Origin of the sequence: uncultured Methylobacterium sp., from assembly GCF_964242245.1 — a bacterium.
In the GTDB taxonomy this organism is placed as follows: domain Bacteria; phylum Pseudomonadota; class Alphaproteobacteria; order Rhizobiales; family Beijerinckiaceae; genus Methylobacterium.
This window is the reverse complement of the sequence record NZ_CAXTBY010000015.1, coordinates 1-43,498: the sequence shown is the minus strand read 5'-3', so window position 1 is coordinate 43,498 and position 43,498 is coordinate 1. Positions and strand designations below refer to the sequence as shown.

The 43,498-nt window shown below is 67.3% G+C and carries 38 protein-coding genes, 4 tRNA genes and 3 pseudogenes; 19 read left to right on the top strand and 26 right to left on the bottom strand.

Annotated features, from left to right (window positions below):
* Positions 1 to 380 (bottom strand): hypothetical protein (locus tag ACFE8Y_RS06020; protein ID WP_375463480.1); only part of this gene is annotated, 380 nt, incomplete at its 3' end.
* Positions 381 to 663: 283 nt separating this feature from the next.
* Positions 664 to 1,005 (bottom strand): annotated as a pseudogene (locus ACFE8Y_RS06015) (hypothetical protein); the annotation flags it as partial.
* On the opposite strand from ACFE8Y_RS06015, the pseudogene ACFE8Y_RS06010 reads away from it, so the two are divergent.
* Positions 1,000 to 1,125: pseudogene (locus tag ACFE8Y_RS06010) on the top strand (IS630 family transposase); the annotation flags it as partial. The pseudogenes ACFE8Y_RS06015 and ACFE8Y_RS06010 overlap by 6 nt on opposite strands.
* Positions 1,126 to 1,272: 147 nt before the next feature.
* Here ACFE8Y_RS06010 and ACFE8Y_RS06005 read toward each other — a convergent pair.
* From ACFE8Y_RS06005 to ACFE8Y_RS05995, 3 genes are read right to left on the bottom strand one after another with little or no spacing between them, the layout of a single operon-like run.
* Complete coding sequence (locus ACFE8Y_RS06005; protein ID WP_375463490.1) at positions 1,273 to 2,628, bottom strand: 8-oxoguanine deaminase; 1,356 nt, start codon at positions 2,626 to 2,628, stop codon at positions 1,273 to 1,275.
* Positions 2,629 to 2,670: 42 nt separating this feature from the next.
* Entirely contained in the window at positions 2,671 to 4,278 is a 1,608-nt protein-coding gene (locus ACFE8Y_RS06000; protein WP_375463479.1) for an ABC transporter permease, read from the bottom strand.
* Positions 4,278 to 5,261, bottom strand: a complete 984-nt coding sequence (locus ACFE8Y_RS05995) for an ABC transporter substrate-binding protein (protein WP_375463478.1) — start codon at positions 5,259 to 5,261, stop codon at positions 4,278 to 4,280. Before ACFE8Y_RS05995 ends, ACFE8Y_RS06000 begins: the two co-directional genes overlap by 1 nt.
* A 632-nt stretch (positions 5,262 to 5,893) precedes the next feature.
* Here ACFE8Y_RS05995 and ACFE8Y_RS05990 point away from each other — a divergent pair.
* A complete protein-coding gene (locus ACFE8Y_RS05990) occupies positions 5,894 to 6,640 on the top strand; it encodes an ABC transporter ATP-binding protein (protein ID WP_375463477.1) in 747 nt (248 codons plus the stop codon).
* 214 nt (positions 6,641 to 6,854) lie between these two features.
* On the opposite strand, the gene ACFE8Y_RS05985 is transcribed toward ACFE8Y_RS05990, so the two are convergent.
* A complete protein-coding gene (locus ACFE8Y_RS05985) occupies positions 6,855 to 8,297 on the bottom strand; it encodes a plasmid partitioning protein RepB C-terminal domain-containing protein (protein WP_375463476.1) in 1,443 nt (480 codons plus the stop codon).
* 44 nt (positions 8,298 to 8,341) lie between these two features.
* Here ACFE8Y_RS05985 and ACFE8Y_RS05980 point away from each other — a divergent pair, with 44 nt between their 5' ends.
* Positions 8,342 to 8,710, top strand: a complete 369-nt coding sequence (locus ACFE8Y_RS05980) for a hypothetical protein (RefSeq protein ID WP_375463475.1) — start codon at positions 8,342 to 8,344, stop codon at positions 8,708 to 8,710.
* Between the two features lie 679 nt (positions 8,711 to 9,389).
* Here ACFE8Y_RS05980 and ACFE8Y_RS05975 read toward each other — a convergent pair.
* Positions 9,390 to 9,941 (bottom strand): MucR family transcriptional regulator, encoded by a 552-nt coding sequence (locus tag ACFE8Y_RS05975; RefSeq protein ID WP_375463489.1) that lies wholly within the window; start codon positions 9,939 to 9,941, stop codon positions 9,390 to 9,392.
* A gap of 796 nt (positions 9,942 to 10,737) precedes the next feature.
* On the opposite strand from ACFE8Y_RS05975, the pseudogene ACFE8Y_RS05970 reads away from it, so the two are divergent.
* A pseudogene (locus tag ACFE8Y_RS05970) lies at positions 10,738 to 11,163 on the top strand (transposase); the annotation flags it as partial.
* 82 nt (positions 11,164 to 11,245) lie between these two features.
* Here ACFE8Y_RS05970 and ACFE8Y_RS05965 read toward each other — a convergent pair.
* Together ACFE8Y_RS05965 and ACFE8Y_RS05960 are read right to left on the bottom strand one after the other, a co-directional pair.
* Positions 11,246 to 11,337 (bottom strand) — tRNA-Ser (locus tag ACFE8Y_RS05965).
* A 422-nt stretch (positions 11,338 to 11,759) separates the two neighbouring features.
* Positions 11,760 to 12,989, bottom strand: a complete 1,230-nt coding sequence (locus tag ACFE8Y_RS05960) for a sensor histidine kinase (protein WP_375463474.1) — start codon at positions 12,987 to 12,989, stop codon at positions 11,760 to 11,762.
* Positions 12,990 to 13,599: 610 nt separating this feature from the next.
* Here ACFE8Y_RS05960 and ACFE8Y_RS05955 point away from each other — a divergent pair.
* Complete coding sequence (locus ACFE8Y_RS05955) at positions 13,600 to 14,619, top strand: sensor histidine kinase (protein ID WP_375463473.1); 1,020 nt, start codon at positions 13,600 to 13,602, stop codon at positions 14,617 to 14,619.
* 209 nt (positions 14,620 to 14,828) lie between these two features.
* Here ACFE8Y_RS05955 and ACFE8Y_RS05950 read toward each other — a convergent pair whose 3' ends face one another.
* The 4 genes from ACFE8Y_RS05950 to ACFE8Y_RS05935 form a co-directional block, all read right to left on the bottom strand.
* Positions 14,829 to 15,113, bottom strand: coding sequence for a DUF6538 domain-containing protein (locus tag ACFE8Y_RS05950; RefSeq protein WP_375463472.1), 285 nt, complete (start codon positions 15,111 to 15,113; stop codon positions 14,829 to 14,831).
* Positions 15,114 to 15,206: 93 nt separating this feature from the next.
* Positions 15,207 to 15,282: transfer RNA gene (locus ACFE8Y_RS05945), tRNA-Phe, on the bottom strand.
* A 103-nt stretch (positions 15,283 to 15,385) separates the two neighbouring features.
* Positions 15,386 to 15,580: a DNA gyrase inhibitor YacG gene (locus ACFE8Y_RS05940; RefSeq protein WP_375463471.1), complete on the bottom strand. Its 195-nt coding sequence runs from the start codon at positions 15,578 to 15,580 to the stop codon at positions 15,386 to 15,388.
* A complete protein-coding gene (locus tag ACFE8Y_RS05935) occupies positions 15,577 to 16,260 on the bottom strand; it encodes a Maf-like protein (RefSeq protein ID WP_375463470.1) in 684 nt (227 codons plus the stop codon). The genes ACFE8Y_RS05940 and ACFE8Y_RS05935 overlap by 4 nt, the downstream gene beginning before the upstream one ends.
* Before the next feature lie 174 nt (positions 16,261 to 16,434).
* Here ACFE8Y_RS05935 and ACFE8Y_RS05930 point away from each other — a divergent pair.
* A tRNA-Gly gene (locus ACFE8Y_RS05930) sits at positions 16,435 to 16,509 on the top strand.
* 490 nt (positions 16,510 to 16,999) lie between these two features.
* Here the strand turns inward: ACFE8Y_RS05930 and ACFE8Y_RS05925 are convergent.
* The 4 genes from ACFE8Y_RS05925 to ACFE8Y_RS05910 all read right to left on the bottom strand — a co-directional run bounded on the left by ACFE8Y_RS05925 (position 17,000) and on the right by ACFE8Y_RS05910 (position 19,716).
* The gene (locus ACFE8Y_RS05925) at positions 17,000 to 17,602 is read right to left on the bottom strand and encodes a protein-S-isoprenylcysteine O-methyltransferase (RefSeq protein WP_375463469.1); all 603 of its coding nucleotides are present in this window, start codon (positions 17,600 to 17,602) and stop codon (positions 17,000 to 17,002) included.
* A gap of 23 nt (positions 17,603 to 17,625) precedes the next feature.
* Entirely contained in the window at positions 17,626 to 18,822 is a 1,197-nt protein-coding gene (locus tag ACFE8Y_RS05920) for a hypothetical protein (RefSeq protein ID WP_375463468.1), read from the bottom strand.
* A 7-nt stretch (positions 18,823 to 18,829) separates the two neighbouring features.
* Entirely contained in the window at positions 18,830 to 19,471 is a 642-nt protein-coding gene (locus ACFE8Y_RS05915; protein WP_375463467.1) for a hypothetical protein, read from the bottom strand.
* A 107-nt stretch (positions 19,472 to 19,578) separates the two neighbouring features.
* Complete coding sequence (locus ACFE8Y_RS05910) at positions 19,579 to 19,716, bottom strand: hypothetical protein (protein WP_375463466.1); 138 nt, start codon at positions 19,714 to 19,716, stop codon at positions 19,579 to 19,581.
* A 357-nt stretch (positions 19,717 to 20,073) separates the two neighbouring features.
* On the opposite strand from ACFE8Y_RS05910, the gene ACFE8Y_RS05905 reads away from it, so the two are divergent.
* Complete coding sequence (locus ACFE8Y_RS05905; protein WP_375463465.1) at positions 20,074 to 21,330, top strand: glycosyltransferase; 1,257 nt, start codon at positions 20,074 to 20,076, stop codon at positions 21,328 to 21,330.
* 414 nt (positions 21,331 to 21,744) lie between these two features.
* Here the strand turns inward: ACFE8Y_RS05905 and ACFE8Y_RS05900 are convergent, their stop codons facing one another.
* Entirely contained in the window at positions 21,745 to 22,290 is a 546-nt protein-coding gene (locus ACFE8Y_RS05900) for an AAA family ATPase (RefSeq protein WP_375463464.1), read from the bottom strand.
* Positions 22,287 to 23,255, bottom strand: a complete 969-nt coding sequence (locus ACFE8Y_RS05895) for a DUF6925 family protein (protein WP_375463463.1) — start codon at positions 23,253 to 23,255, stop codon at positions 22,287 to 22,289. Before ACFE8Y_RS05895 ends, ACFE8Y_RS05900 begins: the two co-directional genes overlap by 4 nt.
* A 437-nt stretch (positions 23,256 to 23,692) precedes the next feature.
* Here ACFE8Y_RS05895 and ACFE8Y_RS05890 point away from each other — a divergent pair, with 437 nt between their 5' ends.
* Both ACFE8Y_RS05890 and ACFE8Y_RS05885 read left to right on the top strand, forming a co-directional pair.
* A complete protein-coding gene (locus tag ACFE8Y_RS05890) occupies positions 23,693 to 24,754 on the top strand; it encodes an MBL fold metallo-hydrolase (protein ID WP_375463462.1) in 1,062 nt (353 codons plus the stop codon).
* Positions 24,755 to 24,758: 4 nt separating this feature from the next.
* A complete protein-coding gene (locus tag ACFE8Y_RS05885) occupies positions 24,759 to 24,941 on the top strand; it encodes a hypothetical protein (RefSeq protein ID WP_375463461.1) in 183 nt (60 codons plus the stop codon).
* Positions 24,942 to 24,997: 56 nt separating this feature from the next.
* Here ACFE8Y_RS05885 and hslU read toward each other — a convergent pair whose 3' ends face one another.
* The gene (gene hslU / locus ACFE8Y_RS05880; protein WP_375463460.1) at positions 24,998 to 26,311 is read right to left on the bottom strand and encodes an ATP-dependent protease ATPase subunit HslU; all 1,314 of its coding nucleotides are present in this window, start codon (positions 26,309 to 26,311) and stop codon (positions 24,998 to 25,000) included.
* Positions 26,312 to 26,764: 453 nt separating this feature from the next.
* A complete protein-coding gene (locus tag ACFE8Y_RS05875) occupies positions 26,765 to 28,435 on the bottom strand; it encodes a methyl-accepting chemotaxis protein (protein ID WP_375463459.1) in 1,671 nt (556 codons plus the stop codon).
* A 305-nt stretch (positions 28,436 to 28,740) separates the two neighbouring features.
* Here ACFE8Y_RS05875 and ACFE8Y_RS05870 point away from each other — a divergent pair, with 305 nt between their 5' ends.
* The 3 genes from ACFE8Y_RS05870 to ACFE8Y_RS05860 all read left to right on the top strand — a co-directional run bounded on the left by ACFE8Y_RS05870 (position 28,741) and on the right by ACFE8Y_RS05860 (position 33,930).
* Positions 28,741 to 29,055, top strand: a complete 315-nt coding sequence (locus ACFE8Y_RS05870; RefSeq protein WP_375463458.1) for a hypothetical protein — start codon at positions 28,741 to 28,743, stop codon at positions 29,053 to 29,055.
* A 332-nt stretch (positions 29,056 to 29,387) separates the two neighbouring features.
* The gene (locus ACFE8Y_RS05865) at positions 29,388 to 30,704 is read left to right on the top strand and encodes an efflux RND transporter periplasmic adaptor subunit (protein WP_375463457.1); all 1,317 of its coding nucleotides are present in this window, start codon (positions 29,388 to 29,390) and stop codon (positions 30,702 to 30,704) included.
* Positions 30,705 to 30,759: 55 nt separating this feature from the next.
* A complete protein-coding gene (locus ACFE8Y_RS05860; protein WP_375463456.1) occupies positions 30,760 to 33,930 on the top strand; it encodes a multidrug efflux RND transporter permease subunit in 3,171 nt (1,056 codons plus the stop codon).
* 74 nt (positions 33,931 to 34,004) lie between these two features.
* On the opposite strand, the gene sseA is transcribed toward ACFE8Y_RS05860, so the two are convergent.
* Positions 34,005 to 34,862, bottom strand: coding sequence for a 3-mercaptopyruvate sulfurtransferase (sseA, locus tag ACFE8Y_RS05855; protein WP_375463455.1), 858 nt, complete (start codon positions 34,860 to 34,862; stop codon positions 34,005 to 34,007).
* Positions 34,863 to 35,471: 609 nt separating this feature from the next.
* Here sseA and ACFE8Y_RS05850 point away from each other — a divergent pair.
* Entirely contained in the window at positions 35,472 to 35,705 is a 234-nt protein-coding gene (locus ACFE8Y_RS05850; protein ID WP_375463488.1) for a GcrA family cell cycle regulator, read from the top strand.
* Between the two features lie 116 nt (positions 35,706 to 35,821).
* Here the strand turns inward: ACFE8Y_RS05850 and ACFE8Y_RS05845 are convergent, their stop codons facing one another.
* Positions 35,822 to 36,433 (bottom strand): hypothetical protein, encoded by a 612-nt coding sequence (locus ACFE8Y_RS05845; protein ID WP_375463454.1) that lies wholly within the window; start codon positions 36,431 to 36,433, stop codon positions 35,822 to 35,824.
* A gap of 254 nt (positions 36,434 to 36,687) precedes the next feature.
* Here ACFE8Y_RS05845 and ACFE8Y_RS05840 point away from each other — a divergent pair, with 254 nt between their 5' ends.
* From ACFE8Y_RS05840 to ACFE8Y_RS05825, 4 genes are all read left to right on the top strand, one after another.
* Positions 36,688 to 37,449 carry a DUF3750 domain-containing protein gene (locus ACFE8Y_RS05840; protein ID WP_375463453.1) on the top strand — a complete coding sequence of 254 codons (762 nt, stop codon included), beginning with the start codon at positions 36,688 to 36,690 and terminating at the stop codon, positions 37,447 to 37,449.
* A 198-nt stretch (positions 37,450 to 37,647) separates the two neighbouring features.
* On the top strand, positions 37,648 to 39,720 hold the full coding sequence (locus tag ACFE8Y_RS05835) for a carbohydrate porin (RefSeq protein WP_375463487.1): 2,073 nt from the start codon (positions 37,648 to 37,650) through the stop codon (positions 39,718 to 39,720).
* A 291-nt stretch (positions 39,721 to 40,011) separates the two neighbouring features.
* Positions 40,012 to 40,485, top strand: coding sequence for a DUF1348 family protein (locus ACFE8Y_RS05830; RefSeq protein ID WP_375463452.1), 474 nt, complete (start codon positions 40,012 to 40,014; stop codon positions 40,483 to 40,485).
* Positions 40,486 to 40,496: 11 nt separating this feature from the next.
* Complete coding sequence (locus ACFE8Y_RS05825; protein ID WP_375463451.1) at positions 40,497 to 41,096, top strand: TetR/AcrR family transcriptional regulator; 600 nt, start codon at positions 40,497 to 40,499, stop codon at positions 41,094 to 41,096.
* 206 nt (positions 41,097 to 41,302) lie between these two features.
* Here ACFE8Y_RS05825 and lipB read toward each other — a convergent pair whose 3' ends face one another.
* Positions 41,303 to 42,031: a lipoyl(octanoyl) transferase LipB gene (lipB, locus tag ACFE8Y_RS05820; RefSeq protein ID WP_375463450.1), complete on the bottom strand. Its 729-nt coding sequence runs from the start codon at positions 42,029 to 42,031 to the stop codon at positions 41,303 to 41,305.
* A gap of 83 nt (positions 42,032 to 42,114) precedes the next feature.
* On the opposite strand from lipB, the gene ACFE8Y_RS05815 reads away from it, so the two are divergent.
* Positions 42,115 to 42,417, top strand: a complete 303-nt coding sequence (locus ACFE8Y_RS05815; RefSeq protein WP_375463449.1) for a FliM/FliN family flagellar motor switch protein — start codon at positions 42,115 to 42,117, stop codon at positions 42,415 to 42,417.
* A 125-nt stretch (positions 42,418 to 42,542) separates the two neighbouring features.
* Positions 42,543 to 42,627 (top strand) — tRNA-Leu (locus ACFE8Y_RS05810).
* A gap of 108 nt (positions 42,628 to 42,735) precedes the next feature.
* On the opposite strand, the gene ACFE8Y_RS05805 is transcribed toward ACFE8Y_RS05810, so the two are convergent.
* Positions 42,736 to 42,981: a hypothetical protein gene (locus tag ACFE8Y_RS05805; RefSeq protein ID WP_375463448.1), complete on the bottom strand. Its 246-nt coding sequence runs from the start codon at positions 42,979 to 42,981 to the stop codon at positions 42,736 to 42,738.
* The coding region (locus ACFE8Y_RS05800; protein ID WP_375463447.1) for a PD-(D/E)XK nuclease family protein at positions 42,978 to 43,498 on the bottom strand (521 nt) is incomplete at its 5' end. The genes ACFE8Y_RS05800 and ACFE8Y_RS05805, both read right to left, overlap by 4 nt.

Sequence of the window (43,498 nt, the reverse complement as noted above, 5' to 3'; positions counted from 1 at the left end):
CATTGAGATTTGTAGCCACCTGATAGAGGTTCATAAAATATTAATTGCCCGGATGAACTACCTACTGCTTCATTTATATAATTAACTTGCTTCGGAATATTACGTTCTACTGTTTTATTGTATATAGTTGGAGATGCCTCGTAGGCAAAAGCTTGTCGCAACTTGTTAGCTTGGACAAATTCGATTGAGACGTCTGCATTATGTGCACCTATTTCAAGCAGTAAAAGCGTATTTGAAGTCTCTACTAATTTGTTAAAGAGTGATACAAGCGACTGTGAGCGTCGATGAGCTCGTGAATCTAGCGGAGGATCACTATGCTTTGTAGCAGGTGGACCCATCTCATGAAATAGAACTTTCCACCATAGCATAGACTGCTGCACTTTATTCTCCTATCGCCGTCGTGATATATGACAATAATTTATTGTTCGTGACTGCTAAGCGTATATATTTTTCAGTAGTGTGGAGAAATTTTCGACCGTATCTGTTCTATGGAATGGACATGTGCCTTCACCAAACTCTCGACGTGTCATATCTATTCCGCCCTGACGGCGCCGGCTGTGTACATCCAGTCAAGCTTGTTTCGCCATGGTCGATCCGCGAGACGGCCTGGATGGTACACGCGTAGTGGGAAGCCGTCACGTCCGAGCGCAGCGGCTTGCGCACGAAGGTGAAGACCGCATCGAGTTTGGGCCAGGATCGGACCTTGACCTTGTCGCGCCCGGCCTGGGCCCTAACCCAGCCGAAGACCTTCTCGATGCGCGTGCGGCCGCGCTGGCTGAGTGCGTCGCCGGAATGGCGGGTGGGGCGGCCATCGATGGCGGGCTTGCGCACCTTGCCGGTCTTGGAGACGGCACGGTTGATCGCGACGTGCGATGTCACGTTGCGCGTGCGCAGGTCGCCGACGCAGTCCTCGACATCCCTCGGGTCTGGCCTTCGGCTAGCCCAAGAACAGGCTCCGGCCTTGTCCGCTTCCAAGGTGATCCGGTACCGGCCCTGGCGGCGGTCGTGCCGCACGGCCATTGGAAGACCACGACCTTCGTGGCGGGACTGTGCCTGTCCGGCCTCGTGGCACCCTTCGTGTTCGATGGCGCGATCAACCGCAGCACCTTCCAGGCTTATGTCGAATAGGTTCGCCGCTAGCGCGTGGGCTGACAACGCGAGAGCTCAGTTCATGGTAACAGTGATCCTCAATATGATAATCCGGATCAAGTTCAGACACTTAGCCTTCTGAGTGCCTAACGTTAACGACACGCGGACTGGGCTGACGGCCGTTCAAACGAACGCCTTGGCGGCGGCGGCGTGCTGCCTCCGAAGCTCCGCGACATCGACGTCGACCGGCTCGCCGTCAACGACCCGCCAGCGCCCGCCGATCATGACCCGATCCGCGCGGTGGGCGCCGCACAGGACCAGGGCCGCTATGGGATCGCCCGAGCCTGAGAAGCGGAGTTCCTCCAGGCCGAACAGGGACAGATCGGCCTGCTGACCGACGGCGATCGTACCGATGTCCCGTCGACCGAGGCATTCGGCCGAGCCGCGGGTCCCCCATCTCAGGGCGTCCAAGTGGGTGATCTGCGTGGCACCGTAACGCAGCTTGCCGAGCATCGTCGCGTGCCTGACCGTCTCCATCAGGTTCGAGCTGTCGTTCGAGGCCGAGCCGTCGACGCCGAGTCCCACCGCGACACCGGCCGCTTCCAGGTCCCGCGTCGGACACGTGCCCGAGGACAGGACCATGTTCGACGTGGGGCAATGGCAGACGCTCACCCGGTGCCGGCCCAGCCGCGCGATCTCGTCATTCGTGAAATGGATGCCGTGGGCGAGCCACGTCTGTTCGCCCAGCCAGCCCGTCTGCTCGAGGTACTCGATCGGACGGCACCCGAAATGCGCTTCGCAGTAGCGGTTCTCGTCGGCGGTCTCGCCGAGATGCGTGTGAAGCCTGCAACCGTGGCGCTTGGCCAGTTCGGCGCTGTCGATCATCAGGCGCTTGGTCACGTTGAAGGGTGCGCACGGCGCCAGGGCGACGGTGGAGAACGAGCCCGGCGCCGGATCATGGTACAGGGCGATCACCCGCTCGCAGTCGGCCATGACCGTATCGTGATCCTGCATGAGCCTCGGGTCGGCGATGCCGCCGTCGTCGAAGCCCAGGTTTATCGCGCCGCGGGTCAGGGCGATCCTCATGCCGAGGGCACGGGCTTCCTGGATCTCGATATCGACGGCATCCGGCATGTCCGCCGGAAAGACGAACAGATGGTCCGTCGTCGTCGTGCAGCCGGACATCAGGAGTTCCGCGAGCGCGACGCGTACGCCCAACCTGAACGACCGACGGTCGAGCGCGTGCCCCCAGACGGGATACAGCGCCTGAAGCCAAGGAAACAGGTCCTTGTCGAGGGCCTGAGGGTGGGCGCGCGTGAGCGTCTGGAAGAAGTGATGGTGCGCGTTGACTAGGCCGGGTAGGACGACGTGACGGCCCGCATCGAAAATCTCGGCGACCTGTGTCCGCGGCCCCGCACGCCCGACCAACTCCTTGATTACGCCGCCCGACACGACGATCCCGCGCTCGGCACCTTCGGCGAGGACCGCGACAGGGTCCCGGAGCCAGACGCCGTGGTCGGCCACACTGTTCACGTCCATGCCGGCGACATCGGTTTTCATGAGCTGCGCCCGCGGCCTAGATCACGCGGTGCCTCTAAGGCGCGCGACAACCTCAAGCAGCGCGGCGCATTGATAGGCCGCCACCGATACGATGATGCTGAGGATAGCCGCGCTCCAAACCATCCCGTAGTCCAGGGTGCCGCGCGAAACGTCCATCAGGTTGCCGAGGCCGGTTCCCGTGAGCAGCCACTCGGCGATCATCACGCCCAGAAGCGCACGCGGTGCGACCAGTTTGGCGGCCGCGACGACGTAGCGAAAGGAATACGGTATCGAGATCAAGCGAAGCTTCTTCAATGAACCTCCGCCATAGACGTCGACCGTTTCCAGCGCAGCGCGAGGAACGACGGCAAATCCCTGTACCAGCAGGACGAAGGCCGGAAAGAAGACGACGATGACGGCCATGAAGACGCATGCGGAGACACTCCTTCCCAGCAAGAGGAGAACGATCGGCGTGATCGCGACGAGCGGCGTGCTCTGCAGCACCATCGCCGCCGGAAGCACGGCCCGCAGGACCCTGGGATACAGGACCGACGAAGCCGCGAGCAGGAACGCCGTGCCGAGGCCTGCGACCAACCCCAGCAGCGCCAGCGGGACCGTCTGCCCGAGGGCCTGGAGCAGGACCGTTCGCGCCTGCGACGCACCGTCTTCCCACGACAGGTAAGCAACGACGTCCAACGGTCTTGGCGCAACGATGGGACTGATGTCGGCCAAGCGCAGGACGGCCCACCACAGGAGGAACGGGAGCAAGATCGATGCGCCGGTCAGGGCGAACCTGGCGATCGTCCGTCTGGGAGTTTGACCGTGCATATCGTCGGGCATGCGGCCGGCCGCCAACGTCACCGGTATGGTCGCCCCGACCAGGGCGGACCCGAGAATCGAGAACAGCCCGTATCCGGCCAGCGCCAGCCCCGCCGCTGCGATGCTGATGCCCCATAGGCGATCGGCGTTCGACTGGCCGAGCGAGCCCAGCAGGAAGGTGCCCAGGCCCCATCGTTCGCCCGAGCCGAATTCTCCCAGGATCGCCCCGAGGACCGACAGGGACGCGGCGACGCGCAACCCCGCCATCGCGCTCGGGACCGCGCTGCGTATCCTGACGAACCGCATCAAGGCGAGGTCGCCGCCGCCGTAGGCTCTGACGAGATCCGCGTGGCGCGGATCGATGTCCCGCAGCCCGACGAGCATCGCCGCCATGGCCGGGAAATAGATCATCGTCGCCGACAGGACGATCTGCGGCCACTGGCCGTCGAGCAGCAGGACCAGGAGCGGACCGATCGCGATGGCGGGCACGGCGAACAGCGCTATGTTGACCCCTCTGAAGACCAGTTCCACGGTCGGGGCGATGCAGAAGACCAGTGCGGCGACGGCCGCGATCGCCGCGCCCATGACGAAGCCGTAGGCCGACGTCGCCGCGGTCGCGGCAATGTGGCTGCCGTAGATGTCGCTATTGGCGACATAGTCCGAAAGGACGCCCGACAGGGGCGGGACGACCCTCACCCCGTCCACGGGAAGTCGACCGACGGCCTCCCAGCATGACATCAGGCACAGGACAACCAGGATCGTCCTGATCGCGCCGGGGATGCGCCTCGTCGAGAGCGGGCCGCCTGCCGTTCCGAAGGTCCGCATGTCCATCACAGCTCGGCGAGCAGGCTCGTGTCGAACATGTCCTTCGTCCCGTTGATGCCGACGCTCCTGAGCGATGCCAGGTTGGCCTCTATGGCCGCGGCATCGAGGGTGTAGAGGCCGCGGGGGTTGTCCATCAACGACGGCTGCGAGGCGTTGAAGAAGTTCTCCGCTCCCAAAGTGGATCCGGATCCCTTGAACCACGTGTCGTGGTACAACGGGGGATACTTCGCGGGGTCGGCAAAGTTCTCGGCCCATCCTCGCCGGCTCGCTCTCAGAAAGCGCAGCAGTTCCGGACGCTTCGTTGCGAGCGTATCCCGGGTGACGGTCACGAGATCGATGAAGAGCGGCAGGCCGTGATCGTCGAAGAGCAGGTAGTTGGCCGACTTGCCGGAGGTCTGCTTGATGAGGAATGGAACCTGCGTGACGAAGTCGACCATCGCATCCACTTCCCCGTTTATGAGGGGCGCGGGATTGAAGGCATAGGGTACGGTCTTCAAATTCTCGATCTTGTGAAGCTTGACGAAGGTCTTGAACAACTCGGACGTCAGCGTCGGAACGGCAACGGTCTTGCCGGCAAGATCGGCCGGCTTCTGGATCATGCTCGATTCCATCGCGATGAGACCGAGAGGGCTTTTCTGATACTGCGTTCCGATGACCGTCAACGGTGCGCCCTTCTGCACGATGGCCGCGGCGGTCGTGAGCATGGCCGTCAGGGCGACGTCGGACTTCCTGGCGAGAAGCGAGCCTTCCGGAATGACGTTCGGTCCGCCCGGCAGGTACGTCACCTTGAGGCCGGCTTCCTCGTAGTAACCCTTGTCGATGGCCAGCATGTAGCCGAGGAATTCGGGATCGTTGAACCAGTTCGCCTGGAAGGTCATCGGCGTGAGAGCTGCCGCCGCGAGGGGATAGCCGGCGGATGCTGCGATCGCGGCGCCGCATCCGCCGATCAGGCCGGCACCGAACTGCCGCCGCGTTATGGTGCTGCGCATTCCTAGGGTCCCTATGTTGAGACGGTGCAGGCCGGACACGCCACTGCGCGGTCCGCACGACCACCGTGCGCCAGCTTCAGACGGAATCAGTTTGATGAGAAGCTCTCGCCTTGCACGGGTCACCCGCGCACGCACCAGAAGGCGCGGCGTCGGGCTCGTAGGAAGGCCTGCACCAAGGCCCGGCTCTCCGCCGGTCGATCGTGAGGAGCTCGTCTTCTCTTTCTCGAGTTAAGACAGGCCGGATCGTATCCGATGACCGCATTTGGGCAAGCCTTGATATTGGACTTATCGATGCTCTGCCGAAACCTGGTTCCCCCTAAGGTGGCACGCCCGACGGGGAATTTTTGCCTGCAATTTACTCAACATGCCAAGATTATGCGCGAAAGCGCCGATGCAACGTCCGGGGTCCAGGCGCCGGCCCCGCTACGGCGCGATCCTTGCTTCCGACCGGGCGCGCCTCGATCGTCCGGAAAGCCGGGTCGGCCGCTACCCGACAGATCCGACGAATCCTGCTTGCGCGGACGTCCCGCGGCTTGCTTTAGCGGAGTCGCGACATGCGTGCGAACATGAGGGTGGTCTCACCCGCCTGGCAACACGAGGAGCCCGTCGGAAGCGGCCTCTTGATCGAGGGCGTGAGCAAGAAGTTCCACAAGCGGAAGAGGCAGGCAGGGGATTTCCTCCAAGCCCTCGACAGCGTGTCTCTCGATTGCCCCCGGGGATCATTGACCGCGCTCATCGGCCCGTCCGGATGTGGCAAGTCGACCTTACTGCGGCTCGTTGCCGGTCTCGAAATCCCGGATGAGGGCGCCATCGCCGTCAATGGGGAATCGGTCACGGACGTAAGGGCGCGGGGCGAGCTCGGCATCGCGTTCCAAGATCCGGCGTTGCTTCCCTGGCGGACCGTCAGCGAGAACATCGCCCTTCCCCTGGAGGTCCTGGGGCGCCCGGTCGCGAAAGCCGGTGACCAGATCAACGCACTCATAAACCTGGTCGGTCTTGCCGGTTTCGAGAACTCGCTTCCCGGCGAACTGTCCGGCGGCATGCGGCAGCGCGTCGCCATCGCGCGTTCGATCGTGACGAACCCCTCCGTTCTGCTCCTCGACGAACCCTTCGGAGCCCTGGATCAGATCCTGAGACGGACGATGAATCTCGAGCTCCAGCGCATCTGGCTCGGCGGCAAGACGACCACGCTCCTGGTCACGCACGGTGTCGACGAGGCCGTCTTTCTCGCCGACCGGGTGGTCGTGATGAAGTCCAGACCCGGGCGGATCTCGGCGCAACTGGACATACCCTTTCCACGACCGCGAACGGTGAGCCTATTCGCGTCCCCTGAATTTCACCGCATCTGTGACGAGGTTGCCTCGTTGCTTCACGACTAGAGCGCTCTCCGCCGAAATGGACGCCGGTTCGGCGTAAGAGAGTGCGTTGAAACAAAGACTTAGAGCCGTGTCCGATTGCAGTGCGATCGGGCACGGCTCTAAGCGTCGCAGGAACAGGACGGGAGCATGTGGGAGCATCGATGATGGAGGATCTGAAGTACCTTGCCGAGGCTTTCGACCAAGCGAAGATGGCCTCCCGGATCGGTCACGTGCCTCAGGCCGCCGCCTCCACAAGCAAGGTCGACTTGCTCTCGGTGATCGCCTGAAATTCGTCGAGGAACTCGGGCCGGTTCTGGACGAGGTACCGTACGATGCGCCCGTTTCTCAGAAGCTTGGAGAGGTAGCCGCGGACGACCGTCAGCTCCAAAGTGTCCCGACCATAGGTCTCCTGGATGGACGTGACCGATTCCTGGAGCTTGGCGAGTTCCCGTTCCATCCGGGCCAGCGCCTCCGGCGTGACGCCCTTGACCTTCTTCCGGACGCCACCGTCCACGAGGCCCGATTGCGGCGTCATGGCCAGGATCGCCGAGGCGTAGTTCACCGTGTAGTTGTTCGCTCCGACAAGGAGCTCGGCGGCCTCGATCTGTCGGAGCGGCTTCATCTTCTGAAGGATCTCGAACACGGCCATGGGGCACTGCTTGTCCTTCAACAGGGACACGGCCTCATCGCAAATGCCGTCCAGCATGCGAACCTTGCGTTGGACGCTCTCGGGCCGGATGCAGAGGGCTGCCGCGATCTTGTCGGCTTGCACGCCGCGCTCCATGGCACGCACGATCATCGCCCTTTCCTGCACGGCCGACAGGCGGTTGTTGCCGACGTACTTCTCGTTGGTCAGCACCTCATGGACTGTGCCACGCGTCCAGCGATGCCCGAGATCGGTCCTGACGCCCTCGAGATTGAGGGCCGCTGCGATCTCGGCTTCGCCGCGGCCGTCCTCGACGAACATGCGGTACATCCTCCGGACCGTGTCGACTTCCCCGTCGGGACCGGGCACCAGGATCACCCGGTCGGTCTGGAGGCTCTTGCGCTGGCCGAGGCTGAGTTCGCCCTTCGGGATGCCGCCTTCGTCCACCAGCAGCCGACGCAGTCCGAAGCCGGCCATCCCGCCCTGGCGGAATCCCTTCTCGACCAGTCGGCATTGGCCGGCGAACACCTTTACCGAGAGCTCACGGCTGTGCTCCCGCGCCATGACACGCTTGACCGCCTTGAGCAGGACCGAACTCGTCGTCCCGTCGTTGTCGAACTGCTCGGCGCAGTAGTGGACCTGGATGCCGGCGCGCGAACACAGGAACTCGTAGTGGGCGCCCTCGTCCGCGTCCTGGAACCGGCCCCAGCGGCTGATGTCGTAGGCGAGGATGGCCTGGAAGTCAGCCGATCCCGAAGCAACGTCCGCCATCAGGCGCGTCAGGCCCTCGCGGCCGCCGAGGGTGAGGCCGCTGCGCCCCGCATCCTCGTAGACCCTCACGACCTCGAAGCCGCGTAGGTCGGCGTACCTCCAGATCTCGGCGAGCTGGTTCTCGATGGAGAATTGCTGGGGATCGGTCGACATCCGGACGTAGGCTACCGCCCGTGTCTGTCCGCGCGCCTCTTTCTCGTTCGCCGATTCCTCTGGGTCCATTCCGCTACGCCCGCAGGGGTTCAGGTCCGCACCCTGCATCGGGTCCTGTCCCTTCCGCGCAACAAGAGCGTGTGGAGGCTGGAATGTCGTTTTCGAAGAAGGGCAACTCGTTTCATGGCGGCTGCAACGGGCGCGTCCCGCCCGATCACGCCGACACGTTTGCCGGAATGGTCTCGGCGGTGCTGCGGCGCTCGGTGGGCGGCCGGCCCTCGGCTGTGAAGCTCGTCGCGCGATGGACCGGCGCCGGCGAGCGCACGGTCAAGAACTGGTTCGCCGGTTCATGCGCGCCGAAGGGCGACCATTTCCGGGAGCTGGTCCGGCACTGCCCCGAGATGCTGGACGCTTTCCTGGTTTCCGTGGACCGCCAGGACCATCTCGCCCTCGCCAAGGTCGTGCAGGCCGAGGCGGTTCTCCTGGAAGCCTTGGCGGCTATCGCCAAGCTGAAGCGCTAGAGCTGCGGCCGATCGCGTTGCAATTGGCCGCAGCTCTAAAGCATTGTTTTGACGCGCCTCCTTTCGCCGAACCGGCCTCCCCTTCGTCGGCAAGCGCTCTGAGTCCTGCACCGTGTTGCCTACACCGAGCCTCGACGGTTTCGGGAGACATGCACGGGTTGGACGCAACTCGATCAAGGATTGAGGAAAGGACCTACGCAGCCCCGTTTGGCGCAGGCATCAAAAGCGGAAATCCGCCGCCAATCCTTGCGGGTACAAATGGGGGTCATATCGATTTCTGCGCGTCGGCAAAGCCTCGAGCATAAACGACTGTTTTCGGTGGAAGGCAGATGGCGGAGACCGACCTACCTCTGAATTAAGCTATTGTCAGACAATTAAGAATTTTTCGGAGATTTATCAAACCCCATGTTTTACCTCATCATTTATGCGATAGTTGGTCCTCCATAAGGCAGATTTTCGATACTAGAGCATCTTCCATGATCTCCGGATTATGGAAGATGCTCTAACTCCTTATGTGGTCGCATTGTCTTCACGCGAGCCGGCATCCAGCTCGCTGGAAAATACCCTAAATCATGAGAGCGCGGGCTGCTTGAAGTTCGGCTGGGGTATGGCGTAGGCAGTAGTTGCCGCCTACGTTTCGCAATAGGAATCCAACGGATTCCAGTCGCCCTACATGGCCTCACGCCAGTTCAGCAACCTTCTTCCGGCCGCGAGCTTTGGGGGCCTCCACAGTCGTCTCTGCGGTTTTGCGCGGCCGACCACGGGGCTTCGGTGTGTCATCGATTGTCTCGGCGACCTCGACAGCATTCGGGATTGCCTTCCGGCGCTGCTGCCCGAGGCCGAGGCTGCGCGCCAGCTCGGAGCGCTGTGCCGAGTAGCTGGCGGCCGTCGACGGGTAGTCCGATGGCAAGCCGTAGCGCGCGCGGTACGCTTCCAGCGTTAGGCCGTGGGTCGTCAGGTGACGCTTTAGGGTCTTGTAAGGCTTGCCGTCGAGGAAGCTGATCAGCGCGTCCGGTGTGATCGACTTGCGCATCTGGGCGGGCGTGAGCTTCTCCGGACCGGACGCTTCGGCCGTCGCTGGGCTACCGAGGCCAACCAGGGCGGCATGCACTCTTGAGAGAAGCGCTGGCAGCTCTGAGACAGGAACCGAGTGGTTCGAAATGTATGCTGAGACGATGTCGGCCGTAATTTCGATATGATTGATTGGTTGAGTTTCGGTTTGTCCGTCCACGGCATTAACCCCTTCTAAGAAGGTTCGATCTTTTACCAGATTTGTAAGACCGTCAAGCAATTCATTGAAAAGGTACACGCCGAAATTCGGGACGGCTTAAATGGGTGTGCTCTGAAACGTCTAACGAAAAATTCTGCTTCATTCAAAACATGGCCGTGTCAGAAACCTGAGTTGGTTTGAGAGTGCGGCATCACACCAGATCCGACCGTTTGGGATGTCGAGTGATGCACGGTTCTAACTAACAATCGACTCATGTGCCAGTAAGCACAGCCTCAGTACCCATTTCGACTGATGATTTGTCGGCGCATCGCCCTTGATGCGCCGAGGAGGTCATCTATAATGTCTAGTCATACAATAATCCCTGCATGGCTGATGCGGCGATCATATTCGCCTCGATTGAAGCAGCAGATAGCGAGTCGTCTGAAGCAAAAAAGACTGCCACTCGGCAGCAAAGAGATCGTACTTCCAAACGATCGTTTGGAATTCGGCAACAACGTACTTCGATTTCCTCAACATCGAACGTTGCAGAAAGCGGTTGCCTGACATCATTTTGTTGCGAACGAACACCTCGTAGACGCAACCATGCTCACCGAACCGGCGACGCAAGCGCTTAAGGCTGTAGCCGCCGCGGCGGCAAAGCCTGCACTCGACGATGAAGCAACGACCGCGTAGGTCGCACAGCCGCTCTACTACCGAGCCGTCGCATCAGCTTCGCCGCGGACGTAGCCGTGGGAGATCAGAGCCTGTTTGACCATTTCATGCTGTTCCGCGTTGACCTCCTGAGGAGGATCGGGCGATGTGGACTGAGGCAGATCGAGAGACCTACAGGGCTGACGGTCGGCGCTATCCAAGCGATCTGACGGCTGTGGAGTGGGCGACGATCGAGCCCCTCCTGTCGGGTTACGATCCTCTGACGGCAGATCTGCGTGAGATGGTGGATGCCTGTCTGTACCTGGACAAGACCGGCTGTCCCTGGCGCTACCTGCCCAAGGACTTCGGAGCGTGGGAGACCGTGCGGACCTGGCACGACCGCTTCCGGTCTGACGGGATCTGGTCGGAGATCGGCAGCCTGCTGACACGGGCGGTGCGCCGTGAGCAGGGCCGCCAGCCCGAGCTATCGACGGCGATCCTGGATTCGCAAAGCGTCACGTCCGGCCCGCAAGCCGGCTTGCGCGGCTACGACGGCAACAAGAAGATCAAAGGCATCAAGCGCCATGTCCTGTACCAGCATTCTGTACCAGGGAGGCGGATCGGCAGAGACGTCCGGAAAAACGGTGAGCCGCGATATATACTTACGGCTTAAATGGCGGAGACGGAGGGATTCGAACCCTCGATACCCCTTTCGGGGCATGCTCATTTAGCAAACGAGTGCCTTCAGCCGCTCGGCCACGTCTCCAGCGTTGTTGGCTCTAGAAGCTCGTGTCGGGGTGGTCAAGCCGCTCAGGCGTGCTGAGCGTGCGACGCCAGATCGTCGAACGGGTGGCGGTCGCCAAGCTCCCCCGATCTACGGCACACGGCGTTTCGCGGCGGCAGGCGGCCTGATGCCATAGGGTGTGGATCGCGTGCAGATGATCCGTCGCACCGCCGACTACGTAGACCGTGTCCTGAAGGGATTGATCCGCGCCCGATGTCGCGGTTTTCCCGCAGTGTACGTGGGAAGGTCACGGCGAGGCGGTGGTGGTGAACCGGAAGGTTCTCGACGCGCCTCATCGCCATCATGAGCGAGATCAGCCGGAAGCCGACGGCGGCGATCTTCAACACTTGGACGAGCCGCAATCGACCCGACCGGCTGGTTTTGAATTGGGTTGATTGGGAGGATCAGCCACTTCCCAGAGGCATTTCGAGGGTGCACACGACACCGGCAGACTCGTAGTGCATGCGCACCTCGCCGCTCAGTTCGTTGGCGAGCCCCCGTTCGATCAGTCGAGAGCCAAAGCCCTTTCGGAGCGGGGGTGTCACGGTCGGGCCGCCGCGCTCCTCCCATCGCAGACCAAGCCGGAGGTCGGCGTCGGGTCCCGGGCCATCGGTAGAGGACAGCGCCCACGATACGGCCACGCTACCGGTCGCGTTCGAGAGCGCACCGTACTTGATCGCGTTCGTGGCCAGTTCATGCAGCATCATCGACAGGGCGAGGGCGACGCGGGGCGTGACCCTGACGGGATTGCCCTGCCACGTGCACCGTTGCCCATCACCTGCGTGAACGCGCAGGGCGTCGGCGACGATCTGGGCGAGGTCCGCGCCTTCCCAACACTCGGCGGTCAGCACGTCATGCGCCTTTGCCAACGCAATCAGGCGGGCGATGATGGCCTCACGCGCCTCGGATAAGGAAGCGGCGGTACGAAGCGTCTGGGTAACGAACGCCTGGACCGTCGCCAGCGTGTTCTTCACCCGATGGTTCAGTTCGTTGATGAGAAGCTCCCGGTGCTCGCTGGCACGCCGGGCATCGGTGCGGTCCCTCAGGATCTTGAGGAAGCCAGCAAGGGCGCCCTCGTCGTCCCGCATGGGCATCATCAGCCCGTTGGCCCAGAACCGCGCGCCGTCCTTGCGCAGGTGCCAGCGGTTGTCGTCGGCTCTGCCCTCGCTGACGGCGACCCTCATCTCCTCCTCGGGGATGGCATGGCGGTCGTCCTCAGGCGTGAAGATGACGTTCGCGGGGTGTCCGACGACCTCCTCGTCGCTCCATCCGAGCAGGTTCTGCGCGCCCGTATTCCAGCCGGTGATGCGGCCGGCAAGATCGATGGTGAAGATCGCATAGTCCGTGGCGCTTTCCACCGCGAGGCGGTAGCGCGCTTCGCTCGTCGCCAACGTGGCATGGCGTGCCTTCAGATCGGCAAAGGCCTGCTCCAGGTCGTCGGCACGTGCCTGATGCAGAGCCGATGTGGCGCGCGCTTCCGCGAGCTCCCGCTCGTGGTCGATGAGGGCCGAGGATGTGCTGCTGGCTGCACGGCGGACGGCTTCATCCAAGGCCAGTCTCAGTCGGGCGACCTCAGCTTCGAGTGAGGCTTCCCTGTCATTGTCGGAGGAGATCTCGTCGTGGCGCGGCGTCAATTCGGTCTCCTGGAAGCAAGACTTTCAGGACGTACCGGCCTGGAGCGCCAGCTTGAACTCTGAAGGTAGGCGGGTAGGTCCTGCTGCTGGTGGGCTGGTGTCACGCGGCGCTGGCGTCTGATGTGCCGGCAGACATTCGCCGCGTCACGCCGCTTGCTCGCTCACCACCAAGCACGGTTCTCACGCCGTGGAAGCGGCGGGGTGGCCCCCCAAGGCGCTGCAGGAATAGGCTCGTCATGTTGCGATGGGAACCGAGAGATGGGGGATTGCGGCATCAAGGCTTTGCAAAACAGGGGCCAGAGGGGCAGATGACGGCACTCGATTAATTTCCAATTTTTAGCTTATCACACTGATATAAAACATGTATTTCTTAGGAAATGCGAAATAAATGCCTCGCAATATATTCCTTCAACATTTGAAATTTAAATTTGTTTCCAGCGAAGCGCCGCATTTTAAGCATGAAAATATCTTCTATCACCGGTCCGAAATCATGATACGATTGTCGCAAATCAAAGGTTGGCCGCACGCCTGAACCGGTCCAACCTCATTCATCGTATCGCCTAGGACGCCGTCGGCTGCGCCGATCTCCAGCGCCTACTCGGAGCGCGCCATGTCCTCGCCAGCCATTCCTCATCCCGGTGCCGTCGATGGCTTGGCGCTGGCGCTGGTCGCTTCCTCGAACGCTCCGCTCCTTCTTCTCGAGGCCGACCTGAGCATCACGGCTGCCAGTGCCTGCTTCTGCCACACCTTTCAGATCGACCCGTCGAGCGTGCCCGGCGCCCAGTTTTCCGTGCTGGGCAGCGGCGAGTGGGACGTGCCCCAGCTTCGGTCCCTGCTCAGAGCGACAGCGTCCGGAGCCGCAAACATTGATGCCTATGAGATGGACCTTCGCCGCCCTGGACGCGAGAACCGGCGCCTGGTCCTGAACGCGCGAAAGCTCGACTACGGCCAGCCAGACCACGTGCGGCTTCTCCTCACCGTCGCCGATATCACGGACGCCCGGATTGCCGAGAAGCTGAAGGACGACCTGCTGCGGGAGAAGGCCATTCTCCTCCAGGAGCTTCAGCATCGGGTCGCCAACAGCCTCCAGATCATCGCCAGCGTGCTGATGATGAGTGCCACGCGTGCCACCTCCGACGAGACACGAGGCCATCTTCACGAGGCCCACCATCGCGTCATGTCGATTGCGGCCGTCCAGAAGCACCTTGCCCCGCAGCGGCTCGGCGACGTGGCGCTGAGGAGCTACTTCGAGGGACTCTGCGACAGCATCGGGGCCTCGATGATCCGAGACCACAACCTAGTGTCGCTGAAGGCTGCCGCCGACGACAGTGCGGTCGGTGCGGACATCTCGGTGAGCCTCGGCCTGATCGTGACCGAACTCGTCATCAACGCGCTCAAGCACGCCTTCCCGGGCCAGAGCAAGGGCACCATCAAGGTGGATTACCGGTCCCATGGTTCCGAGTGGACCTTGATGGTGAGCGACGACGGGATCGGGATGCCAACCGAACCGATCAGTGGCCGACCCGGCCTCGGAACGAGCATCGTCGAGGCCCTGGCCAATCAGTTGAACGCCAAGGTTCGCGTAGCGGACGGCGAGCCCGGGACGATGGTCTCCATCAGTCACCCCTGACCTGACCTGCCGTCCCCCAGGCAACGAACATCGGGAACTTCGAGCCAAGCATCAGGCTCACGGCCTCGCGCTATGGTGTGTTCGACCGACTGCTGGTGAGAGCACCCGCGGAGGATGGTGGCACGATGTCCTGCACGACCCCGGCCTGTTCATCGCGCCACGAGGCACGACCCTGAACGTGTACTGGCGGGGGCAGGCGCTGTTCAATGTCAGTTGGGCTCGTCGCGATACACCCCGATCCAGTGGTCGTAGAAAGGGGCAGCGAGTTCGTGCGCCTCGCGCTCGCTCAGGCGGCGCGGTCCCACCCGCAACGCTGCCCAACGCTGCTCCAGCTCCAGGAGAGCGATGGCGTGCAGGCGCTTCGCCTCAACAGGATCTTTGGTGCCGAGGCTGACCTTCTCGCGCTTGCCGACGAGCGCGCGCAGGTCGAGCGGCACGCCCCGGCGCAGGTAGTAGGAGGCGGTCTTGGGATGCTTCCAGGGACGCGTCGTCATCAACGCCATTGTACCACCCGCTTGTACCAATCGGGCGGTCTAAGTCGCTGATTTTGCTATTCGTCGTGGCCGCTCAACACGTTAAGAGAGCGATGGTGCCCAGGGACGGAGTCGAACCGCCGACACTGCGATTTTCAGTCGCATGCTCTACCAACTGAGCTACCTGGGCTCCCGCCTCGCCGCTCTGCGGCTCCGGCTGGAGGGGGGGTATAGTCAGTGCCCTTCGGCCTGTCCAGCCTGATCCGGGCGACCCAATCGAATGTTCCGGCAGCCTAGCGACGATCGGGGTTTGGCGGCAATTCCGGCTCGCCGTCATCGTCGTCCGACGTCGGAATCACGTAGCGGTCGCTGAGCCAGCGGCCGAGATCGATGTCCGAGCAGCGCTCGGAGCAGAACGGCCTCAGGCGCGGATCGGCCGGGCGGCCGCAGATCGGGCAGGGTACGGCCTGCGCCGAGGTTTTGGTCACGTCATCGCTCCCCAGCCGCTCCGCACCGGAAAGCCCTCGCCGTCGAGGAGGTTCATCGTCTCGTAGAGCGGCAGGCCGACGACGGCGCTGTAGGAGCCGACGAGCTTGACCACGAAGGCGCCGGCGAGCCCCTGAATCGCGTAGGCCCCGGCCTTGCCCCGCCACTCGCCCGAGGCGAGGTAGCGCGTCATCTCCCGCGGAGACAGGCGCTTGAAGCGGACACGGCTCTCGACGATCCGCTCGCGGCGCACGCCCTTCGGCGACAGCAGGCAGATGGCGGTGAACACGCGGTGCTGGCGTCCAGATAACAGGCGCAGGCAATCGGCGGCCTCGTCCGGCACCTCGGCCTTCGGCAGGACGCGGCGGCCGACCGCCACCACGGTGTCGGCCGCGAGCACCCAGGTGGCCGCCCCGTCCTCGCGCGGGGGCAGGGCGGCCTGCGCGGCGGCGAGCTTCGCCCGGGCGAGGCGGCGGGCCAGTTCGCGCGGCGCTTCCGACTTGAGCGGCGTCTCGTCGACATCAGCCGGAAGTAGGGCGTCCGGCTCGATGCCGATCTGCTGGAGCAGGGCGAGGCGGCGCGGCGAGGCCGAGGCGAGGATGAGCCGCATGACCGGCTTGGCCGATACGGCCGCATCCGCGGCGGCCACGGACCGGGTAGCCTGATCTGGTTGGGCGTCCATGGATCTCCAATGACGTGCGCCGACGCGCGGATGCCTCACGAGCCGTAGGTGATAGTCGAATGCCGCCGCGTTGGGAACGGAGCCGCCCGCGCGTGCCGGTCCAGGACCGTAGCCCGTGGACAACGCCCCGCGCTCTGCTATGGTCCAGCTCACACCGCCTCGGCGGCGCCCGGCGCGGGCGTAGTTCAGTGGTAGAACGTCAGCTTCCCAAGCTGAATGTCGTCGGTTCGATCCCGATCGCCCGCTCCAACTAACCTGCTGAAGCGTCAGCCCGTTTAACGCTCTACCGCTGACCTCGCGTTCCCCGTCGTTCCCCACGCCGGTTCAGGGCTTGTTCCCTGTGGTCCGGTGGGCCGCCCGCAACTCGGCGAAACGCCAGATTTGCCGATTGCCCCGCGCGAGTGGTGCAGCGTCGTCGAGCCCTGCGTGTGCGCCGCAGCCGTTGCGGCGACGGCGGTCGCCTAGGGCGTCCCGGCCGAACTGGTTGTCGCGGCTGGCCAGTCGTTCCAACCAGCGCGGCACGAAGCCGGTGAGGGCTGCGACCTCGGACAAGGGTTTGCCCTGAGCCAGAAGCCAAATCGCCTGATCGTGCCGCGCCGCGCACCCGTCGCTGCGCGTGCGCGCCCGCCGGCCCTGATCCTCTGACGCTCGGATGATCGGCGATGGGCGCCATGTCCGCCTCCGCGATCCAGGGCCACACCACGAAACCCGCCCACACACCATGGGAATCCCACCCGACTCAATCAGCCGGAAACCGTATCAAAGGTAGAAAATTACGGGGAATGATGCGCGGGGTCGCGTGGGCGTAGTCGCGGTATGCGTCGCCGAAGGTGTCAAGCATGATCTGCTCTTCGACCGGAACTCTAAAGATATACAGACTGCCGAAGCCGACGAGGCCTGACAGTCCTGCGAACCAATTTGGAAGAAGCAGTCCCTGCGCAAGGGCCCACAGCCAAAACGCAGCGTACATGGGATGACGGACGTAGTGGTAGATACCATCGGTTTGGAGCTTATGGTTGATCCGAAGTTCAAGGCTGACCGACCATTGCCGCCCGAGCCAGCGATGGCTCTCGCGGAACAGGTACAGCGACAAGAGTGCCACGGCGATGCCGGCGATCACGGAAGCGATGTGGGTAGGCCGGTCGCCGATACCGCCGAAGCCGAAGGTTATGTACCCCAGCGGCACGAAGCCGAGCCCGGCACCGGATATCGCCATCAGCACGCGCTCGCGCAGGTCCCGGCGCGATGCTACGACCGGAGTGCGACGGGAGCGCACGAGGTGCGGCAGTCGGATCACGTACCAACCGACCATCAGCCCCAGGAAAGCGACGTGTCCGAGCATTCACATCCTTGATCAGCCTGGATTTAGGCCAGGTCGGGACCGGTGCCGCAGAGCGCGCCGTTGTCCCCGATCCGCGGCACTGCCCCATCCCGCGCCGTCGCTAGGTCGGCGAAGGCGAATGGCCCGCAAGCGAACATGAAGTAGTCGTAGGCGCACCGCCGCGTTCCGGCGTGGACGAACTGGTTGTGCGTGCGGAAGAAGTTGAACCTCAACCTCCGGTAGGCCGCTGGATCGAGCATCCGGCTGAACGGCGCTGTCCGGACGATTGGCGGATGCGGTGCCGGAACGCCCATGGCCGCGACCGGCTCGATGCCGGGGAAGTTCATAATGTCGAGCACCGACTGATAATCTGCCCAGACCGGGTCGGGCGCGGCTGCCACAGCCCGCGTCGCCGCACGGGTATCGTGGGCGGCCCCGTGCAGGCCGATCTTCAGCAGCGACGACCCTAAGGTCAGGACCGCGACGCGAGACATCGGCACGCGTACCGCTATAAGCTTGGCGGCCAAGTGCAGCACCAGGACGGCACCGAGGCTGTGACCGATCAGCAGGACCTCGTCGGCCGTGGCTCCGGCGACGCGGGCTGCGATCTCGTCGCAAGCTCGGTCCAGGCGGTGGTCAATCTCGGGCTCAAGGCGCCGGACCAGGATGCTGGCGAAGGCCCAGTCCTCCAGAAGTGCGAGCAAGTAGAACTTACGGCTGGAAAGGATGAACAGAGCGACGAAGGCGAGCCCGCCGGCGATGCCGCCCGCGAGTGCCTCCGCGACCCGGGAGATCGTCCAGCCGATGAAGCCGCCCACGAGGGCCGCCAGCGCCGTGATGACGAGCGGGTAGAGCGTGAACACGGCGTAAGGCCAGCGCAGGCGCAGGTACCGGGACAGCGCGCGGTCGAGCACGAAGTCAAGGAGGCCGAGGTAGCCCTGCACGAGGCGCGTACCAAGCGGTTGGCTATGCTTCTGCGCGATCAGGTCGTCGAGGCGCACGATTCGGTAGTCGGTCCAGGTTTCCCAGCCGGGTCCGCCGACGCGGACGGACCAGCCAACCGCGTCGGCTTCGATCCAAGCTGGTCCAAGTTCCGTCCGCAGGTACCAAGTCGTCCCGAACGTCGCCAAGTCGCGGCCGAAGCGGCTATGGAAGCGTTCGGGGGAAGTCGGCTGGTAGCCGTAGATCTGGAATACCAAGCGATTGCGTATCGTGCCACAGCCTGCGTCGCCCATGGCCACCACAGCTTCAGGGTGTCGCCGCGAGGGAGGGTGCTCCAGTGCGATCGTTGCCCTCGTTCATGGCTTGCATTGTTTCGATGAAGTCTTTCGGATAGATGAATACAGAACTCGGCGCGCGCAGGCCCATGTAACGGCCTATATCGGCCGCAAAGGCACCGCAATTGTAGAACAGTGCGTGCCAAGACGGAGAGTTCATCTTCAAGCTCTCGATGTAGGCCAAGACGCGCTTGTACTCCTCGGGACCCATGGTCACCCGGTAGCGCGCCGAGACGTATCGGTCGTCGAGGTCGCCGTCGCTCGGTCCGGTCTCCGAATGCACCGGCAGGACGTGGCCGACCATCCACGGCGTCGGATCTTCGCCGGCCGGGTGCAGGCCCGCGACCGTCCGCGTGGCAAAGTTGCCTTTGGCGTCGAGCGGACCGTACATGACGAAGGTGTGGCCGTAGCTCAGCGCATGGCGCGCGCGGAACTCGATAGCGTAGGCTTGGCCGGCACGCCGTTGGGCGGCGCGCACAGCCTTGTTCTGAGAAGCGCCGGAGACGACGGCGGCGGCTGGCTGAAGCGGCGCGACCGCTATCAGGATCGCGACGGCTCCGAAACCCAGGCGCCGCGCGGTGGCCGTCCCGCTACTCTCGCGGCTCTCGCTCATCGCTCTCACCCAAATACAAAGGCTTGAGAAGGCACGACTTCGGACCCGAAGCCGTGCCGGTTTCGATCCCACCTACGGGCCGCATACGCAGGCCGGCCGGGATGCGATCAGCCCTTGCGGATGATCGGCGCATCGATCGGCGGGGGAGCCTTGCCCTTGCCCAGGCAGCCGGCCGCCTGAAACGCGATGGCGGCGGTCACCGCCAGAATTGCGATCTGCTTTACCTTGCCTCGATGTGCGGTCATTGCCCTCTCCCAATTGAGTGGTTAAGTCTTAGTCGTCAAAGGGCACTATAGATATGACATAATTGCAACACCATCATAAATTACGATTGTAAGTAGATTTAATTTTGACTAATAAAATATAAATATAAGCAATTCATATTTTTCAAGTACATGTATAATCTTCGTGTGATATAATATAACATGATTGTCATCTATTATCTCACGAAATTTAGCAAATCAGACATCTTTCAAGTCTGTTGATCGAAAATTCGGGAAGTTTTCTATGTTAGAACCATGATACCGAGCTTCGAGGTAGCTGGTCCACGTCTCGCTCTTCACGATGAGCACGTCGATTTACTGTCGAGATCAGGCAGAGTGATGAAGATCCATCTGGTCGCGGTCGGCACCCACGGCGACGTGCTCCCGTTCATCGCCCTTGGCGCTGAACTGATGCGCCGCGGCCACACCGTCATCTTGGCAGCACCGGCACCATTCGCGGCCTCAGCCGCACGGATCGGGCTCGCGTTTCATTCCCTCGGGACGCAGGCACAGTTCGACGACTTCGTCGCCGATCCGCAGCTCTGGCGGCCTTGGCGGGGGGTACGCGCCGCCTTCGACTTCTTCTCTGCGTTGACCGAGCCGACGTATCGCTGGCTCGAAGGCGGGTGGACCGATGGTATCGTCGTCGCCTCGACGCTGAGCCTCGGCGCGCGGGTCGCGCAGGACAAGCTCGACCTGCCGCTCATCGTCGTCCACGTGATGCCGATGCTGATGGAGAGCCGCCACGCGCCACCGATGCTGCCGGGCTTTCCGCTTCCACGGTTCCTTCCACCCCACGTCCGACACTGGTTGGGCCGCGGAGCCGACAAGTTCGTGATCCAGCCGGCCGCGCTGCCGCGCCTGAACGCGTTCCGCGCGACGATCGGCCTGCCGCGGGCCGGTCGGCTGCGCCACTGGTGGAACCTCACGCCACAGCTGATCCTGATGTTCCCCGACTGGTACGCTCCGCGCCAGCCGGACTGGCCGGCCCACGCGGTCCAAGTTGGGTTCCCGACTGCTGACCACCTGGGAGATGCTGCGGATTTGTCTCCGGCGCTGGCAGCATTCCTCGCGGCCGGCCCGAAGCCGTTGGTCTTCACTTACGGCTCGGGAATGCGGCAGGGGCGTCCGTTCTTCGAGACCGCGCGTGCGATCTGTGCACGGCTGAGACGTCGTGGCATCTTCCTGGCGCCACAGGAGGGGCAGGTGCCGCCCGATCTTGGGCGCGATGTGATCCATGTGCCCTTCGCGCCGTTGAGCCAACTGTTGCCGTGCTGTGACGCGCTCGTCCACCATGGCGGGATCGGCACCGTGGCGCTGGCGCTGAAGGCCGGCGTACCGCAGATGATCGTGCCGCTGGCCTTCAACCACTTCGACGAGGCGAGGCGGGTTACAGAACTCGGCGTTGGTGCGAGCTTGTCACGCCGCCGCTTCACCCCGGCCCGCGGCGCGCGGCGACTTACGCGCCTACTCTCCGATCCCGACGTCAAGCAGGCATGCCGCAACCTGCGGAACCATGCGCTTGATGGTGATGGTGTGAAGGAGGCTTGCGATGTCATCGAGCGCTCGATGCTTAAGTCGACTCTGGTGGTTTGAGTTGAGAAGTCATCGGCAGGATCGTGCGAGGCTGGCCGAGACTGCGTCGGCGGACTTGGTCCGGACGAACGGTTTGGGATGAGCGTTGGTCGCGGCGATGCGGGCCCGGATCGCGGCCTTCCGCGTCCGCCGTGCCGGTGAACGCCCCCGCGTCAGCCGACGCCGGCTCGGCAGCGAGAACCAACCTGCGACCAGGTTCAGCCACGACGGGCTCGTCGGCGTGAACGGCAGAGGAAACCGCGGGTGCTGAACCAGCCCGTCGTGCAGCAACGGCGTCTCGGGCGTCTTCAGGGTATCGACCACCAGATGAACCTCCAGATCCGGCGCAACGGTCTGTTCCGCCTGATCAAGGACGGCGCGGAACGCCGATCTGAAACCGCACTCGGATGCGGTTCGCGGCGGGCGGCCGGGACATCAACCCGTCACGACTTCCAGTTGGCTCGGCGGGAGCGTCCGCCACCAAGCGTCGGGCGCGTGGAAAGCCCCGTAGGTCAGCCCGAGGACGTGGTCGGGCTGGCGATGGGCGGGGTCAACAGCACCTCGTTCCGCGTTGCGGGCGAGCAAGACCTCCCAGGGCACGTCGAAGAGCTTCCATTCGACCGTGATCCGGAACCGCTCGATGATCGCCAGCGCGCCTTCGAACGCCGCAGGCGTCAGGTGGGTGTCGGCCATCACGACGTGGAAGCCCTGCGCGAGGGCGGTCTCGAGGGCCGCCTCCTTCACGCGGTGGAGCAGTCGCTGCGCCTCGTTGTCGTGGCGTCCCATCCGGACCTGCCAGTAGACCTGCCGATGCGGCGGCCACAGGGCTTGGCGCAGGTCGTCCAGGGTGAGGTGGACCCAGCCGTCGAGCGGATCGAACCGGCGCGCATAGGTCGTCTTGCCGGAGCCGGGGCAGCCGATCAGGCCGACGACCCGCTGGCGCGAGGCCATGCCTCCGATGGCGACGGGAGGCTCGCTCATGCGTGGACGTCGGCCGCCTCGTCCTCCTCCTCGTCGCCGGCCGCGGCCGCGATGGTCTCGCCGCGGAGGTAGCGCGCCTGGACCTCGGCGACGCGCCGGGCGCCCTGGGCGTGCCGGCTCGACACGGTGGGGGCAGCCCTCTCGCCCGCGCCGCGCTTGATCGCGACGAGTTCGGGATCGCCCCAGCGGTCGAGGAGAACCTGGAAGGCTTCGTGGCGGCCGGCATCGAAGGCGATGCGCTGGCCCATCATGTCCTTGTAGGGATGGGCCGGGTGCAGGCCGGCGCAGGGAACGAGCCCGGCCGGGATCGGCGTGGTCGCCGCATGCGTCCGACCGCCCTTGAGGAGCTTGGGCAGGACGTGGGTGTGCGGTCCCTCCGGGCTGGTGCCGCCGGGGCCCGGGATCGGGGCGTAGACCTCGACGCGCCCGATCCGTGCCAGGAAGACCCGGTGCGGGCTCAGGGCGACGAGGCGTTGTCCGATCGGGCCGGCGGGATCGAACACGGGCCTGCCGCAGCCCGCCCGCAGGCAGGCGATGGCCTCCGGGTCGCTGGTCCGCACGCAGGCATCGACCGCGCGCAGGTCGAGGCCGAGGTCGAACAGCACGCCGTCGCGATCCTGGGGCCTGGCCGCGTCGCGGTCGGGGCCGAGTTCCGTCACGACGCTCCGGCGGCTCATGGCGCAAGCATCCTCCGGCAGGCAGAGGGCGACGGCGTGGTTCCAGCCGGAGGACACGGACGTCTCGTAGGCGACCGGCCGCAGGTCGGCGCGGGGGCTGAGCGCGATGGCCCCGCGGGCGGTGGCCATGCCGAGCCGGTCGTCGGGAAGGCCGGAGATGGGCTCGTCGGGATCGCGCATGAACTCGGCGATGGCGCCGAAGCTGCCGAGGCTCCAGGCCGTGCCCGGATCGGCCAGCGCCTCGTGCAGGAGGGCCGCCACGGCGTCAGGATCGGCGAGGTGCACCATCGGTCTCCTCCAAGGTCGGCCCGGGTCGATTCCAGGGCAGGATGTAGCGCGTGCCGTCCGGATGCGCCCCGCGCCGGACCGTAACGCCGAACACGGACGCGAGCAGCGCATCCGTCAAGGCCGCATCGGGCCGACCGTCGGCCGCGATGCAGCCGTCGCGCATCACAACGACGCGGTCGCAGAACCGGGTCGGCGAGCCGCAGGACTAACTCGTCCGCGCACAGGTTCAGTGTGGCGGAATCGGCTACATCTTGCGGCCCATGACCGCCGCGAACGGTGCCAGCGACGCGCCAAGGCCTCCTCTCCGATCGCGGGCGCTCAAGGCCGGCGAGCACCTGAAGCTGTTCCCGAATCGGTCAAATCGCGAATCGGACAGCGCTCCACGCCGCGTCACCGGCGCGCTTGACCGGGGCTCGTCCCATCCATCTGATTGCCTCATGAAACGGCGAAGCCTGCTCACGGCCGCGAGCGCGGCCACGGTGATGACGCTCGGCGGCGTCGGCTACGCCGTGCACCGGCGCGGACGGAATCCGTACTATCGCGGGCCGGAGAGCGACCACTTCGACGGCGTGCGCTTCTTCGCGCCCGGACAGGTGGTCGACAAGGACCTCGCCGACATCGCCCGCTGGAAGTCCGCGCGGCAGGCCGAGGCTTGGCCGAGGCACTTTCCGAGCCCGTTCCCCGCCGACCGGCCGCCGGAGCGGGTCGCGGGCCTGCGGGTCGTGCTGATCGGGCACGCGAGCTACCTCGTCCAGGTCGCCGGCCGCAACATCCTGATCGACCCGGTCTTCGCCAAGCGCGCGAGTCCGGTGCGCTTCGCCGGCCCCAGGCGCGTGAACCCGCCCGGCATCGCGCTCGCCGACCTGCCGCCGATCGACGCCGTGCTCGTGACCCACAACCACTACGACCATCTCGACGGCCCGAGCCTCGCCCGGATCTGGCAGGCGCATCAGCCCCTGGTCGTCGCACCGCTCGGCAACGACGTCATCCTGCGCGGCTACGACGACACGATGCACGTCGAGACCCTGGATTGGGGCGGCTCGGTCGACCTCGGCGACGGGCTCATGGTCCACCTGACGCCGACCTGCCACTGGTCCGCCCGCGGCCTCAACGACCGGCGCATGGCCCTGTGGTGCGCCTTCGTCATCACGTCGCCGTCCGGCGTGCACTATCACGTCGGCGACACCGGGTTCGGCGACGGCGCGATCTTCCGCGACGTGCGAGCCCGGTTCGGGGTGCCCCGGCTCGCGACCCTGCCGATCGGCGCCTACGAGCCGCGCTGGTTCATGCAGGCCCAGCACATCAACCCGACGGAGGCGGTCGCGGCCGTCGCCCTGCTCGGGGACCCCCAGGCGCTCGGCCATCACTGGGGCACGTTCCGCCTCACCGACGAGGGCGTCGCACGGCCGGCCGAGGCGCTGGAGGCGGCGCTCGCCGCCGCCGGGCGCCCACCGGACAGCTTCCTGGCGCTGCGGCCCGGTCAGGTCTGGACGGCCTGAGACCGTGGGGCGTCGCACGGCCGGACCTCATGAGACCGACGAGGCCGCACCAGACCCGGCTGCCGGCCCGGGCAGGATACGCGATTCCGGCCATCGTTCGTCGGGTCTGCCGGTCGCGACGCGCACGCCCGCATCCCTGCTCGGCGTCTACACCAGCCATCTCACGGTGGTCGAGGGCAGCGGGTGAAGGTCCGGCAGCGCGCGATCGTCGCGCGAACTTGCGTCCCCGCGGACGACCGGACGCTACAGGATGAAGCGGCTGAGGTCGGCGTCGGCGGCCAAGCTCTCGACCCGGTCGCGGACGTAGGCCGCGTCGATCGCCACCGTCTCGCCGGAGCGGTCGGTGGCGGAGAACGAGATCTCGTCGATCACCCGTTCCAGCACGGTCTGGAGCCGGCGCGCGCCGATGTTCTCGACGGAGCCGTTCACCTCGACGGCCACGCGGGCGAGCGCGTCGACCGCGTCGTCCGAGAACGCCAGGGTGACGCCCTCGGTCTGCAGGAGCGCCACGGTCTGCTTCAGCAGGCTCGCCTCGGTCGAGGTGAGGATCTGCTTGAAGTCCTCCACGGTCAGCGGCTGCAACTCCACGCGGATCGGCAGGCGCCCCTGCAATTCCGGTAGAAGGTCGGCGGGCTTCGAGACGTGGAAGGCGCCCGAGGCGATGAACAGCACGTGGTCGGTCTTCACCGGGCCGTGCTTGGTCGCCACCGTGGTGCCCTCGATCAGCGGCAGCAGGTCGCGCTGCACGCCCTCGCGCGAGACGTCGGCCGAGGAGCGCCCTTCCCGCGCGCAGATCTTGTCGATCTCGTCGAGGAAGACGATGCCGTTGTCCTCGACCTCGCGGATCGCCTCGCGGATCAGCGCGTCGTCGTCGACGAGCTTGTCGGATTCCTCGGCGAGCAGCGGCGCGTAGGCGTCGCGCACGCTCATCCGGCGCGGCTTGCCCTTGGCGGCGCCGAACGCCTTGCCGAACATGTCGCCGAGGTTGATCGCACCCATCGACGCGCCGGGCATTCCGGGGATCTCGAACATCGGCATTCCGGAGGACGGGTTGCCGACGAGCTCGATCTCGACCTCCTTGTCGTCGAGCTGGCCGTCGCGGAGCTTTCTGCGGAAGCTGTCGCGGGTCGGCGCGGAGGCGGTCGGGCCGACCAGCGCGTCGAGGATACGGTTCTCGGCCGCGGCTTCCGCCCTGGCCTTGACCGCTTTGCGCTTCTCCTCGCGCACGAGGCCGATCGCGACCTCGACGAGATCGCGCACGATCTGCTCCACGTCGCGGCCGACGTAGCCGACCTCGGTGAACTTGGTCGCCTCGATCTTGAGGAAGGGCGCGCCCGCGAGCCGCGCCAGCCGCCGCGCGATCTCGGTCTTGCCGCAGCCGGTCGGGCCGATCATCAGGATGTTCTTCGGGGCGACCTCCTCGCGCAAGGGGCCGGTGAGCTGCTGGCGGCGCCAGCGGTTGCGCAGGGCGATCGCGACCGCGCGCTTGGCATCGTGCTGCCCGACGATGAAGCGGTCGAGCTCCGAGACGATCTCGCGAGGGGAGAAGGTGGTCATCGGGCTCCGATCGGGTGAGGCGGCAGGGCGGCGAGGCGGGGGGTGAGGCCGCGCTGAATGGCCCTGCACAGGACACGCCGGCCTGGGCCGAGCCCGACGAAGGCGTCGCGCGGGAGGGTGCTCGAGGACGCGGCCGAGCCTACGTCTCCGTGGCCGAGGGCGTTCACCTGCGCGAGCGCGCGGATGCCGGGAACCGCCGCGCGCGGCGCGATGGCATGGTCGATCACCGCAAGGCCGCCGGCGTGCGAAGGACGGGAAGGCCGCCGGCGTGCGAAGGACGGGATCGATCAGGCTGGCCCATGGCACCGATCTAAGGGTGGACGCCGACGCTTTCCAGGTCCGCATCGGGAGACCGGATCGACACGATCGGCGTGCCCCTCGATCACGCGCGGACCTGACCCTCTTGCCTGGAAGGATTGGTTGCCTGGAAGGCCGGACGGCGGAGCCGGTGCTTCAAGCGGCCCGCACCTCGCGCACGAACCCTTCGACCTCGCCGCCGAGGCCGTCGGAGCGGTGGGCGAGGTCTTCGGCCGCGGCGAGCACCTGCGCGGCGCCCGACCCCACCTGGAGGGCGGCGGCCTGGACCCCGGCCATGGTCTCGGTGACGGCCTGGGTGCCCCGCGCCGCGTCGCCGACGCTGCGCGCAATCTCCTGCGTCGCCAGTTGCTGCTCCTCCACCGCGGCTGCGACCCCAAGGGCGATCTCGTGCACGGAGCCGATGCTGCCGCCGATCTCCTCGATCGCGATGACGGCCTCGGCGGTCGCCGCGCGGATCGCAGCGATCTGCGCCGTGATCTCGTCGGTGGCCCGTGCGGTCTGGCCGGCGAGGTTCTTCACCTCGCTCGCCACGACCGCGAAGCCGCGCCCCGCTTCGCCCGCGCGGGCCGCCTCGATGGTGGCGTTCAAGGCCAGCAGGTTGGTCTGGCCGGCGATGCCGGAGATCAGCGACACCACCTCGCCGATACCGGCGGCGCTGCGGGCGAGGCGCTGCACGGCGTCGTTGGTGCGCCGGGCACTCTCGACGGCGCCGGCGGCGGCGACCGAGGTCTGCGAGACCTGCGCGCCGATCTCGTTGGCGGTCGCGGCGAGTTCCTCCGTCGCTGCCGCCACCGCCTGGACGTTCATCGAGGCTTGGTCCGCCGCCGCCACGACGGCGCGGGACTGGAGGTTGGTGTGCTCGGCGTTCTCCGCCAGGGCGCGGGCGGTCTCCTCCATCGTGCCGGCCGCCAGCGCGAGGTGGCCGACGAGGCCGCCGATGCTGCCCTGAAACCGGTCGGCGAGCGCGTCCATCGCGGCGCGCTTGGCAGCGCCCGCCTCGACGGCGACCGCCGCTTGCCTGTGCCGCATCGCGTCGGCCTCGCGCATCGCGTCGGCGAAGATGCGCATGCTCGCCCAGATCGCGCCGATCTCGTCGCGGCTGGGCTTCACCGCGGGGAGCGCGCGGTCGCCCTCCGACAGGCGGCGGATCGCGGCGGAGACGGCGGTCAGCGGCCGCACGATCTGCCGGTAGCCGAAGACCCCGCCGATCAGCAGCCCGCTCAGCGTGCCGCCGAAGGCCAGGGCGACGAGGAGGCGGAGCCGCTCGGCGGACAGGGCGTCGGTCGCTCGATCGATCGCGTCGATCCGCGCGCGACCGCGCGTCACGAACGCGTCGATGCTCGTCTGGAAGGCGACGCGGTTGGCCCGGTTCTCCTCGGTAAAGCCCTGATCGGCGGCGGCCCGCGGCGAGACCTCGGTCCCGAGCCGCGCCGTCTCCGTGCGGTGGCGCTTGAACGCCGCCGCGTCCCGCATCACCTGCGCGAACAGCGCGCGGTCGGCGGCCGGCAGCGCCGGGCTCCACGCGCCCAGCAGCGCATCGATGGCGGAGAGGTCGCGGAGGATGCGCTCGGCGTACTTGCCGGCCGCGGCCACGTCGGCGGCGGCGTAGATGCCGCGGGATTCGAGGGCCGTGTCGGTGGCGAGCCGGTTGAGTTCGGCGGCAAACAGGGCGTTCTCGGTCGCGTTGCGCGCCTCACGGATGGAGGCGTCGAATCTGCGCAGGGTATCGATGCTGATGCCCGCGACGACGAGGGTGACGACGCTGCAGGCGGCAACGAAACCGAGAAGCTTGGCACCGATCTTCATGACTCTCTTCGCCTTCCACTTTGCTGCCGGCATCATGAAGAACGCTGATCAAGATCAGGTTAAGGGTTCCTCATCAAGCAACCGACTGACAGCGACGATTGAACCGGCGCTTCGTGAGGCGCTCCAAGCCCGCGGCGTCGCGCGGATGAGTGCGCCGCGGGCGCAGCGGCCTCGCGACCGCCACCTGCGACCTTGACAGACTGTCGCAGGTTGTTGCGTCGCAGCATGGCGAAGCCCTTATCCGCCGACGTGGCTCCCATTTCGAAACCGATGCGCCCTCCCGTGCGCCTCGTTCAGGACGCTTGATGCGGAAGATCCTGTTGCTGGCCGGCCTCGCCGCGCTCGCGCTGCTGCTCGCGGGCCTGCCACGGACGTCGATCCCGCGCTTCGCCACCGGTGCATTCGCGGCGATGGCCACGTCCGTCGAGGCTGCGCAGGTCGAGGGCTCCGCAGCCGTGCTGGATGTTGCCGGCGCCGACGATCCGTCAGCCTTCCAAGGCCGCGAGCCGGGCCCGACACCCCTGCCCCGCCACGTCGCGGCGGACTTCCGCCCCGCGGCGGACCCCGTGCAGTCCGTGCGGATGCCCCGGCCGGTGGACGAACCTCCCAGGCGGGTCTAGGGCATCGTCCGCGCGGGTTCTCGCCGCTGCCATCCGGCGCGGCGACGCTCGGGCCGAACGTCCGCCTTGACCACCGGCCTCGTGGTCGCGAGGACCACGCGTCCGGTGCGGGATCGCCGCGTGATCTGCGACCCTGCTCCTCCGACCCGCCGCTCGTCGCCCTCCGCAGCGACGCCGCACCGGGCCGGAGCAGCGTCGGCCAAACCCCCGCGGTCCGCTTGAGAAGACCGGTCCCGAACCGTACAGTCGCGCCGTCGCGGTTCGCGTGCGAGCCGCGACCAGTCAGGCTCGGCGGGCGTACGTCCGAACAGACACCGGGCGCCGAACTTCCGGTGCCCGGTCCGCCCCGAGATGCGTTTCGCAGGAGCGACGTGACCTTGATCTCCCCTCCCGCTTCCCGCCGGACGCGGCCCGCCAGCCTCGCCCTCGGCGCGGTCCTGACGGCCCTGTCCGCCTGCAACCAGAAGCAGGCGGCGGCCCCCGCCCCCGCGCCGCCGGAGGTGGGCATCGTCACCGTCGCGCCGCAGGCGATCCCCTACGTGCGCGACCTTCCCGGCCGGGTGGCGCCGATGCGGATCGCCGAGGTGCGCTCCCGCGTGTCCGGCCTCGTGGTCAAGCGGCTGTTCGAGCAGGGCAGCCAAGTGCATGAGGGCGATGTCCTCTACAAGATCGATCCCGCCCCCTACCAGGTCGATCTGATGAGCGCCGAAGCGGCGCTCGCCCGCCAGGAGGCGGCCCTGGTGCTCGCCAACCAGCAGGCCGAGCGGATGGAGACGCTCCTCACCCGCCAGTCCGCGAGTCAGGCGCAGTACGACACCGCATTCGCCGGCAAGAAGCAGTCGGAGGCCGAGGTCGCAGGCGCCAGGGCGACCCGCGACCGCGCCCGGCTGAACCTGAGCTGGACCGACGTGCGCGCGCCGATCTCCGGCCGCATCGGCCGGGCGCTGCTGACCGAAGGGACGCTCATCGAGTCCGGCATCACCGGCGTCCTCGCCACGATCCAGCAGCTCGATCCGATCTACGTCGACATCACCCAGTCGGTGGGCGAACTGAACAAGCTGCGGCGGGATCTCGCCAGCGGTGAGCTCTCGCGCCTGGAGCGCGACTCCGCCAACGTCCACCTGATCATGGACGATGGGGCGCTCTATCCGCTCGCCGGCCAGCTCCTGTTCTCGGACGTCACCGCCGACCCGAGCACCGGGCAGGTGACCCTGCGCGTGCAGATCCCCAACCCGCACGACGAGCTGTTTCCCGGAATGTACGTGCGGGCGCGGATCAAGCAGGGCATCGATTCCGACGCCATCGCCGTGCCCCAGCAGGCGATCCAGCGCACCGACGACGGCAAGGCCGAGGTCTGGGTCGTCAAGGACGGCGACAAGGTCGTGCGCCAGACCGTGGAGGTCGGCCCGGTGGTCGGCACCAACTGGCTGATCCGCGACGGGCTGAAGGCCGGGGAGCGGGTGGTGACCGAGGGCTTCCAGAAGATCGTCGCGGGCCAGCAGGTCCGTCCGATCGATCGCGCGCCGCACCCGGGAGAGGCCGGGCCCAGGCCCGAGACCGACGGGACCCCGCGGGCCGGGACCAGAACCTCGGATGCCGAGACGTCGGATGCGAAGGCTGCCGAGGCTGGGGCCGGCAAGCCGCGCTGACCCGCAACTCTCCCGACGGATCGACCTGGCCCGACGGACCGACCTGGAGCCATCCATGGCACGCTTCTTCATCGACCGGCCGGTCTTCGCCTGGGTCGTCGCGCTGTTCATCATCCTCGGCGGCGCGCTCAGCCTGCCGCTGCTGCCGGTGGCGCAGTACCCGGTGATCGCGCCCCCGTCGATCGCCGTATCGACGGCCTATCCCGGCGCGTCGGTCGAGAGCCTCTACACCGGCACCACGCGTCTCATCGAGGACGAGCTCAACGGCGCCGCCAACATCCTGAGCTTCGAATCGACCAGCGACGCGTTCGGCGCCGTCAACATCACCGCCACCTTCCAGCCGGGCACGGACCCGGCGCTGGCCTCCGTCGAGGTGCAGAACCGCCTCAAGCGCGTCGAGGCCCGGCTGCCGGCGGAGGTGCGCCAGCAGGGCATCCTCGTCGAGGAGGCCTCGGCCGCCACGCTCAACATCATCACCCTGGTCTCCACCGACGGCACGATAGACGAGATCGGGCTCGGCGACTTCCTGATCCGAAACGTCATCAACGAGATCCGCCGCATTCCCGGCGTCGGCCGCGCGACCCTGTACTCGACCGAGCGCTCGCTCCGGATCTGGGTCGACCCGGACAAGCTGCGCGGCCTCTCGCTCAACGCCGAGGGCGTGACGGAGGCGATCCGCAACCAGAACGTCCAGGTGGCCTCCGGCGCGGTCGGCGCCCAGCCGAGCCCGTTCACACAGGCGATCACCGCGCCGATCATCGTCAGGGGCCAGCTCAGGACCATCGAGGAGTTCGGCGCGATCGTGCTGCGCGCCAACTCCGACGGGTCGAACGTGCGCCTGCGCGACGTTTCCCGGATCGAGCTCGGCGGCGACGCCTACCAGTTCTCGACGCGCCTGAACGGCGGCCCGGCCGCCGGCATCTCGGTGACGCTCGCCCCCGACGGCAACGCCCTCCAGACCGCCGTCGCGATCCGGACCAAGATGGAGGAGCTGTCGCAGTTCTTCCCCGGCAACGTGAAGTGGGACATCCCCTACGACATCACGCCCGCGGTGAAGGCCTCGATCGAGAAGGTGCTGTACACCCTCCTCGAGGCCGTCGCGCTGGTGTTCGTGGTGATGTTCCTGTTCCTGCAGAACATCCGCTACACCCTGATCCCGACCATCGTCGTGCCGATCGCCCTGATGGGCACCTGCACGGTGATGCTGCTGTCCGGCTTCTCGATCAACGTGCTGACGATGTTCGGCATGGTGCTCGCCATCGGCATCCTCGTCGACGACGCCATCGTCGTGGTCGAGAACGTCGAGCGCATCATGAACGAGGAGGGGCTCTCCCCGAAGGAGGCCACCCGCAAGGCCATGGACCAGATCACCGGCGCGATCATCGGCATCACGCTGGTGCTGGTCGCGGTGTTCATCCCGATGGCGTTCTTTCCCGGCTCGGTCGGCATCATCTATCGCCAGTTCTCGATCGCGATGGTGACCTCGATCGCCTTCTCGGCGCTGCTGGCCCTGTCGCTGACGCCGGCGCTCTGCGCCACGCTGCTGAAGCCCGTCGAGAAGGGCCATGCGCACGCCAAGGGCGGCGTGTTCGGTTGGTTCAACCGCCTGGTCGAGCGCGAGACCAAGCGCTACGGCCGCGGCACCGCGTGGTTCATCGCCAAGTCCGGCCGGGTGATGCTGGTCTACCTCGCTCTGGCAATAGGCGTCGCCTTCGCCTTCGCGCGCCTGCCCGAGGGCTTCCTGCCGCTGGAGGACCAGGGCTTCTTCACCGTCGACGTCCAGACGCCGCCGGGCGCCTCGTTCAACCGCACGCAGGCCGCCGTGCGCAAGGTCGAGGACCACCTGCTCGCGCAACCGGGCGTCGCCACCGTGACGATGCTGAACGGCTTCTCCTTCTCCGGCCAGGGCTCGAACACCAGCCAAGCCTTCGTCACCCTGAAGCCGTGGGGCGAGCGCAACGTCGGCAATTCCGCCGCCGCCCTCGTTGCCGGCACCAACGCGGCGCTTTCCGGCTACCGCGACGCGATCGTCGATGCGCAGGAGCCGCCGCCGGTGGACAACCTCGGCAACGCGGCAGGCTTCTCCTTCCGCCTCCAGGACCGGGCGCAGAAGGGCTACGCCGCCCTGCTCGCCGCGCAGGAGCAGCTCCTGAAGCTCGCGACGGCGAGTCCGGTGCTCCAGAAAGTGAAGATCGAGGGCCTGCCCCCGGCGCCGGAGGCCGAACTGATGATCGACCGCGAGAAGGCGGCTGCGCTCGGCGTCAAGTTCGAGGACATCAACGCCACGATCCAGGTCAACCTCGGCTCGCTCTACACCAACGACTTCCCGAACCGGGGCAAGATGCAGCGCGTGATCGTGCAATCGGAGGCTCTCCAGCGCATGCAGGCCGTCGACATCCTGAACTATGGGGTGCGGAACGCGTCCGGCACGATGGTGCCGATGTCCGCGTTCTCCGGCCTGAAATGGGGCCTGGGCCCGCAGCAGATCGTCGGCTTCAACGGCTACCAAGCGGTCCGCATCACCGGCGAGCCGAACTCCGGCTACAGCTCGGGCGACGCGATCGCCGAGATGGAGCGGCTGATGCTGCAACTGCCCAAGGGCTTCGGCTACACCTGGACCGGCCAGTCTCTGCAGGAGAAGCAGGCGGGCGGCCAAGCCTCGCTGCTGCTCGCGCTCTCGGTGCTGATCGTGTTCCTGTGCCTCGCCGCCCTCTACGAGAGCTGGGCGATCCCGGTCTCGGTGCTGCTGGTGATCCCGCTCGGCGTCGTCGGCTCGGTGGCGGCGGTCTATCTCAGGGGCCTGCCCAACGACGTCTACTTCAAGATCGGGCTGATCACGATCATCGGCCTCTCGGCCAAGAACGCGATCCTCATCGTCGAGGTCGCCAAGGACCTGTGGAAGCCCGGGACCTCGATCGTGACGGCCGCGATCAAGGCCGCGACGCTGCGCTTCCGCCCGATCGTGATGACCTCGCTCGCCTTCATCTTCGGCGTGGTGCCGCTCGCCATCGCCACCGGTGCCGCCTCGAAGAGCCAGCAGGCGATCGGCACCGGCGTGATGGGCGGCATGATCTCGGCCACCGTGCTGGCCGTGTTCTTCGTGCCGGCGTTCTTCGTCGTCGTGATGCGCCTGTTCCGCCGCCGGGACGTCGCGGCCGGCGAGCGGACGGAGGTGGGAACAGGCGAGGACCGCCCGCGGCACGACCACTGGGTTCCGGCGGAGTAGGACTCGGCGGAGCGGCAGCGGGCCGGCTCCGCGTCCGTGCGCGACCGGCGACCTGCCCGAGAGCGCGCCGAAGCTCAGCGCGCGGCGCGCACCGGCCCCGTCGCCACGGGTCGGGCGACATCCGCCCCCCACTCGGACCACGAGCCGTCGTAGAGCGCGCGGGCGGGGCGGCCCAGCGTCTCCAGCGCGAGCGCGACGATCGCCGCGGTGACGCCGGAGCCGCAGGTCGTGACGATCGGTCGGTCGGGATCGACGCCGTTCTCGGCGAAGACCGTCCGCAGGGCGTCCGGCGGCTTGAGGTGGCCGTCGCTGAGCAGGGCGGCGTAGGGCAGGTTCAGGGCGCCCGGCATGTGGCCGGGGCGCACGCCCGGGCGCGGCTCAAGCTCCTCGCCGCGGAAGCGCGGGCCGGATCGGGCATCGACCACCTGCGCCGTCCCGGTTTCCAGGGCGCGGGCCACGTCGTCGGCGTCCGCCACCGCTCCGTGGTCGAGGCGTGCGGAGAAGTGGCGCCGGTCGCGCAAGCGAGGCTTGCCCTCCTCGGTGGGGTGGCCGGCGGCGATCCAGGCCGGCAGCCCGCCGTCGAGGACGCAGGCGTCGCCGACCCCGAACGTGCGCAGCATCCACCACACCCGGGGCGCCGAGAACAGGCCGTGCCCGTCGTAGACGACGATCTGCATGCCGTCGCCGACGCCCAAAGCCCGCATCCGCGAGGCGAACACCTCCGGGCGCGGCATCATGTGCGGCAGGCTGGCCGCATCGCTCATCGCGTCGATGTCGAAGCGGATCGCGCCGGGGATGTGCGCGTCGCGGTACTCGGCCTCCGGATCGCGCCCGGCGGTCGGCAGGTACCACGAGCCGTCGAGCACCACGATGTCGGGCGCCGCCAAGCGCCGGTGCAGCCATTCGGCCGAGACGAGGGGCGGATGCGCCATCTTTTCGAGATCCGTTGGAAGCTGCGGTTCGGTCCAGTCAACCACAGGGCGGGAACGGATGCACGTTCCCGGCTGCGCGCAACGCCGGATGCAGCCGAAAGCCTGCCGCCGTTCCGGAGCGATGGTGCGCGTGGCGTTGCCCGTTCATGGCGGGAACACCCGACGCGCCCGGGGCTGCTCCGCGAGGCGCCGGGATCGGAGCCACGAGCCTGATCGCCATCCGGATGCCGAAGGGCACGTGCCCGTGACCGATCGGCGCATCGCTACGGAGCACGGAGCCGCGCTCAAGCCGGCGCGGACACCGGCCGGCGCGGAGCGGGAGACCGGCGTGTGCGGCACGGTGCACGGTGCGTACGTGCCGGACCCTGAAGGCTGTGCGCCGTTGCAGCCGACGCGGCCGGACTTGTTTCCGCTGCGAACAATGCCAGCTATACCAAGACGATGACGCTGCCGTTCCGGTCCATGCCGGACCCGTGCGGGCCGGTCTCCGCGACGCGTTGCATGATCGTCGGAACGGAACCGGTCGTGGCGGGTGCGGCCAGCTCAGACCTTCAACGCCTGCCGGGCTGCCTTCGGCGCCAGCACAAGATCACGCGAGCATTCAGTGCGATGAACCAACTCGTCCGCATGTCCCAGGTCGCAGAGGCCGAGACCGTCAAGGAGCCTTCGGCGGAGCTGCGCGTGCCGTTCGCGCAATCGGGCGCCTTCGTCTGCAAGTTCATCATCGGCGAACCGAACGATCGGGCCGTGTGCTGCGGCGCGCCGGTATCCGACGGCAAGAGCTGGTGCGCGTTCCACCGCCGGATCGTGTTCGAGCCGACGCGGCCCGGCCGCATCCGCTAGAGCATTTTCCATGATCCCCGATCACGGAAAATGCTCTCTCCTTGCGTGGTCGCATTGCCTTCGCGCGAGCCGGCATCCGCTGCGCTTGAAGATGCTCTAGGCACGCGCAACGACGCTCAATCGAACGCGTCGTCGCCCTCGTAGGGCCGGTAGGTTCTGAGGACGCGGCCGTCGGGGAACTGGACCGAGCGGGAGCGGATGACGAGGTAGCCCGCCGCCTGGGCCGCTGCGATCCGGCGTGCGCCCTCGTCGCCATCATAGAAACCACCGATCCGTTCCTCGTAGGTCGGACGCACGGCGCGGCCGATCCGCATCGGCGCGACGCCGGAACGGGGATCGTCGCGCCCGTCGATGAAGCCCGGAGCGGCGGAGCGGGCAATCCGGCGCGTCCTCTCGCGCGTGGCGGCAACGTGCGGCCGGATGGCGCGCGCGCGCGGGGCAGACTCGGCCACCATGCGCGATCGGGCTGCCGCGGCCATGCGCGAGGGCTTTGCACCCTGAGTCCTTCCGGCTCGGCGACCAAGCTCGGCCGGCGCATCGCGCTTTGCCTCGGTTGCCAGCGGTTTCGTGACGGCAGCGTTGCTCGTGACGGAGCCTGCGGCCGGCGCGTCGGCGGCGGGCGGTGAGGCGGGACGCCTTTCTGGCGGGGTGGCGGCATTGCGCGCCGGTGGATCGCTCCAGGTGCTGCCGGCGGGCGTCGTCTGCGCGCTTGCCGGACTCAGGCTCAAGGCCAGGATAACGGCGGCTCCCAGGCTTCCGCGGATTCCTATCGGCATCATGCGCTCCCGAGCGGCCGCACGTCTCGCGCGAGAGGCGCGGATGATGTCGGCGGAAAAGCCTAACGAAACCTTGGCGTTTCGTCCACGGCGATCACGCGGCGCCCACGGGCGGGCTCATCGGACGCTTGAGCGAGCGGCTCGCGGCCGCGTGCGACGGCGTCCGCGCTTGCATCGCACGCAGGTCTCGCCGACATGCCCGAACGATGTCGGCCGCCCTCCCTGCAATCCTCCGAATCCTCCTGCTCGGCATCCTCGTGCTGTTCCTGCTGCCGCTCGCGAGCCACGCCCTGTGGTGGACGATGCGCGGGAACGGAGAGGGCGACTGGGCTGCGGCCGACTGGTCGAGCGCCGGGCTGCTTCCGGCTCCCCGGGCGGCACCCGAGGCGATGGTCCGGGTCTACGCGGCCCGGGTCGGACGCTGGCGCGGCATCTTCGCCCATCATAGCTGGATCGTGGTCAAGGCGGCCGGCGCCCCGCGCTACACCCGCTACGACGTGGTCGGCTGGGGCCGGCCGGTGCGCACTGACGGCTGGGCCGCGGACGGGCGCTGGTTCGGCAACGCGCCGGAACCCGTTCTGGCCCTGGACGGGCCCGCTGCCGAGGCCGCGATCCCCGCGGTCCGCGCGGCGGTGGAGAGCTATCCCCACCGCGCGGCGGGTTCGTACCAAGCGTGGCCGGGGCCGAACTCGAACACCTTCGCCGCCCACGTGCTGGCCCACATCCCCGACAGCGGCGCCAGCCTGCCGCCGACCGCGCTCGGCAAGGACTGGACGCCCCTCGGCACCTTCGCCGAGATCACCCCGAGCCGCACGGGGCTGCGGCTGAGCCTTGCCGGTTATGCCGGACTGACGCTCGGCTGGGTCGAGGGCATCGAGATCAACCTCCTCGGCGCGGTCGCCGGCCTCGACCTGCGCCGCCCGGCGGTGAAGCTGCCGGGCTGGGGGCGGATCGGGCTGTTCTCGTAGGGCCGAACCCCGGACCGCCCGCCGCGGCGAGGCATTTTTGCCACGGTCCGCCCCCTGATGCGGTGGGTCCACATCCCGTGATTGCCGTAGTTATAGCATTTGCTATATCGCGGTTCGAACGGGATGCGGAGGCAGGTGGTGCGATATCGGAACGAGGCGTATCTCTCCGCAGCGCGAAGCCTCGCGGCCGGCGGGGCCCTGCTGCTGCACGGCCTCTGCTTCGCGCCTACGGCGCAGGCTGCCGACCTCGCTGCTCCGCGTCCGGCCGGGCCCGCCTTCGTCGACTGGTCGGGCGGCTACGTCGGGATCGAGGGCAGCGCCGGCGCCTCGTTCGGCGCGTTCGGCTTCGGGCCGACGACGATCGGCGGACGCACCGTGCCGGCCTTCAGGACGGGCGACGCCACCGGCCGGTCCGACCGGAGCCGCGAGGCGACCACCGCCGTCGGCGGCGTCTTCGGTGGGTGGAACTGGCAGGCCGGACCGTGGGTCTACGGCGTCGAGGCCGACATCGTCGGCGCCAACCTGAAGCGGCCCGTCGCTTCCACCGCCACCGGCTTCGGCTACGAGGCGGTCGACCCGGCCTTCGACGTCGTGCGGGCCAAGACCGACCTGTACGGCACGCTGCGGGCGCGCTTCGGCTACGCGTTCGAACGTTCGCTGGTCTACGCCACCTTCGGCCTCGCCGGCGCCGAGACGCGGTTCCGGGCCACCTATCCCGACCTCGGCGGGGGACCCGCCGCGGCGGCGAGGGCCGAGTCGGGCTATCTCGGCTTCACGCTCGGCGCCGGGGTGCAGTACGCGATCTCGGAGCACGTGGCGCTGGGGCTCGACTACCGCTACGCCGACCTCGGCGGCAGCGGGCGGCGCGACCTCGGCGCGGTGCCGGGCGGCGGTCCGGTCGCAACGCGGGCGCACCAGACCGCGAACCAGATGCTGGCGCGCCTCTCCTGGTATCCCGGCGGGCTTCGTCTCCCGCCGGAGCCCGACGAGACCGCCCTGCACGATCCCGACAGCGGCGACACCGGCCGGTTCTCGCTCCACGGCCAGACCACCTTCGTGAACCAGGGCGTCCCGGGCTTCCGCTCGCCCTACCTCGGTCCCAACAGCCTCGTGCCGCATCAGGCCCAGGCCACCACGACGGCCACCGCCTTCCTCGGCTTCAAGCTGCTGGAGGGCACCGAACTCTACTACAACCCCGAGTTCAGCCAGGGCTTCGGCCTGTCGCGGACGCTGGGGGTGGCCGGCTTCGTCAACGGCGAGGCGCAGAAGGCCGGCGCCCCCTTCCCGAAGCTGCGCTCGAACCGCTACTTCGTCCGCCAGACCTTCGGCCTCGGCGGCGAGAGCGAGGCGGTGCCCGACGGGCCCAACCAGGTCGCGACGCGGCGCGACGTCGAGCGGATCACGGTGGTCGCCGGCAAGTTCGCGCTGGGCGACTTCTTCGACGGCAACGTCTACGCCCACGACCCCCGCGTCGACTTCATGAACTGGTCGCTCTGGGCCGCCTCCGCCTGGGACTTCCCGGCCAACCTCCCCGGCTTCACGCAAGGGCTCTACGTCGAGTACAACCGCGCCGAGTTCGCGGTGCGCGCCGCCTACACCCAGGTGCCGAAGGAGCCGTCGAGCGACGTGCTCGACCCGCGGGTGTTCGAGCGCGCCGGCCTCAACGTCGAGTTCGAGGAGCGCCACGTGCTGCCGGGGCTGGAGCAGCCGGGCCGGGTGCGCCTCGGGTTCTTCTCGAACGAGGGCAACACCGCCGCTTATCGGCAAGTGGTCGCCCTGACCGATGCCGGCCTCTTCGGAGACGTGAACGACGCGGTCTCCGCCACCCGCCGGCCGCGCCGCAAGACCGGCGGCTACGTCAACCTCGAGCAGGCGGTGACCGCCGACCTCGGCGTGTTCGCCCGCGCCAGCCTGTCGGACGGGCGCAGCGAGAGCCTGTCCTTCACGGACGTGGACCGCAGCGTCTCCGGCGGCATCTCGCTGAAAGGAACCGCGTGGGACCGGCCGGGCGACACCGTGGGCCTCGGCGCGACCGCGAACGGCCTGACGCCCGCCCACCGCGCCTTCTTCGCCGCCGGCGGCCTCGGCCTGCTGATCGGCGACGGCCGCCTGACCTACGCGCCCGAGCGCGCCCTGGAGGCCTACTACGCGTTGGGCCTCACGAAGTCCGTGACCCTGTCCTTCGACTACCAGTTCGTGCAGAACCCCGCCTACAACCGCGACCGAGGGCCGGTGAACGTCTTCGGCACCCGGCTGCACGCGGATTTCTAGGGCACCTGCGATTCGCCCGTGCCCGATCATCTCGCGAGGCCGCGTGCTCCTCAGGTGTACCGCTCGCACGCGCGCTCGTGGCGGCTCCAAGAGCCGCCGCGTGGCGTCGAGCCTCGCGGCAGTGGGCCGCTCTACGGATCGCACGCGCTCGCGCGACGCAGGCTTTCCGCATCGCACCTCCGGACGGCGTCAGGACGACACCCAGCGTTTGACGCGCCGAGCGTCCCGCTGTACCGATCGGTATTATCTGTACCGCTTGGTACAGAAAGACGCAGAGATCAGGAGGCTCCCATGGTCGAGGCCCGCCCGCCGCTTCCCCCCTTCACCCGCGAGGGCGCCATCCAGAAGGTCCGCGCCGCCGAGGATGGCTGGAACGGCGGCAACCCGGAGAAGGTGTCGCTCGCCTACACCGCCGACAGCCGCTGGCGGAACCGGTCGGACATCTTCCAGGGCCGCCCCGCGATCGTCGCGTTCCTCACGCGCAAGTGGCAGCAGGAGCAGGAGTACCGCCTGATCAAGGAACTCTGGGCCTTCACCGACGACCGCATCGCCGTCCGCTTCGCCTACGAGTTCCACGACGAGGCCGGGGCTTGGTACCGCGCCTACGGCAACGAGAACTGGGAGTTCGACGCGCACGGCCTGATGCGCGTCCGCCACGCCAGCATCAACGACCTGCCGATATCGGAGAGCGAGCGCAAGTTCCACTGGGACCGCTCCGGACCGCGCCCGGCCGACCACCCGAGCCTGTCCGACCTCGACCTGTAAGCGGGAGGACGATGCCGAAGACCGTCAGCGAACGCTCGGACGTGCTCCCGCTCCTCGCGGAGGTGTTCCGGGAGCACGGGTTCGCGGGCGCCAGCCTCGCGGTGATCGCCGGGCGGACGGGTCTGGGCAAGGGCAGCCTCTACCACTTCTTCCCCGGCGGTAAGGCGGAGATGGCCGCCAGCGTCCTCGACGAGATCGACGCTTGGTTCGAGGCCAACATGTTCCGGCCGCTCCGAGAGGACGCCGACCCGTCGGCGGCCATCGGCGCGATGTTCCGCACCACCGACGCCTACTTCCGCTCCGGCCGCCGCCTGTGCCTCGTGGGCGTGCTGGCGCTGGGCGACGCGCAGGACCGGTTCGCCGAGCGGATCAACGCCTACTTCGCGGCGTGGCGCGACGCGCTCGCCGAGGCCCTGCGCCGGGCCGGGACCGAGGCGGGGCTGGCGGGGGACCTCGCGGAGGAGGTCGTCACCGCCATCCAGGGCGGTCTCGTCGCGGCGCGCGCCCTGCGGGATCCCGGCGTGTTCGGGCGGACGCTCGGCCGCCTGGAAGCGCGCCTCCCCGCCGGATCGCGGGCTCCTTCCAGGGCCGCCGAGCCCGGTTCGTCGTGAGTCAGCGCCGCTCCCGCATCCGGGCCTTCGACCCCGCCCCGACATCCGGCGTGACGGGACTTGCCGGGCCGATGATGGTCGCCGCCCGGACGGCAATCGGATGCCGGCCTTCCGGAGATGGCCCGGGTGCTGGATCAGTTCCAGGTTGACATCGACGACATCCGGCTGACCGGTTCCCGGATCTGCGCCGGCATGCGCCGGACCGGTCAGGGTTCGTCCGTTGCCGTCCCGAAGATCGGCGTGAAGGCGGCGCGAAGCTGCATGTCGACCTCCTCCGGGCTCACCAGCCGGCCGAGGTCGGCTAGGCTCGTCACCCCGTGTCCGCGAATGCCGCAGGGCACGATGCCGGAGAAGTGCGACAGGTCGGGATCGACGTTGAGGCTGATCCCGTGGAAGCTCACCCAGCGCCGAACGCGGATGCCGATCGCGGCGATCTTGTCCTCCGCAGCCCGCCCGTTCACCAGACCCTTCTCCGGCCGGCGCACCCAGACGCCGACGCGGTCCTCGCGGCGCTCGGCCACGACGTTGAAGGCCGCGAGCGTCGCGATGATCCAGGCTTCCAGCGCGGCCACGTAGGCGCGCAGATCCGCGCGGCGGCGGTTGAGGTCCAGCATCACGTAGGCGACCCGTTGCCCGGGCCCGTGATAGGTGTACTGGCCGCCCCGCCCCGTCCGGTAGACCGGAAACCGTGCCGGCGCGACGAGGTCGGCGTCCCGCGCCGAGGTGCCGGCGCTGTAGAGGGCCGGGTGCTCCAGCAGCCAGACGCACTCGGGCGCCTGCCCCCGCCCGATCCGCTCCGCCCGCGCCTCCATCCAGGCGAGCGCGGCCGCGTAGGCCACCGGTTCGTCGCTGATCCGCCACGCCACCAGCGGGGAGCCGGCCCGCGGCAGGAAGGCCTCGGGCAAGGCTGCGAGGCGCGGCGTCTCGTTTACCAAGGCTTCACCATCCTGTGCCGATGCTCTCCTCCCACCGGCCCGCGCCGGTGGCAAGGTGATGGTCGGGGGGAGGTCTGCGGCGCGTGGCGGTTCTGGAGGACCTCAAGGTCGATCTCACGGTGGTGCTCGGACGCAGCCACATGCCGCTGCACATGCTGCTGCGGATGGGCCGCGGCGCGGTGATCGAGCTCGAAGCGACCGAGACCGACATGGTCGAGATCCTCGCCAACGACCATCCGGTCGCCCGCGGCCAGATCGTCGTGACCGGCAACCGCATCTCGATCGAGGTGACCGAACTGATCCGCAAGGCGGAGGCGATCCGCGCCCCCGGCGTCACCATCGGCGACGGCGCCGTACCGTTCCTGGAGCGTCTCGATCCCGCCTGACGTCCGCGATGCGGCGCTTGTGGGAACCGGATCGATCTGGTATCCGCAGCGCCGCCGTCCCGAGACGCCGGCCGCCAACGCGGCACCGGATCGCGGCGAGCGAGCGGGACCCGACGGGTGCCGATGCGGCCATGGCGGAATTGGTAGACGCGCTAGCTTGAGGTGCTAGTCCTGCAAGGGGTGGAGGTTCGAGTCCTCTTGGCCGCACCAGTCTAATTTCATTGAAAATTTCGACTTTTGTTCGGCTGAAGAGATCGTGTCTCGGACGACGGTTTACAAAACCTGCTCAGCCGATGTTCCTCCGGTGCGAATTGAGCTTCACGATCCCGCTGCGCGCCAGGTCGCGGGTGCGAGCGAGATAGGCCTCCAGGATCTTGTGAACGCTGGCGATCTGTGGCCGGTGATCCCACGGTCGCGCGCCCACGACAGCACCCGCTGCATGGCGGCGAGCTTGTTGTCGGCCGCGCGCGGATAGTCCGCCGCGAGCTTGCATCGCAGCAGGATCGGCCGGATCTCCCGGTTCGTGTCCCACAGTCGAGCAAGCCCGACCGGCGCGTCGCTCACGACAACTCCAGGCCGGCGAGCGCGTCGGCGACCTCCGCCTCGCTCAGGGTCCGGATCACCGGGCCGGAGGTCCAGACCAGCATCGGCCGCACGCGGTGCCCGGGATAGATCCGCCCGAGCAGGCGCGCGTAGAGGGCGACCTGCGCGGTCTCGGGTCCCGGCGGGGGGGCGCCCTCGGCCGGCGGGCGGCCGGTCTTGAAGTCGGCGAGCCAGACCGTGTCGGCGGTGACGGCCAAGCGGTCGACGCGGCCGAAGACCGGGCGCTCGATCCCGCCGACGGCGACCCGCCCCGACAGGCTGACCTCCGCCCGGGCGTCGCGGGCGAACAGCGGCGCGAGGCCGGGCACGGCGAGGAGGTCGAGGGCCGCCTGCACGATCGCCCGGCGCTTGGCCTCCGGGAAGGCCGGCGCCCGGGCCCGTACGAAGGCCGCCGCCGCCCGCGCGCGCGCCTCCGGCTCGAGCCGCGGCAGGTGCTCCAGCAGGGCGTGGATCAGCTTGCCGCGCCGCCGCGCCTCGG

Excerpts from the sequence above, each read along its gene's own strand:
- ACFE8Y_RS06005 (WP_375463490.1), bottom strand. The coding sequence starts at position 2,628 with ATGGACGTGAACAGTGTGGCCGACCACGGCGTCTGGCTCCGGGACCCT.
- ACFE8Y_RS06000 (WP_375463479.1), bottom strand. The coding sequence starts at position 4,278 with ATGGACATGCGGACCTTCGGAACGGCAGGCGGCCCGCTCTCGACGAGG.
- ACFE8Y_RS05995 (WP_375463478.1), bottom strand. The coding sequence starts at position 5,261 with ATGCGCAGCACCATAACGCGGCGGCAGTTCGGTGCCGGCCTGATCGGC.
- ACFE8Y_RS05985 (WP_375463476.1), bottom strand. The coding sequence starts at position 8,297 with ATGCAGGGTGCGGACCTGAACCCCTGCGGGCGTAGCGGAATGGACCCA.
- ACFE8Y_RS05980 (WP_375463475.1), top strand. The coding sequence starts at position 8,342 with ATGTCGTTTTCGAAGAAGGGCAACTCGTTTCATGGCGGCTGCAACGGG.
- ACFE8Y_RS05955 (WP_375463473.1), top strand. The coding sequence starts at position 13,600 with ATGTCCTCGCCAGCCATTCCTCATCCCGGTGCCGTCGATGGCTTGGCG.
- ACFE8Y_RS05950 (WP_375463472.1), bottom strand. The coding sequence starts at position 15,113 with ATGACGACGCGTCCCTGGAAGCATCCCAAGACCGCCTCCTACTACCTG.
- ACFE8Y_RS05935 (WP_375463470.1), bottom strand. The coding sequence starts at position 16,260 with ATGGACGCCCAACCAGATCAGGCTACCCGGTCCGTGGCCGCCGCGGAT.
- ACFE8Y_RS05925 (WP_375463469.1), bottom strand. The coding sequence starts at position 17,602 with ATGCTCGGACACGTCGCTTTCCTGGGGCTGATGGTCGGTTGGTACGTG.
- ACFE8Y_RS05915 (WP_375463467.1), bottom strand. The coding sequence starts at position 19,471 with ATGAGCGAGAGCCGCGAGAGTAGCGGGACGGCCACCGCGCGGCGCCTG.
- ACFE8Y_RS05910 (WP_375463466.1), bottom strand. The coding sequence starts at position 19,716 with ATGACCGCACATCGAGGCAAGGTAAAGCAGATCGCAATTCTGGCGGTG.
- ACFE8Y_RS05905 (WP_375463465.1), top strand. The coding sequence starts at position 20,074 with ATGAAGATCCATCTGGTCGCGGTCGGCACCCACGGCGACGTGCTCCCG.
- ACFE8Y_RS05900 (WP_375463464.1), bottom strand. The coding sequence starts at position 22,290 with ATGAGCGAGCCTCCCGTCGCCATCGGAGGCATGGCCTCGCGCCAGCGG.
- ACFE8Y_RS05895 (WP_375463463.1), bottom strand. The coding sequence starts at position 23,255 with ATGGTGCACCTCGCCGATCCTGACGCCGTGGCGGCCCTCCTGCACGAG.
- ACFE8Y_RS05890 (WP_375463462.1), top strand. The coding sequence starts at position 23,693 with ATGAAACGGCGAAGCCTGCTCACGGCCGCGAGCGCGGCCACGGTGATG.
- hslU (WP_375463460.1), bottom strand. The coding sequence starts at position 26,311 with ATGACCACCTTCTCCCCTCGCGAGATCGTCTCGGAGCTCGACCGCTTC.
- ACFE8Y_RS05875 (WP_375463459.1), bottom strand. The coding sequence starts at position 28,435 with ATGAAGATCGGTGCCAAGCTTCTCGGTTTCGTTGCCGCCTGCAGCGTC.
- ACFE8Y_RS05870 (WP_375463458.1), top strand. The coding sequence starts at position 28,741 with ATGCGGAAGATCCTGTTGCTGGCCGGCCTCGCCGCGCTCGCGCTGCTG.
- ACFE8Y_RS05860 (WP_375463456.1), top strand. The coding sequence starts at position 30,760 with ATGGCACGCTTCTTCATCGACCGGCCGGTCTTCGCCTGGGTCGTCGCG.
- sseA (WP_375463455.1), bottom strand. The coding sequence starts at position 34,862 with ATGGCGCATCCGCCCCTCGTCTCGGCCGAATGGCTGCACCGGCGCTTG.
- ACFE8Y_RS05850 (WP_375463488.1), top strand. The coding sequence starts at position 35,472 with ATGAACCAACTCGTCCGCATGTCCCAGGTCGCAGAGGCCGAGACCGTC.
- ACFE8Y_RS05840 (WP_375463453.1), top strand. The coding sequence starts at position 36,688 with ATGTCGGCCGCCCTCCCTGCAATCCTCCGAATCCTCCTGCTCGGCATC.
- ACFE8Y_RS05830 (WP_375463452.1), top strand. The coding sequence starts at position 40,012 with ATGGTCGAGGCCCGCCCGCCGCTTCCCCCCTTCACCCGCGAGGGCGCC.
- ACFE8Y_RS05825 (WP_375463451.1), top strand. The coding sequence starts at position 40,497 with ATGCCGAAGACCGTCAGCGAACGCTCGGACGTGCTCCCGCTCCTCGCG.